The 54,461-nt window shown below is 72.1% G+C and carries 56 protein-coding genes and 1 pseudogene (1 of these 57 running past the window's edge); 26 read left to right on the plus strand and 31 right to left on the minus strand.

Annotated features, from left to right (window positions below; all coding sequences use genetic code 11):
- The 6 genes and pseudogenes from Pta02_RS34800 to Pta02_RS34825 form a co-directional block, all read right to left on the minus strand.
- Positions 1-471, minus strand: a pseudogene (locus Pta02_RS34800) (hypothetical protein); the annotation flags it as partial.
- 326 nt (positions 472-797) lie between these two features.
- Complete coding sequence (locus tag Pta02_RS34805; protein ID WP_203879266.1) at positions 798-1,652, minus strand: Gfo/Idh/MocA family protein; 855 nt, start codon at positions 1,650-1,652, stop codon at positions 798-800.
- Complete coding sequence (locus Pta02_RS34810; RefSeq protein ID WP_203879267.1) at positions 1,649-2,455, minus strand: SDR family NAD(P)-dependent oxidoreductase; 807 nt, start codon at positions 2,453-2,455, stop codon at positions 1,649-1,651. Before Pta02_RS34810 ends, Pta02_RS34805 begins: the two co-directional genes overlap by 4 nt.
- On the minus strand, positions 2,455-3,654 hold the full coding sequence (locus Pta02_RS34815) for a cytochrome P450 (RefSeq protein WP_203879268.1): 1,200 nt from the start codon (positions 3,652-3,654) through the stop codon (positions 2,455-2,457). The genes Pta02_RS34810 and Pta02_RS34815 overlap by 1 nt, the downstream gene beginning before the upstream one ends.
- A gap of 48 nt (positions 3,655-3,702) precedes the next feature.
- On the minus strand, positions 3,703-4,692 hold the full coding sequence (locus Pta02_RS34820; RefSeq protein WP_203879269.1) for a phosphotriesterase family protein: 990 nt from the start codon (positions 4,690-4,692) through the stop codon (positions 3,703-3,705).
- On the minus strand, positions 4,685-5,464 hold the full coding sequence (locus Pta02_RS34825; RefSeq protein WP_203879270.1) for a phytanoyl-CoA dioxygenase family protein: 780 nt from the start codon (positions 5,462-5,464) through the stop codon (positions 4,685-4,687). Before Pta02_RS34825 ends, Pta02_RS34820 begins: the two co-directional genes overlap by 8 nt.
- A 254-nt stretch (positions 5,465-5,718) precedes the next feature.
- Between Pta02_RS34825 and Pta02_RS34830 the strand changes: the two genes are divergently transcribed.
- From Pta02_RS34830 to Pta02_RS34840, 3 genes are all read left to right on the plus strand, one after another.
- The gene (locus Pta02_RS34830) at positions 5,719-6,633 is read left to right on the plus strand and encodes a TIGR03621 family F420-dependent LLM class oxidoreductase (RefSeq protein WP_203879271.1); all 915 of its coding nucleotides are present in this window, start codon (positions 5,719-5,721) and stop codon (positions 6,631-6,633) included.
- A gap of 70 nt (positions 6,634-6,703) precedes the next feature.
- Complete coding sequence (locus Pta02_RS34835) at positions 6,704-7,285, plus strand: histidine phosphatase family protein (RefSeq protein ID WP_203879272.1); 582 nt, start codon at positions 6,704-6,706, stop codon at positions 7,283-7,285.
- Positions 7,286-7,388: 103 nt separating this feature from the next.
- Positions 7,389-8,999 (plus strand): methyl-accepting chemotaxis protein, encoded by a 1,611-nt coding sequence (locus tag Pta02_RS34840; protein WP_203879273.1) that lies wholly within the window; start codon positions 7,389-7,391, stop codon positions 8,997-8,999.
- Positions 9,000-9,174: 175 nt separating this feature from the next.
- On the opposite strand, the gene Pta02_RS34845 is transcribed toward Pta02_RS34840, so the two are convergent.
- The 4 genes from Pta02_RS34845 to Pta02_RS34860 all read right to left on the minus strand — a co-directional run bounded on the left by Pta02_RS34845 (position 9,175) and on the right by Pta02_RS34860 (position 11,502).
- The gene (locus Pta02_RS34845; protein WP_203879274.1) at positions 9,175-9,945 is read right to left on the minus strand and encodes a hypothetical protein; all 771 of its coding nucleotides are present in this window, start codon (positions 9,943-9,945) and stop codon (positions 9,175-9,177) included.
- Between the two features lie 73 nt (positions 9,946-10,018).
- On the minus strand, positions 10,019-10,279 hold the full coding sequence (locus tag Pta02_RS34850) for a hypothetical protein (RefSeq protein ID WP_239131470.1): 261 nt from the start codon (positions 10,277-10,279) through the stop codon (positions 10,019-10,021).
- 125 nt (positions 10,280-10,404) lie between these two features.
- Positions 10,405-10,641: a DUF397 domain-containing protein gene (locus Pta02_RS34855; protein WP_203879276.1), complete on the minus strand. Its 237-nt coding sequence runs from the start codon at positions 10,639-10,641 to the stop codon at positions 10,405-10,407.
- Positions 10,642-11,502: a Sco1979 family transcriptional regulator gene (locus Pta02_RS34860; RefSeq protein WP_239131471.1), complete on the minus strand. Its 861-nt coding sequence runs from the start codon at positions 11,500-11,502 to the stop codon at positions 10,642-10,644.
- Positions 11,503-11,692: 190 nt separating this feature from the next.
- On the opposite strand from Pta02_RS34860, the gene Pta02_RS34865 reads away from it, so the two are divergent.
- Both Pta02_RS34865 and Pta02_RS34870 read left to right on the plus strand, forming a co-directional pair.
- Positions 11,693-12,205: an ATP-binding protein gene (locus Pta02_RS34865; RefSeq protein WP_239131472.1), complete on the plus strand. Its 513-nt coding sequence runs from the start codon at positions 11,693-11,695 to the stop codon at positions 12,203-12,205.
- A 381-nt stretch (positions 12,206-12,586) separates the two neighbouring features.
- Positions 12,587-14,983, plus strand: coding sequence for a helicase-associated domain-containing protein (locus Pta02_RS34870; RefSeq protein ID WP_203879278.1), 2,397 nt, complete (start codon positions 12,587-12,589; stop codon positions 14,981-14,983).
- A 160-nt stretch (positions 14,984-15,143) separates the two neighbouring features.
- On the opposite strand, the gene Pta02_RS34875 is transcribed toward Pta02_RS34870, so the two are convergent.
- Positions 15,144-16,166: an ABC transporter substrate-binding protein gene (locus Pta02_RS34875; RefSeq protein WP_203879279.1), complete on the minus strand. Its 1,023-nt coding sequence runs from the start codon at positions 16,164-16,166 to the stop codon at positions 15,144-15,146.
- 81 nt (positions 16,167-16,247) lie between these two features.
- On the opposite strand from Pta02_RS34875, the gene Pta02_RS34880 reads away from it, so the two are divergent.
- From Pta02_RS34880 to Pta02_RS34890, 3 genes are all read left to right on the plus strand, one after another.
- Positions 16,248-17,327: a FecCD family ABC transporter permease gene (locus Pta02_RS34880; RefSeq protein ID WP_203879280.1), complete on the plus strand. Its 1,080-nt coding sequence runs from the start codon at positions 16,248-16,250 to the stop codon at positions 17,325-17,327.
- Between the two features lie 96 nt (positions 17,328-17,423).
- Positions 17,424-18,434 carry a FecCD family ABC transporter permease gene (locus tag Pta02_RS34885; RefSeq protein WP_203879281.1) on the plus strand — a complete coding sequence of 337 codons (1,011 nt, stop codon included), beginning with the start codon at positions 17,424-17,426 and terminating at the stop codon, positions 18,432-18,434.
- Entirely contained in the window at positions 18,431-19,225 is a 795-nt protein-coding gene (locus tag Pta02_RS34890) for an ABC transporter ATP-binding protein (protein ID WP_203879282.1), read from the plus strand. Before Pta02_RS34885 ends, Pta02_RS34890 begins: the two co-directional genes overlap by 4 nt.
- Before the next feature lie 100 nt (positions 19,226-19,325).
- On the opposite strand, the gene Pta02_RS34895 is transcribed toward Pta02_RS34890, so the two are convergent.
- The 3 genes from Pta02_RS34895 to Pta02_RS34905 all read right to left on the minus strand — a co-directional run bounded on the left by Pta02_RS34895 (position 19,326) and on the right by Pta02_RS34905 (position 23,285).
- The gene (locus Pta02_RS34895; protein ID WP_239131473.1) at positions 19,326-19,883 is read right to left on the minus strand and encodes a DinB family protein; all 558 of its coding nucleotides are present in this window, start codon (positions 19,881-19,883) and stop codon (positions 19,326-19,328) included.
- Positions 19,884-20,020: 137 nt separating this feature from the next.
- Positions 20,021-22,543, minus strand: coding sequence for a penicillin acylase family protein (locus tag Pta02_RS34900; RefSeq protein WP_203879284.1), 2,523 nt, complete (start codon positions 22,541-22,543; stop codon positions 20,021-20,023).
- A gap of 148 nt (positions 22,544-22,691) precedes the next feature.
- A complete protein-coding gene (locus Pta02_RS34905; RefSeq protein ID WP_203879285.1) occupies positions 22,692-23,285 on the minus strand; it encodes a TetR/AcrR family transcriptional regulator in 594 nt (197 codons plus the stop codon).
- A 96-nt stretch (positions 23,286-23,381) separates the two neighbouring features.
- Here Pta02_RS34905 and Pta02_RS34910 point away from each other — a divergent pair, with 96 nt between their 5' ends.
- Entirely contained in the window at positions 23,382-23,732 is a 351-nt protein-coding gene (locus Pta02_RS34910) for a rhodanese-like domain-containing protein (protein ID WP_203879286.1), read from the plus strand.
- A 48-nt stretch (positions 23,733-23,780) separates the two neighbouring features.
- Here Pta02_RS34910 and Pta02_RS34915 read toward each other — a convergent pair whose 3' ends face one another.
- A complete protein-coding gene (locus Pta02_RS34915; RefSeq protein WP_203879287.1) occupies positions 23,781-24,653 on the minus strand; it encodes an SDR family NAD(P)-dependent oxidoreductase in 873 nt (290 codons plus the stop codon).
- 101 nt (positions 24,654-24,754) lie between these two features.
- Between Pta02_RS34915 and Pta02_RS34920 the strand changes: the two genes are divergently transcribed.
- Entirely contained in the window at positions 24,755-25,357 is a 603-nt protein-coding gene (locus Pta02_RS34920; RefSeq protein ID WP_203879288.1) for a CGNR zinc finger domain-containing protein, read from the plus strand.
- Positions 25,358-25,464: 107 nt separating this feature from the next.
- On the opposite strand, the gene Pta02_RS34925 is transcribed toward Pta02_RS34920, so the two are convergent.
- Positions 25,465-27,075, minus strand: a complete 1,611-nt coding sequence (locus Pta02_RS34925) for a DUF885 domain-containing protein (RefSeq protein ID WP_203879289.1) — start codon at positions 27,073-27,075, stop codon at positions 25,465-25,467.
- Positions 27,076-27,267: 192 nt separating this feature from the next.
- On the minus strand, positions 27,268-27,846 hold the full coding sequence (locus tag Pta02_RS34930) for a DUF1349 domain-containing protein (RefSeq protein ID WP_203879290.1): 579 nt from the start codon (positions 27,844-27,846) through the stop codon (positions 27,268-27,270).
- 123 nt (positions 27,847-27,969) lie between these two features.
- Here Pta02_RS34930 and Pta02_RS34935 point away from each other — a divergent pair, with 123 nt between their 5' ends.
- On the plus strand, positions 27,970-28,290 hold the full coding sequence (locus tag Pta02_RS34935; protein ID WP_203879291.1) for a GroES family chaperonin: 321 nt from the start codon (positions 27,970-27,972) through the stop codon (positions 28,288-28,290).
- Between the two features lie 53 nt (positions 28,291-28,343).
- Here the strand turns inward: Pta02_RS34935 and Pta02_RS34940 are convergent, their stop codons facing one another.
- The 3 genes from Pta02_RS34940 to Pta02_RS34950 form a co-directional block, all read right to left on the minus strand.
- Entirely contained in the window at positions 28,344-28,871 is a 528-nt protein-coding gene (locus Pta02_RS34940; RefSeq protein WP_203879292.1) for a hypothetical protein, read from the minus strand.
- 64 nt (positions 28,872-28,935) lie between these two features.
- Positions 28,936-29,907: a hypothetical protein gene (locus Pta02_RS34945; protein ID WP_203879293.1), complete on the minus strand. Its 972-nt coding sequence runs from the start codon at positions 29,905-29,907 to the stop codon at positions 28,936-28,938.
- An 84-nt stretch (positions 29,908-29,991) separates the two neighbouring features.
- A complete protein-coding gene (locus Pta02_RS34950) occupies positions 29,992-30,291 on the minus strand; it encodes a hypothetical protein (RefSeq protein ID WP_203879294.1) in 300 nt (99 codons plus the stop codon).
- A gap of 89 nt (positions 30,292-30,380) precedes the next feature.
- On the opposite strand from Pta02_RS34950, the gene Pta02_RS34955 reads away from it, so the two are divergent.
- Complete coding sequence (locus Pta02_RS34955; protein ID WP_203879295.1) at positions 30,381-30,773, plus strand: hypothetical protein; 393 nt, start codon at positions 30,381-30,383, stop codon at positions 30,771-30,773.
- Between the two features lie 7 nt (positions 30,774-30,780).
- Positions 30,781-31,326: a hypothetical protein gene (locus Pta02_RS34960; RefSeq protein WP_203879296.1), complete on the plus strand. Its 546-nt coding sequence runs from the start codon at positions 30,781-30,783 to the stop codon at positions 31,324-31,326.
- 44 nt (positions 31,327-31,370) lie between these two features.
- Here the strand turns inward: Pta02_RS34960 and Pta02_RS34965 are convergent, their stop codons facing one another.
- A complete protein-coding gene (locus tag Pta02_RS34965; RefSeq protein ID WP_239131474.1) occupies positions 31,371-31,940 on the minus strand; it encodes a TIGR02611 family protein in 570 nt (189 codons plus the stop codon).
- A 245-nt stretch (positions 31,941-32,185) separates the two neighbouring features.
- Positions 32,186-35,131 (minus strand): cellulose binding domain-containing protein, encoded by a 2,946-nt coding sequence (locus Pta02_RS34970; protein WP_203879297.1) that lies wholly within the window; start codon positions 35,129-35,131, stop codon positions 32,186-32,188.
- A gap of 282 nt (positions 35,132-35,413) precedes the next feature.
- Between Pta02_RS34970 and Pta02_RS34975 the strand changes: the two genes are divergently transcribed.
- Positions 35,414-36,319: a phosphotriesterase family protein gene (locus tag Pta02_RS34975; RefSeq protein ID WP_203879298.1), complete on the plus strand. Its 906-nt coding sequence runs from the start codon at positions 35,414-35,416 to the stop codon at positions 36,317-36,319.
- A 3-nt stretch (positions 36,320-36,322) separates the two neighbouring features.
- Positions 36,323-37,294, plus strand: a complete 972-nt coding sequence (locus tag Pta02_RS34980) for a sugar phosphate isomerase/epimerase family protein (protein WP_203879299.1) — start codon at positions 36,323-36,325, stop codon at positions 37,292-37,294.
- Positions 37,295-37,425: 131 nt separating this feature from the next.
- Here Pta02_RS34980 and soxR read toward each other — a convergent pair whose 3' ends face one another.
- Positions 37,426-37,953 (minus strand): redox-sensitive transcriptional activator SoxR, encoded by a 528-nt coding sequence (gene soxR, locus Pta02_RS34985; RefSeq protein ID WP_203879300.1) that lies wholly within the window; start codon positions 37,951-37,953, stop codon positions 37,426-37,428.
- Positions 37,954-38,003: 50 nt separating this feature from the next.
- Here soxR and Pta02_RS34990 point away from each other — a divergent pair, with 50 nt between their 5' ends.
- Genes Pta02_RS34990 through Pta02_RS35000 form a run of 3 tightly spaced genes read left to right on the plus strand, consistent with a single transcriptional unit; the run spans position 38,004 to position 39,877 of the window.
- On the plus strand, positions 38,004-38,435 hold the full coding sequence (locus Pta02_RS34990; RefSeq protein ID WP_203879301.1) for a PPOX class F420-dependent oxidoreductase: 432 nt from the start codon (positions 38,004-38,006) through the stop codon (positions 38,433-38,435).
- A gap of 51 nt (positions 38,436-38,486) precedes the next feature.
- Positions 38,487-39,308, plus strand: a complete 822-nt coding sequence (locus Pta02_RS34995; protein WP_203879302.1) for a patatin-like phospholipase family protein — start codon at positions 38,487-38,489, stop codon at positions 39,306-39,308.
- Positions 39,305-39,877, plus strand: coding sequence for a P-loop nucleotide/nucleoside kinase family protein (locus Pta02_RS35000; RefSeq protein WP_203879303.1), 573 nt, complete (start codon positions 39,305-39,307; stop codon positions 39,875-39,877). The genes Pta02_RS34995 and Pta02_RS35000 overlap by 4 nt, the downstream gene beginning before the upstream one ends.
- On the opposite strand, the gene Pta02_RS35005 is transcribed toward Pta02_RS35000, so the two are convergent.
- On the minus strand, positions 39,874-40,113 hold the full coding sequence (locus Pta02_RS35005; protein ID WP_203879304.1) for a hypothetical protein: 240 nt from the start codon (positions 40,111-40,113) through the stop codon (positions 39,874-39,876). The two genes, Pta02_RS35000 and Pta02_RS35005, sit on opposite strands and share 4 nt — an antisense overlap.
- An 86-nt stretch (positions 40,114-40,199) precedes the next feature.
- The gene (locus Pta02_RS35010; RefSeq protein ID WP_203879305.1) at positions 40,200-40,421 is read right to left on the minus strand and encodes a DUF6158 family protein; all 222 of its coding nucleotides are present in this window, start codon (positions 40,419-40,421) and stop codon (positions 40,200-40,202) included.
- Between the two features lie 136 nt (positions 40,422-40,557).
- Here Pta02_RS35010 and Pta02_RS35015 point away from each other — a divergent pair, with 136 nt between their 5' ends.
- The 3 genes from Pta02_RS35015 (at position 40,558) to Pta02_RS35025 (ending at position 44,191) form a co-directional block, all read left to right on the plus strand.
- Positions 40,558-41,517, plus strand: a complete 960-nt coding sequence (locus tag Pta02_RS35015) for a LysR family transcriptional regulator (RefSeq protein ID WP_203879306.1) — start codon at positions 40,558-40,560, stop codon at positions 41,515-41,517.
- A 184-nt stretch (positions 41,518-41,701) separates the two neighbouring features.
- Positions 41,702-43,207 carry a S1 family peptidase gene (locus Pta02_RS35020; RefSeq protein ID WP_203879307.1) on the plus strand — a complete coding sequence of 502 codons (1,506 nt, stop codon included), beginning with the start codon at positions 41,702-41,704 and terminating at the stop codon, positions 43,205-43,207.
- A gap of 126 nt (positions 43,208-43,333) precedes the next feature.
- On the plus strand, positions 43,334-44,191 hold the full coding sequence (locus tag Pta02_RS35025) for a hypothetical protein (RefSeq protein ID WP_203879308.1): 858 nt from the start codon (positions 43,334-43,336) through the stop codon (positions 44,189-44,191).
- Here Pta02_RS35025 and Pta02_RS35030 read toward each other — a convergent pair.
- Entirely contained in the window at positions 44,133-44,552 is a 420-nt protein-coding gene (locus Pta02_RS35030; RefSeq protein WP_239131475.1) for a hypothetical protein, read from the minus strand. The two genes, Pta02_RS35025 and Pta02_RS35030, sit on opposite strands and share 59 nt — an antisense overlap.
- 106 nt (positions 44,553-44,658) lie before the next feature.
- On the opposite strand from Pta02_RS35030, the gene Pta02_RS35035 reads away from it, so the two are divergent.
- Positions 44,659-46,530, plus strand: a complete 1,872-nt coding sequence (locus Pta02_RS35035) for a sensor histidine kinase (RefSeq protein WP_203879309.1) — start codon at positions 44,659-44,661, stop codon at positions 46,528-46,530.
- 15 nt (positions 46,531-46,545) lie between these two features.
- On the opposite strand, the gene Pta02_RS35040 is transcribed toward Pta02_RS35035, so the two are convergent.
- Positions 46,546-47,421 (minus strand): amidohydrolase family protein, encoded by an 876-nt coding sequence (locus Pta02_RS35040; protein WP_203879310.1) that lies wholly within the window; start codon positions 47,419-47,421, stop codon positions 46,546-46,548.
- A gap of 311 nt (positions 47,422-47,732) precedes the next feature.
- Between Pta02_RS35040 and Pta02_RS35045 the strand changes: the two genes are divergently transcribed.
- The 3 genes from Pta02_RS35045 (at position 47,733) to Pta02_RS35055 (ending at position 50,507) form a co-directional block, all read left to right on the plus strand.
- Complete coding sequence (locus Pta02_RS35045) at positions 47,733-48,914, plus strand: ROK family protein (RefSeq protein ID WP_203879311.1); 1,182 nt, start codon at positions 47,733-47,735, stop codon at positions 48,912-48,914.
- Positions 48,915-48,974: 60 nt separating this feature from the next.
- Positions 48,975-49,475: a GNAT family N-acetyltransferase gene (locus Pta02_RS35050; RefSeq protein WP_203879312.1), complete on the plus strand. Its 501-nt coding sequence runs from the start codon at positions 48,975-48,977 to the stop codon at positions 49,473-49,475.
- 105 nt (positions 49,476-49,580) lie between these two features.
- Positions 49,581-50,507, plus strand: coding sequence for a DUF2382 domain-containing protein (locus Pta02_RS35055; protein ID WP_203879313.1), 927 nt, complete (start codon positions 49,581-49,583; stop codon positions 50,505-50,507).
- Positions 50,508-50,574: 67 nt separating this feature from the next.
- Here Pta02_RS35055 and Pta02_RS35060 read toward each other — a convergent pair whose 3' ends face one another.
- From Pta02_RS35060 to Pta02_RS35075, 4 genes are all read right to left on the minus strand, one after another.
- Positions 50,575-51,021: a CBS domain-containing protein gene (locus Pta02_RS35060; RefSeq protein ID WP_203879314.1), complete on the minus strand. Its 447-nt coding sequence runs from the start codon at positions 51,019-51,021 to the stop codon at positions 50,575-50,577.
- A gap of 144 nt (positions 51,022-51,165) precedes the next feature.
- On the minus strand, positions 51,166-52,446 hold the full coding sequence (locus tag Pta02_RS35065) for an ArsB/NhaD family transporter (RefSeq protein ID WP_203879315.1): 1,281 nt from the start codon (positions 52,444-52,446) through the stop codon (positions 51,166-51,168).
- A 214-nt stretch (positions 52,447-52,660) separates the two neighbouring features.
- Positions 52,661-53,230, minus strand: a complete 570-nt coding sequence (locus tag Pta02_RS35070; RefSeq protein ID WP_203879316.1) for a hemerythrin domain-containing protein — start codon at positions 53,228-53,230, stop codon at positions 52,661-52,663.
- A 259-nt stretch (positions 53,231-53,489) separates the two neighbouring features.
- Positions 53,490-53,675 carry a hypothetical protein gene (locus Pta02_RS35075; protein ID WP_203879317.1) on the minus strand — a complete coding sequence of 62 codons (186 nt, stop codon included), beginning with the start codon at positions 53,673-53,675 and terminating at the stop codon, positions 53,490-53,492.
- A 186-nt stretch (positions 53,676-53,861) separates the two neighbouring features.
- Between Pta02_RS35075 and Pta02_RS35080 the strand changes: the two genes are divergently transcribed.
- Positions 53,862-54,461, plus strand: the 5' portion of a protein-coding gene (locus tag Pta02_RS35080) for an SDR family oxidoreductase (RefSeq protein ID WP_203879318.1). Its footprint extends 189 nt past the window's final position; only the first 600 of its 789 coding nucleotides appear in the window; the start codon lies at positions 53,862-53,864; the stop codon falls past the right edge of the window.

Below are 54,461 nucleotides of genomic sequence, written 5' to 3' on the forward strand. Positions count from 1 at the left end.
GGTCTCGCCACCGGGCGTCTCCTCCCCAGGAGTCTCCCCGCCAGGCGTCTCTTCGCCCGGGGTCTCCTCACCGGGGGTCTCGCCACCGGGCGCCTCTTCGCCCGGGGCCTCCCCACCCGGGGTCTCCCCGCCCGGCTTCTGCTCTTCGGGCTTCTGCTCGCCCGGCGGGCATTCCTTCGTTGACGAAGACGTGGAGGAGGAAGGGGGTTCGACGCTGCGCTTCGTCTTTTCGAGCGCATGCTTCATCACGCTGTCGATCAGGTCGGAGGCGTCGACGCTCTTCCCGCCCTCGGGGCAGGGGCAGAGCGGGGAGGGGGACCCTCCATGAGAACCGTGCTTCCCCTCCGAGACCGTAGCCGATCCGGAGGAGGACCCGCCGCCTGTGGTGGCGCTGGCGGTCGAGGGCAGGGAAACACCAAGAACTAAGCACCCGGCCACAGATACAGTCAGGCGGTATACGACCTTCTTCATGGTTTCCTCTGATATGGCGGCACTCACTGGAGAACCGAAAACGAGTACGGGCCAATACCGATGCCGAAAAGTGTCCGGCCTTGGCCTGGCTTGACGACGTCAATGTTGTCGATCACCGTCGGCCACGCCGGGGAAGACGCGGCGCGTTTTCGCCAACCTTGGTGAAGGCCCTACTCGCCTTATAAAAACGCCCATGTCATAACTTGAGCGCCACCACTGCCACCACTGCCACCACTGCCCCCACAGGAAATGCGCTGAATTCTTTTCTCACCCACCCGGAAGCCGGGGTACGGCCGCGCCGCCGTACCCCTCGCCTACCCCGGGACTCAGCCGAGCTGCGCCTCGGCGGAGGCGATGATCTCCTGCAGGCGCAGGCCGTGCGCGGCGTCGAGCGGGTGGCCGCCACCGCCGCGCACGGTCGTGGCGAACTCGGCGATCATCGTGGAGAAGGCCTCGGGACCGATCGCGCTCCCGTCGACGGACTCCCGGCCGAGCCTGCCGTAGACGTCCACGTGGGGAGGCGGGGTCTGCCCCGGGGCGCTCAGGCACAGCGAGGCCTCGCTGACCGCGCCGGTCTCGTGCTCCAGCAGCAGCCCGACCCAGCCGGTCGGGTTGCCATGCGCGCGCACCCCGGTGACCGGGCCGAGCGCTGCGTCCAGCATGTCGATCATGTGCGGGCCGACGTCGAGGATCGCGCCGCGCTCCAGGCGCCACGGAGTGGCGAAGTGGCCGCCGAGCATGGCCCCGGAGACGTTGGCCGCGTGCCCGCCGAACGGCTCGACCGCCGACACCCGCGCCAGGAACGCCCGGACCGCGGCCGAGTAACGCCATGTCAGGCACATCTGGGAGACCACGCCCGCCTCCCCGACGGCGTCGGCCAGGCGCCTGGCGCCGTCCAGGTCGGCCGCGAGCGGCTTCTCCAGCAGCAGGGCCTTGCCCGCCTTGGCGGCCAGGACGCCGAGCTCGGCCTGTACGGCGGGCGGCACCGAGAAGAGCACGGCCTCACAGGCGTCGAAGAGCTCCTCGATCTTCTCGAAGACCGGTGCGCCCAGCCTGGCCGCGGCCTCGGGCCGCCGGGCCCACACTCCCGCCAGCCGTGCGTACGGCCCGGCCGCCAGCATCGGCGCGTGCACCATCTCCGCCCACGGCCCGGCACCGACCAGGCCCACAGATACCGTCACATCTCCAGCTTCTCACGGGCCCAGGACCTGATCGCGTGTTCCGGGCGGTGCGCGGTGGTGCCGCCGTCGACGACGATCGTCTGGCCGGTGACGCAGCGTGCCTCCTCCGAGGCCAGGAAGGCCACCAGCGCCGCCACGTCGTCCGGGTCGGCCGCCCACGGCAGGACGCGTTCCGCGGCCTTCTCCGCCAGCCGTTCCGGTGTCATCACGGCCCGCGCCAGGTCCGTCATCACCAGCCCGGGGGCCACCGCGTTGCACCGGACGCCGCGGGAGCCGTACATCGTGGCGACGTAGCGGACCAAGCCCGTCAGCGCCGCCTTGGAGGCTCCGTAGGCGGCGTGGTCGGCGTCGCCCACCAGGGCGGACACCGAGGAGGTGACCACGATCGCGCCGCCGCCGGTCATGGCCGGGACCGTGTGCTTGACCATGAGCATCGCGCCGCGCAGGTTGACCGCCATCGTCCGGTCCCAGACCGCCACGTCCATGTCGAGCAGGTCCCCGTCCCTGCCGTAGACGTCGCGGTCCAGGCAGGCCGCGTTGGAGTGCACCACGTCCAGCCGGCCGAACGAGGCCACCAGCTCGGCGACGGCGTCCTCGACCGCCTTCTCCTCCGAGACGTCGCAGTGGAGCGCGCACGCCGTACCGCCGGCGGACCTGATCGCCGAGGCGACCGCCCGCGCGCCCGCGAGCCGCAGGTCGGCGACGCCGACGCAGGCCCCCTCGGCGGCCAGCCTGCGCGCGGTGGCCGCGCCGATCCCCGAGCCCGCGCCGGTGACCAGGGCGACCTTCCCGTCGAAGCGCATCACCACTCCACCGGCAGTGCGGTCAGGCCGCGGCCGACGATCGACGTGCGGTAGGAGACCTCCTGCCCGGGGACGAGCCGGAGCCGGGGCAGGCGCTCGCCCAGGATGTCGAGGGCGGTGCGGAGCTGCAGGCGGCCCAGGGCGGCGCCCACGCAGAAGTGGATGCCGTAGCCGAGGGTCATGTGGGCGTCGGCGTTGGGGCGGTCGATCCGGAAACTCTCGGGGTCGTCGAAGACGGTCTCGTCGTGGGCGGCGGAGTCGGTGGACAGCAGGCACAGCGACCCCGCCGGGATCGTCGTCCCGTGCAGCTCGATGTCGGAGGTGGCGTAGCGGAAGGAGCCGAGGCTGGCGCCGTCGATGCGCATGCACTCCTCGACCGCGTTGCGGGTCAGCTCCGGCGGCACCGGCCAGATCCCCTCGCGCAGCAGCCGCAGCGCGCTGTTGCCGAGCTGGTTGGGCACCGTGTCGTTGCCGCCGAGCAGGATCGTGGAGATCAGCTCGACGACCTCGCGGTGCGACAGCTCCTCGCCGATCAGGGAGGTCATCAGCGAGGTGAAGTCGTCGCGCGGGTCCCGGGCGCGGGAGGCGACGAGCCGGTCCACGTAGTCGAGGTAGGCCAGGAAGCTCTCGGCCAGCACGAGCTGCCGGTCGGGCGGCTGCGGCGACAGGAACAGCTGGAACCAGCCCTTCACGTGCTCCTTGACGAACTCCTCGTCCTCCTCGGGCACGCCGATGAAGCGGGCGGTGAGCTTGGCCGAGGGCTCGTGCGCGATCTCGGCGACGAAGTCCGCCGCCCCGCGCGGGGCCACCCGGTCGAGCAGGTCCTCGTTCAGCTGCCGGAACCGCTGCTCCATCGCCGAGACCGCGCGCGGGGTGAAGGCCCGCGACACCGAGCGGCGCAGCCGGGTGTGCACGGGCGGGTCGACGTTGGCCACGAAGCTCGACAGGAAGGAGCCGTGCTCGCCCAGCTTGAGCCGGGTCTCCTCGGACAGGCTCCGGGAGATCGTCAGCGACCCCTCGGAGGAGAAGCGCCCGGAGTCGCCGTAGGCGGCGCGCACGTCGGCGTACCGGGTCAGGACGTGCGCGCCCAGGTGCTCGCTGCGGAAGACCGGCCGCTCGTGGCGGAGGCGGCGCAGGAAGTCGTACGGCGCGGCGACGTGCCAGGCCGCGCCGACGTCGAAGTCATCAGCGTCGATCATGGAAAAGACCTCCCGGGCTCGGTACGGCTCTCGTGTCTCGGTACGGCTTCAGTACGGCTCGCGCCGGGTGAGGATGTCGCGGGGGTTGACGACGAGCATCCGGTGGATCTGCTCCTCGGTGACGCCCCGCCTGCGCAGCTCGGGGAGCACGTCCCGGGAGATGTGCAGCAGGTGGTAGTCGGGGTGGCGGCGCCGTACCACCTCGGGGTCGAAGCGGTCGTTGAAGCAGTAGGAGTCGTGGGACAGGACCATGCGGCCGGCGTGTCCCCGCTCGCACATGGCCGCCACCGTCGCCACCCGGTCCTCGAAGGAGCTGATGGTGTTGATGCCGAAGCGGTCCATGCCCAGGTAGGAGCCGTTCGCGATCAGCTCTTCCAGGTAGGCCAGGTCGGTGGAGTCGCCGGCGTGGCCGATCACCACCCGGCCCGGGTCCACTCCCTCCGAGGCCAGGAGCTTCTGCTGCTCCAGGCCGCCGCGTGAGGCGCTGTGGGAGTGGGTGGTGATCGGCACGCCGGTGGCCCGGTGCGCCTGGGCGACGGCGCGGAAGACCCGCTCGCAGCCGGCGGTCATGCCCAGGTGGTCGGAGGCGCACTTGAGGATGCCCGCCTTCACGCCGGTGTCGCCGATGCCCTCGGCGATGTCCCGGACGAAGAACTCGGCCAGCCTGTCGGGGCCGCCGAACAGCGAGCCGGGGCCGCGGTTGCCGAAGTACGGCGGGAGCGCGTCGTAGGTGTAGAGCCCGGTGGCGACGACGATGTTGACCTCGGTCAGCTCGGCCACCCGCTGGACCGCGGGCACGTAGCGGCCGAGTCCGATCACGGTCAGGTCCACGATGGTGTCGATGCCGTGATCCTTCAGCTCGGTCAGCTTGTCGGCGGCCTCGCGGGCCCGCAGCTCCAGGTCCCAGCCCTCGGGGATGTCCGGCCAGTTCCACAGGATCTCCGGGCTGAGCCCGAAGACGTGCTCGTGCATGAGGGTCGCGCCCAGGTCGGCCACGGGCCCGGCAACGGTCTCGACGTTCGCGTTCCGCTCAGGCATGGGGGACGACCGGGAACTTCGGGTGCTCGAACGGCCGGTTGACGGTCAGGCCCAGATCGTCGGTCTGCCGGTACGGCGTGCCGGTGTAGAGGGCCTCGGCGTCGAAGTAGGTGACGGTGAAGGACACGCGGGGAGTGTCGCGGCGGTTGGCGGGGGCGCCGTGCACGGTCAGCGCGTGGTGCACGGTCGCGTCCCCGGCGGCCAGGTCGAGCGGCGGGGACGGCTCCAGTTCCTTGAGCCAGGGGTGCTGGGTGAGCTGGTCGTCGCCGTCGCGGGTGAAGGAGCGGCCGAGCACGCCGTACCGGTGCGAACCGCTGTAGAACCGCAGGGAGCCCATGTCGGCGGGCACGTCCACCAGGGCGAGCCAGAAGGTGAGCATCGCCGAGCGGTCCATCGGCATCCACGGGAAGTCCTGGTGGAACTCGGTGGCCCCGTGCCCTCCTCCGCCCTCCTTGACCAGCAGGTTCGTCACCTGCACGCGCACCCCGGCCACGCCGCGCAGCAGCCGGGTGGCCGCCCGTCCGAGCTGGGGGGCCAGGGCCACCCTCCGGAAGTGCCCGTCGGTCTCGGCGACGTCCCTGGACTGACCGAAGGCCTGGTCCACCTTGGTGGTCACCGCGCGGGAGCGCCCGGCCAGATGTTCCAGCGCCCGCTCCCGCAGGACGGCCACGTGGCCGGGGCCGAGCAGGCGCGGCAGCCGCACCCAGCCGTTGTGTTCGAAGAAGGCGACCTCGTCGTCGGTCACGTCGCGGACCGGGGTGTCGTCAGCCATGGGCTCAGTGTCGGACCGGAACCCCTTATAAAGCAAGCGCTTGGTATACACCCTCGGGGAATCCCCGTCCGCGGCCCCGGCGAGGGTCGCACCGGCCCCCGAGAGGGGTCACGCCGGACCCGGGGGAAACCCTCCGCAGCCCTGGGGAAGGCCCCGTTGTCCGCACCATGAGCCGCCTGCGGGCGGTCGTCCCTGGGCGGCCGGGGCCGTTCACCCTATACTTACCAAGCGCTTGATAGGTTAAGGGGGACGTGATGGACCGGCCGTTCAGGTTCGCCGCCGTGGTGAGGGAGGCCGCCTCGGGCCGGGAATGGGCCCGCAAGGCCCGCCGGTTGGAGGAGTCCGGCTTCGATGTGCTCCTGGTTCCCGACCATCTGGTGGGATCGCGCTTCGCGCCCGTCGCGGCGATGACCGCGGCGGCGTGCGCGACCGGCCGGCTGCGGGTCGGCACCCTGGTGTTCGCCAACGACTTCCGCCATCCGGCCGTGCTGGCCAAGGAGGCCGCCACCGTCGACCTGCTGTCGGAGGGGCGCCTGGAGCTGGGCCTGGGCACCGGCTGGATGGCCGCCGACTACGGCGCCGCCGGACTGGCGCTCGATCCGCCGGGGACCCGGGTGGACCGGCTCACCGAGGCGATCACGGTCCTCAAGGGGCTGTGGGGCGAAGGCCCGTTCACCTTCCACGGCGAGCACTACCGGATCGACGGGCTGGACCAGCGGCCCAAGCCGGTCCAGCGGCCCGGCCCGCGGCTGATGCTCGGCGGCGGCGGGCCGCGCGTGCTGCGCCTCGCCGCCCGCGAGGCCGATGTGATCAACCTGACCATGCGGGTCAGGGCGGACGGCTCCGGCCCCGACGGCGCGGACGGCGGCCTGGACGCCTTCCTGGCCAAGATCGACGTGGTACGGCGGGCCGCCGGGGACCGCTACGGCGCGATCGAGCTCGGCACCAGCGTCCTGCGGCTGGGCGGGCGCGGGCGGGGCGCGTCGTGGAGCGCCGCCGACCCCTCGCGGCAGGACGAGACCCCCCAGGTGCTGCCCGGCACCCGCGCGGACGCCGTGGACAAGCTCCGCCACTGGCGCGACACCCACGACCTGTCCTACTTCGTCCTGCACCACGAGGACGACCTGGACGCCTTCACCCCGGTCGTGGAGGAGCTCGCGGGACGCTGAGCCGCGACGGGGCGGCACTCAGGGGGCGCCATCGGGCCGGCGGGAGCCGTACGGGCATGATGGGTGCACCATGAACGAGATGATTCTGCTTCGGCACGGCGAGACCGAGTGGAGCCGGGACAGGCGGCACACCGGACGCACCGACCTGCCCCTCACCCCCAGGGGCGAGGACGAGGCGCGGGCGCTGGCCCCCCTCGTCAAGGACAGGGCGCTGGACCTCGTCCTGGTCAGCCCCGCCCTGCGGGCCCGCCGGACGGCCGAGCTGGCCGGGCTGACCGGCTGCGAGGTCGATCCCGACATGTGGGAGTGGGACTACGGCGGCTACGAGGGGATCACCACCGCGGCGATCCGCGAGACCCGGGCCGGCTGGTACCTCTGGCGCGACGGCGTCATCCCCGGCGACGCCGGCCACCCCGGCGAGAGCGCCGCGCAGGTCGCCGAGCGCGCCGACCGGGTCATCGCCCGCGCGAGGGCCGCGGAGGGCGATGTCGCGCTGGTCGCCCACGGCCACTTCCTGCGGATCCTGGCGGCCCGCTGGCTCGGCCAGCCACCCGAGGAGGGCCGCTTCTTCCGTCTCGACACCGGCACCTACTCCCGTCTCGGCTTCGAGCACGGCCAGCAGGTGATCCTCACCTGGAACGCCCCGATCTGATCGCGCCGGCCCGGGCACTCAACTCGAACGCGATCATGTCGATATTCCGGTCAGTGATGCGGGATGGGCCCGCGGCGGTATCTGAGAAAGAGGCTGACCGGACATGAAGAAGTTGAACGACCTGAAGGTCGGTGTGCGCCTGGGCGGCGCGTTCGCAGCGGTGGGCGTGCTGTTGTGCGCGGCGGTGGGCGTGGGCGTGGCGGGCATCTCCTCCGCGAGTGACGCGGTCGAGCGGATGGACGCCGACGCCGCGGTGCGCGGGGCGGCGCTGACCGCCAAGTTCCGCACCGCCGACTTCGCCGGCTGGCAGACCGGCTACGCCCTTGACGCCCTGCGCGGCGTGCCTGGCGCCACCGACGACGGCACCGGCCAGCGCAAGAGCTTCCTGGAGTCCACCGCGGCCTTCCGCCAGGACCTGGACAAGCTTGAGGGCATGGAGCTGACCCCCTCCCAGCGGGAGGACCTGCGGACGGCCGAGGAGGCGTTCGAGGAGTTCATGCGCGTCGACGGCCAGATCATCGCCGCCTACCGCGAGGGCACGCCCGCCCAGCTCGCGAAGGCGGGCGAACTGGTCTCGGGTGAGGCGCTGGAGCACTTCGCCAAGGCCGCCGGGGCCGTCGACGAGCTGGCCAGCGAGTCCGTCGGCATCCTCACCGCGACGGCCGCCGACGCGCGCACCTCCGGCAGCGGTTCCCTGCGCGTGATGCTGGGCGCCGGCGCGCTGTGCCTGCTGCTGGCCGCCGCCCTGGCGCTGCTGGTCACCCGGACCATCACCCGGCCGCTGAGCGCGACCGTGGGGATCCTGCGCAGGGTCGCAGGCAAGGACCTGACCGTGCGCGTCGACACCTCCCGCCGTGACGAGCTGGGCGACATGGCCCGCGCCCTGGACGAGACCCTGCAGGTGCTGCGCGAGTCCTTCTCCAGGATCAGCCGGCAGAGCACGACGCTGTCCGAGGCCTCCCAGGAGCTGACCGCCGTCTCCGGGCAGATGGACACCGCCGCCTCCCGCACCTCCGCGCGCTCCGGCCAGGTCGCCGCCACCGCCGAGCAGGTCTCGGCCAACGTGCAGACGATCGCCGCGGCGAGCGAGGAGATGAGCGCCTCCATCTCGGAGATCTCCAGCAGCGTCAGCCAGGCCGCCCGGGTGGCCGACGCCGGCGTCGGGGCCGTGCGCGGCGCCGGCGAGACCGTGGCCAAGCTGGGCACCTCCAGCGCGGAGATCGGCAGTGTGATCAAGACCATCACCTCGATCGCCGAGCAGACCAACCTGCTGGCGCTGAACGCCACCATCGAGGCCGCCCGCGCGGGCGAGCAGGGCAAGGGCTTCGCAGTCGTCGCGGGCGAGGTCAAGGACCTGGCCCAGGAGACGGCCCGGGCCACCGAGGACATCGCCCGGCGGGTGGAGGCCATCCAGGCCGACACCGACGCGGCCATCGCGGCCATCGCCGGCATCAGCGAGGTCATCACGACCGTCAGCGAGCACTCCACCACCATCGCCGCCGCCGTCGAGGAGCAGAGCGCCACCTCCGGGGAGATGAGCCGCAACATCTCCGAGGCCGCCGTCGGCGCCGGTGAGATCGCGATGGGCATCACCGAGGTCGCCTCCGAGTCGGAGAACACCACCTCGGGGGCCGCCGAGTCCCGCCGCACCGCCGACGAGCTCGGCCGGCTGGCCACCGAACTGCACGGCGTCGTCGCCCAGTTCACCGTCTGAGCCGCCGGAGCCGCCGGAGCCGTCAGAAGCGTCAGAGCTGCCCGAGCCGTCCGAACTGCCCGAGCCGTCTGAACTGCCCGAGCCGTCCGAACCGTCAGAACCGGGAGCCGCGTCCGCCACGGCGGGCGCGGCTCCGGGCCGGGACTGCCGGACCGGGCCTGTCAGACCGGGGCTGTCAGACCGGGCCTGTGACCGGGGACAGGCGGGAGCCGGGGAAGGGCGCCAGCAGGGTCTCCCGCCAGGGCCCGTCCAGGAAGTCGCGGGCCCGTCTGCCCCAGGCGAGCAGGCGCTCATCGGGCTCGACCTCGTCGTCGAGCCCGAGGGCCGCGTCCCGCGCCCGCTGCATCGCCAGATGCGAGTCGAGGGACATGCCCCAGACGGTGACGACCTCGGTGTCGCAGAACAGGACCTCGTACAGGCCGATCGGCCGGTGGCCGTGGTCGGCGAGCACGGGTGCGCGCTCCTCGCGGACCGCGTCGAGATAGTCCAGGGCGGCGCCGGGGCGCACCCGGGCGCTCTCGAAGAGATAGAACGGCGCGGCGTAGCCCTCGGCTGTGATGTCGGCCAGGGCCGGGCTGCCGCGGACCGCGCCGAGCGGGCGGGAGAAGGCGGAGAAGCGCAGATCGTCGATGTCGGACAGGAACAGCCTGTCGTCGACGCCGTCGTAGATGTTCATCATCTGCCGCCAGCCGCCGTCCCAGCCGCCGTGGCAGTCCCAGAGCGTGACCGCCCGGAACTGCGGGTGGCCCGTGATGCCGACGGCGTAGAAGGCCCCGACGAGGTCGATCTCGCGTGACCTGATCGACAACCCCTCCGTCAGCTCCGGGCTGTCGAGGGTCTCGTCCTCCTTCTTGTAGCGGGTGAGCCAGGTCAGGTACTCCAGCGGCCTGCGCGAGTTCATCGGCCGGAAGTCGACTTCCTCGACCAGGTAGATCCCACGCCGCATGGAGTCCTCCCTTACCAAGCGAATGCTTGGTCGGCACACTAGCCCAGGAGGCGCGGGCCGTACAGGCCGCCGATCACGCGGCCTGCGCCGGCCCGGGCCGCGGGCCGCGTCCGGTCAGCCACTCGACCACCATGCGGTGACCCTGGCGGGCGTCCTCGAAGTGACCCCAGCTCCAGTAGCGCGGCTGGTCACGGACCCCGGTGACCCAGGTGCGGTAGGACACCCCGAGCGCCGCACCGCCGCCGGCGGCCGCCGACCCGACTCCGTAGGTGCGGATCACGACGCGGCCGCCCGGCGCGAGAAGCTCGTCGTCGGCCACGGGATACAAGGTCATCTGGTCGAGCATGGTTCGATCCCCCTCTTTCGGTATGGGTCGAACTCTGCCCGCCTGTCCCCCGCTCCCCGTTACACGACCGGCGCGTGCAGGTTAACCACACGCGCCGGAGGTAAAAAACGGCGTTACGCCGTCAGGCTGTCGAACTCCCCGTCCTTGACCCCGAGCACCAGCGCGCGGATCTCGTCGCGGGTGTAGATCAGGGCCGGGCCGTCGGGGAACCGGGAGTTGCGGACCGCCACGCTGCCGTCCGGCAGTTCGGCGAGCTCGACGCAGTTGCCCGTCGAGTTGCTGTAGCGGCTCTTTCGCCAGTCGGCCCCGGCCAGGTCCGTGGCGGGCATGCCGTTATAGGTCTGCTCCATTTAGATCTCTCTGAGAAGGGCGCCGAGTAACTCGGTGGTCCCTCCGGGTGTCGTGCTCTCCACGCACAACTGCTCCATGGCCGTGAGGTATGGATCGATGTCCTCACGTTTGTCCAGGTAGAGGGCCCCCCAGAGCTGCTCGACGTAAACGACGTCCGACAGGTCGGACTCCGGAAATCTGAGGATGCTGAACGCGCCACCCTCGGCCGCATGCATGCCGAACTTGAACGGCATCACCTGGAGAGTGATGTTGGGCAGAGCGGAGGCCTCCAGCAGGTGCTGGATCTGCTCCCGCATGATGTCCCTGCCCCCGATCGGCCGTCTCAGTGCCGCCTCGTCGATGACCGCCCACAGTCGCTGGCCGTCCTTCTTCGTCAGGCGGTCCTGCCGTTGCATGCGCATATGCACACGGCGCTCGATCTCCGCGTCGGGCACGTCCGGGTAGCCGAGCCGGATCACGGTGCGCGCGTAGGAGAACGTCTGGAGCAGGCCAGGGACGAACTGCACCTCATAGGTGCGGATCAAGTTCGCCGCCTCCTCCAGCCCCACGTAGGTGGCGAACCAGTTCGGCAGGAGATCGCCGTACTTGTGCCACCAGCCCGGGGTGTTCGCCTCGCGGACCATCTCCAGCAGGCTGCGCCGTTCCGCGTTGTCGAGCACGCCATACAGGGTGAGCAGGTCCTCCACGTCCCGCGTCTTGAAACCCACACGGCCCAGTTCCATCCGGCTGATCTTGGACTCGGAGGCCCGGATGTGGAATCCGGCGACCTCTCTGGTGAGCCCCTTCTCCTCACGCAGGCGGCGAAGACTCGCGCCGAGCATGATGCGCCGGACGGTGGAACCGGTACCCGGAGGGTCCATGGACACGTGGTGCTCCTTGCTCGCTTCCTGATCGACAGTCTGTCACTTCACAACCGGAAATTTCCCGGCTAAGGACAAGATCCCCTTTCCTCCGAGTGAGCGAATCCAGGGGTACCGTAGCGCCTGCACGGACCCGATGCACGTGCATTCGCTCTTGCACCTGCACATGAGTTTGTCTCATGATGATCCCGTGCAGTCCGCCCAAACCGCGCCCCCACGCCCCGCGTGGACGGCGCTCGACTGGTGGCCCCCCGTCGGCTGGTGGCCTGACGCCGCCCGGGACCTGCTGCCGGGAACCGTGTCGTCCCCAGCCAGCGCCACGTTCGTCCTCCCCCCGCACACCGAGTCCGTGCACTCCGCGCGCAGCTTCGCGCTCGGGACGCTGACCGGCTGGCGACTCGACGAACTGAGCGAGAACATGGAGCTGGTCGTCTCCGAGCTGGCCACCAACGCCATCAGGCACGGCCTCCGGCTGGCCCGCTCGCACGTCGGAGAACCGGTCCGGCTCTCCCTGATCCGCCGGGGCACCCTGGTGACGTGCGCGCTCAACGACCCCGGCGCCGGATCCCCCACCCTCCGCGACCCCTCACCCATGGAGGTCGGCGGGCTGGGACTGCACATCGTCGAATCGCTCAGCGCCCGCTGGGGCTGGGCGCCGCTGGCCCCGTACGGCAAAATCGTCTGGGCCGTCCTGCGGCCCTGAACCCGCACGGGCCGCCCCGCGGGTCCCGCACCCCCACTCTCACCGAGAGATCCGAGCCATCCCGAGAAGGCGCCGCCTCTTCCCCTCAACTGGCGCCCGCCGGCCCCGGCCCCGACGCTCCCCCCGCCGTCGGGCCGGGGCCGGTCACACCACGTGACGGGTTCCGGTCCTCCCACGGAATCCGGCGCATTCCGCGCGGTGCCTGACCCGGGCATCCCCTCTGCATTACCTTTGAGGTCTGCGACCCCTCCGCTCCCTGAAGAGAGCGGCTTCCCGCCCGTCCTCGGCCGAGGCGGGCGGCGGCCACATCCCGACCGTCCCGAAGAGAAGACCACACAGGGAGACGACTTCCCCGCGCACCATTCCTAAGAGAGCTGCGAGATGGACGATCACCTGCTCGGCTGGTTGAAAACCCTCGACGAAGAACGGCTCGCCCGAGTTCTGGCCAACAGACTGGACGCCATCGCCCCACCGTGGCCGCGCCGCATGGACACCCTGGCGCAGCGACTGGGCAACGGTTTCGCCGTGATGGAGGTCCTGCGCGGCCTGCCGCTGCCGGCCCTGGAGATCGCGGAGGCCGCGCTGGCCCTGGGAGACCGGGTCGACGCGCAGGCCCTGGCGGCCTTCTTCGGCGTGCCGGAGGCCGAGGTGGCCCCCTGGCTGGAAGTGCTGTTCGAGCACGCGCTGGCCTGGCCGGACAGCGAGGGGAACGTCCACGTCGTCGCCGCGCTCGGCCGCTGGTGGACGGCTCCCTGCGGACTGGGCGAACCGCTGGCCCACTATCTGAACTCCTGGACGACCAGCGCCGACGCCCTGCGCACGCTGGCGGGCTCGCTCGGCCTGCCGCCGGGACCCAAGCGGCGCATGGTCGCCGGGATCTGCGAGATCCTGTCCGACCCCGCCCGGACGGCCGCCCTTCTGGAGCGGGCCCCGGCCGGCGCAGGGCGGCTGCTGGAGGACTTCACCTGGGACGGCCCGGTCCGCGACGTCGACGGCGGCCGGTTCGTCGTGCCGGGCACGCCGGAGAAGTGGGCCGCCGACCACGGCCTGATCTTCCGGCCCAGCTGGAACGTGGCCGAGATGCCCCGCGAGGTCGCGCTCGCGCTGCGCGGCCCCGGCTACCGCCCGCCCTTCAGCCCCGTCCCGCCCGACCTGGCCACCCTCCCGGTGGACCCCGAGAGCGTGGACCACCTGATGACGCTGGCCGCCCCGCACGTGGTCGAGCGCTGCGCCGCGATGCTCGACAACACCTCCAAGGCCCCGCTCCCGCTGCTGAAGGCCGGCGGGGTGGGAGTGCGCGAAGTGCGGCGGGTGGCCAGGGAGACCGGCTGCGACGAGGACGAGACCCGGTTGCTGCTGGAGGTCTGCGCGGTGGCCCGGCTGCTGGCCTGGGACGAGCAGGCCGGCGGCCTGGTGCCCACCGACCGGTTCGACCGCTGGCGGCTGGACGACGCCGCGGCCCGGCTCCGGGTCCTGCTGGCGGCCTGGTGGCGGATGGAGCGCTCGTCGCTGCGCAGGACCGGCGGCAAGTACGGCACGGTGCTGGGCGACGACCCCGCCGGGACCGCGGTGGCCCGGGTGCGCCGCGCGGTGCTCGGCGTGCTGGCCCGGCTCCCGGCCAGCACGGCCTGCGCCGACCGCGCCGGACTGGTCCGCCTGGCCCACTGGCACGCCCCGCTGCTGGACCGGGCGCTGCTGGCCGAGTGCGCGCCGGCGGTGCTGGAGGAGGCCCGGCTGCTGGGCCTGGTGGCCCATGAGGCGATCACCGACCTGGGCCGCGCGCTGGCCGCCCTGGAGGCCGAGGCCGGCGACGAGAGCGACGACTCCTCCCCGCTCGTCGAGCACGACCCCGCCCTGATCGAGTGCTCGACCCGGGCCCTGGCGAGCGTACGGCGCAGCGCCCTGTTCGGCGCCGACCTGACCGCGGTGGTGACCGGCCCGCCCTCGGCGGAGCTGGCCGAGCTGCTGGATCGGGCCGCCGACCGCGAGTCGCGCGGCTCGGCCTCGGTCTGGCGCTTCAGCCCGGCGAGCGTGCGCGCCGCCCTGGATTCGGGCTACACCGCCGACGCCCTGCTGGCCGACCTGGCGGAGGTCGGCACGATCCCGCAGCCCCTGGACTATCTGGTGCACGACGTGGCCAGGCGGCACGGCGAGGTCACGGTCAGCACGGTCGCCTGCATCGTGCAGGCCTCCGACCCGGCGCTGCTGGCCGAGATCGCCACGCACCGGCGGCTGAGCCGGCTGGGCCTGCGGCTGCTCGCGCCGACCGTGCTGGCCAGCGCGATGCCCGCCGGAAAGACCCTCGCCGCGCTGCGCGAGAACGGCTACGCCCCGGTGCAGGTCCAGGACACCGGCGAGGTCACCGTCCGCCGCGCCCGCGTCGAGGAGCCTGCGGGCGGCCGGCTGATCCTGCTGCCCGGCGGGCAGGTGGCCGAGCTGGACCCGCCCGCCCACGTGCTGGTGGAGCCGCCGCCCGACCCCCGCGAGCACGCCCGGCGGCTGTTCACCGCCGGGGGCGCGGGCCCGCAGTCCACCGGGCGCACCTGGGCCGTGATCGGCCGGATGGCCCCCCGGCTGCCCACCGCCCAGCAGTCCCTGCTCGGCTTCGTGGTCGACCGGGGCGTCCGGGCCGGCATCACCCTGGCCGACGGCCTGACCGCCACCATCAGCCACGGCGAGCTGCGCAGCGGCGTGCTCGACGCCTGGTGCGAGGAGGCCGGCGACTATCTGGAGTTCCCGCTGGCCGACATCGTGGAGGTCCGCGGCGCCTACGCCTGACCCGCCCCCCTGAACAGCCGGATCCCCGGCGCCGCCCGCTCACGGGCCCCGTACCCGGTCACCCGCTCGCGGGCTTTCCCGCGGCGCCGATGCGGCGTGAGGTGGCGCGTGCCCTTCCGGCGCCGCCGTACGCCGAGCGGTGGCCGATGCCGTTACGGCGTCACAGCTTCTTCGCCTTGGCGAGGTTGGCCGAGAGCTCCTTCAGCATCTCGGCGTAGCCCTGGTAGCTGTAGCGCTGCTCGGCCCGCCAGGGGTAGACCTGCCCGGCCTTGACCGCGGGGAGCTTGGCGAAGGTCGGCTTCTTCATCATCTCCTCGACCTTCATGGACTGCGCGCGGGCGTCGGCGAGGATCACGTCGGCCTCGTACTTGTCGGCGTTCTCCCAGCTCAGGGTCTCCCAGTAGCCGGCCTCGTCGACCTTGTCGGGGACGACGACGTCCAGGCCCAGCTCCTTCATGTACCCCACGTCGATGTGGTCCTTGAAGTGGGCGACCCACAGCGACTCCGGACCGCCGGCCATGACCAGGATCTTCAGCTGCTTGGCCTCGGGGGTGACCAGCGCCTTGGAGGCCGCCTCGAACTCGGCCTTCGCCCCGGTCACGGCGGGGGCGTTCAGGTCGGCGCCCAGCGACGCGGCCACCTCGCCGTACTTGGCGATCAGCTCGGGGATCGACCGGCCGTACAGCTTGACGCCGAGGGTGGGCGCGGCCTGCTCGATGGTGGCGGTGGACTTCTCCGGGACGTACCAGAGGGTGTTGCCGTTGTACATGCCGCTGACCAGCAGCTCGGGCTGGAGCGAGATGTACTTCTCGACGTTGAACTCGTCCCAGACGTTGCCGAGCGTCTCGACCTGGCCGAGGTCGACGGCGCCGATCTGGGGATCCTTGGAGCCGTCCTGCAGCTTGTGCGGGCCGAAGACCGCGATCGGCCGCACGCCGAAGTCCCACAGCACGGCGGCGGCGCCGATCTGCGCCACGATCCGCTCGGGACGCTTGGGCAGGTCGAGCTTCTTGCCGCGGTCGTCGGTGAAGCTCCACGGACCGGCGGCCGGGGCGGAGGAGGACGCGCCGCTCCCGGCGGGGGCGGCCGTCTGCTCACCCTGTCCGCACGCGGTGAGAGTGAGCAGGGTGGCACCGAGACCGGCGGCCAGGAACCCTCGCCGGGACAGGGCGGGTAGCGACATTTCCTTCTCCAAGGATAGGCTTACCTAATCGATTGAGCTTTAGATTAGCCTTACCTAACCAGCTAGAGGAAAGGGGGTCGGGTGAATCCCGCCGGTGTGGTCGAGACAGCGCCTGAGCAGGGGTCCGAATCGGGGCCCGGCAAAGCGCCGCCGCGACGCACGGGACGCACGGTCGCCCTGACCGCGGGACTGCTGGCCGGAGTGGGCGTGCTGGTGCTGCTGGTGCTCGTCAGCATCGCGGTGGGCTCCCGCTCGGTCCCCCTCTCCACCGTGCTGGACGCGCTGACCGCGCCCGACGGATCCACCGACCACACCGTGATCCGCGAGCTGCGCGTGCCGCGCACGCTGCTCGGCCTCGGGGTGGGCGCGGCGCTCGGCCTGGCCGGGGCGCTCATGCAGAGCCTGACCCGCAACCCGCTGGCCGACCCGGGCCTGCTCGGCGTCAACTACGGCGCCGCGCTCGGCGTGACCGTCGCCCTCGGCCTGCTGGACGTCTCCGACCCGGCGGTCTACGTCTGGTTCGCCTTCGCCGGGGCGGCGCTGTCGGCCGTGCTGGTCTACGCGCTGGGCTCGGCGGGACGCTCGGGCACGAGCCCCGTACGGCTGGCGCTGGCGGGCGTCGCCCTGGGCATGGTCTTCCACGCCGCCTCCTCGGCGATCCTGCGCCTGGACACCGCCACCTTCGACCGCATGCGGTTCTGGTTGACCGGCTCGCTGGCCGGTCCGACCCCGGAGATCGCCGTACGGCTCGCGCCGTTCCTGGTCGCGGGGCTGGCTCTCGGCCTGATGATGGCCGGTCCGCTCAACGCGCTGGCCCTCGGCGACGACGCGGGACGCGCCCTGGGCGCCGGCGTGGGCCGGACCCGGGCGCTGACCGCGGTCGCCGTCACCCTGCTGTGCGGGGCCGCCACCGCCGCCGCCGGGCCGCTCTGGTTCGTCGGCCTGGCCGTGCCGCACGCGGTGCGCGCCTTCACCGGCCCGGACCAGCGCTGGCTGCTGCCGTACACCGTCGTGCTCTCCCCCGTCGTGCTGCTCGCCTCCGACATCGCCGGACGCGTGATCGCGGCCCCCGGAGAGGTGCAGGTCGGCATCATGTGCTCCGTCATCGGCGCCCCGCTGTTCATCCTGCTGGCCCGTCGCAGAAGGCTCGCCGCACTGTGATCACCCGCACTGTGATCACCCGTACTGCGACCGCCCGCCGCACTGCGACCGCCCGGCCTCTCCTGCCGCACCGCCCTCGACAAGGAGCCTGACCCCATGACCGTCCTCCGTCTGGGCCTGTGGTCCCTGCGGCTGTCCCCGCGCGGGGTCGCCACCGCGGCCGGGATGATCGTCGTGGGCGTCGCGGTCAGCCTGGTCGCCCTGTCCACCGGGGAGTTCACCGTCCCCATCCCGGACATCGTGGCGTCGGTGTTCGGTCAGGGCACCCCGGCCGCCGAGCTCATCGTCGGCAGGCTGCGCGCCCCCCGGGTCGTGACGGGCCTGCTGGTGGGAGCCGCGTTCGGGCTGAGCGGGGCGATCCTGCAGAGCCTGACCCGCAACCCGCTCGGCAGCCCCGACTTCCTCGGCTTCACCGCGGGCGCCTCGACCGGCGGCATCATCGCGGTCGTCACGGGCGGCACCGCCTGGCAGATCGCGGGGGGCTCGCTGCTGGGCTGCGTGGCGAGCGCGGTGCTGGTCTACGCGCTCGCCTTCCGCAACGGCGTGCAGAGCTACCGGCTGATCCTCGTCGGCATCGGCGTCGGCGCGGTGCTGGTCTCCGTCGACTGGTACCTGCTGACCCGGGCCAACATCCACGACGCCGCCTCCGCGGGGACCTGGATCACCGGCAGCCTGAGCGGGCGCGGCTGGGAGCACGCCGTCCCGGTGGCCTGCGCGCTGGTGGCGCTCCTGCCGGTCTGCGCGCTGGTCTCCCGGCCGCTGCGGATGATGGAGATGGGCGACGAGGCGGCCAAGGCCGCCGGCATCGGGGTCGAGAAGGTGCGCGCGACGGCCATCATCGTGGGCGTGCTGCTGTGCGGCGTCGCCACCGCGGCCGCCGGTCCGGTCATCTTCGTCGCGCTGGCCGCCCCCCAGCTCGCCCGGAGGCTCTCCCGCTCCCCCGGCGTCACCATGGCCTCCTCCGCCCTGATGGGCGCGGTCCTGCTGGTGACGGCCGACCTGGCCGCGCAGCGCGTGTTCGCGCCGGTCCAGCTTCCCGTGGGAATCATGACCGCCGCGCTGGGCGGCACGTATCTGGTGTTCATGCTCCGGAAGGAACGACGTTGAGACTGTACGGCAGCGGCCTGACGCTCTCCTACGACCAGCGGGTGGTCGCGACCGAGCTGGACGTGACGATCCCGGACGGCTCGTTCACCGTGATCATCGGGCCGAACGCGTGCGGCAAGTCCACGACGTTGCGCGCGCTGGCCCGCATGCTCAAGCCCCGCGCCGGAGCGGTCCACCTCGACGGTTCCGTGATCACCTCGCTGCCGTCCAAGGAGGTCGCGCGCCGCCTCGGCCTGCTCCCGCAGACCTCGATCGTGCCCGACGGCATCACCGTCGCCGACCTGGTCGGCCGGGGCCGCTATCCGCACCAGCGGCTGATGCGCCAGTGGTCGAAGCAGGACGAGGTCGCGGTGGCCTCCGCCATGGAGGCGACCGGCGTCACCGACCTGGCCGAGCGCTGCGTCGACGAGCTGTCCGGCGGCCAGCGCCAGCGTGTCTGGCTGGCCATGGCGCTGGCCCAGGAGACCTCGATCCTGCTGCTGGACGAGCCGACGACCTTCCTCGACATCGCCCACCAGATCGAGGTCCTCGACCTGTGCGCCGACCTGCACGAGCAGGGCCGGACGCTGGTGGCGGTGCTGCACGACCTCAACCAGGCCTGTCGCTACGCCACCCATCTGATCGTGATGCGCGAGGGCCGGATCGTGGCCGAGGGCGACCCGGTGGAGATCGTCACCGCCGAGCTGGTGCGGGAGGTCTTCGATCTGCGCTGCGAGATCATCCAGGACCCGCAGAGCGGAACCCCCATGATCATCCCCGAATCCCGCCGCCGCAGTCGCACCCCGGCCTGACCCGGCCCGCCGTATCCACGTCCCGGCCCCGCTCCGGACCGGCAGCCCCGCCCCCGGCCACAGCGTCGTCTCGGCCCGCGAGACGCCGCCCGGCCCGGGGTCAGGCTTCCGCGGCCTCCCGCGCCGCGCGCTCCAGCCGGGCCCGGTACTCCTCCCACCAGGCCTCGTCCCCCAAGCCGGTCAGGTTGTCGTTGCCCTGGCGCAGCCCGGCGGCCCCGTCGATGAGCTCCCGGACGATGTCGGCGTGCCCGGCGTGCCGGTTGGTCTCGGCGATCACGTGCACCAGGATCCGGTGCAGCGTCGTCTCGGCCCGATCGGCCGGCCACCACGGCACACGGCCGATCGTCTCCAGCGGCAGTTCCTCGATCGCCGCGTCCGCGTACGCCCACACCCGGCGGTAGAGACCGACGATGTCCTCGCGCGACTGCTCGGCGGTCGCCCACATGTCCGCGTTGGGCTCGGCGTCCTCGACGGGCCAGGAGGGGATCGGCTCGGGGAACGGCCGCCCGAAGGTGAGGACGAAGTAACCCGCCTCGATCCCGGCCAGGTGCTTGACCAGCCCCAGCAGGTTGGTCCCGGTCGGAGTCAGCGGGCGGCGGACGTCGTACTCCGAGAGTCCGTCGAGTTTCCACAGCAGGGCTTCGCGGACGGACTTCAAGTATCGGTGAAGATCAGCCTTCGGCTCCGACGCAGTCATGTCGAGCATCCTTGCACCCGGTGCCGACAATCAGCGATACCGCTGCTCCCCCGGGCGGGCGGCGGATCGGGACCCGCGCCCCCGCCCGGGAGAGGGGCTCACGGGGTGAGGGTGAGGGTGTTCTCGGCGGCCCGCCGTACGGCCTGCTCGGTGGAGCGCATCGGGGTGAAGCGCCCGTCCGCCCACGGCTCGGCCTGGTCGTCGTAGTTGGCGTGGAAGGCGTGGCCGGAGGCGCCGGTCAGGTTGATCCACTCCGAACGGTCCAGGTCGGACAGGTCCACGACCATGCGCATCGACGGCACCCAGTTGACCTGGTAGCCCTGGGTGGCGTCCCAGCCGGTGGCGTTGACGGTGTCCTTGCCGCCGGCGGTGCGCAGCGGCCCCCGGTTGAACAGCCACTCGATCGGGGCGATCCCGCTGGTGCCGAAGGTCTCGTGGGTGAGGTCCAGGGTGTGCAGGTCGCCCCAGGCCCACTGCGCCGGGTCCTCGCCCTGCCGCTCGCGCAGTTCCGCGTCGGCGTCGGCCATCGCGGCCTTGAGCATGTCGTCGCGGCGCTCGGCCGTGCCCGCCGTACGGACGTCGTCCCAGAACGGGTCCTCCGGCTTGTCCAGCAGCAGGCGGACCACCTCGTACCAGCGGTCGTTGCCGCCGGGGGCGACGGCGCCGGACAGCTCGTCCTCGAAGACCCGCTCCAGCAGGTTCAGCCAGACGGCGTTGAAGTAGGCGGCCCCGGCCGACTCCCGGCCCTGGCCGAAGTCCCAGCCCTTGAGCGTGTCGTTGGGGACGCCGACCCGCAGCAGGTGCGGCACCAGGATCGGGGCCAGGCCGTTGTGGTCGTCCATCTGGATCTCACCCATGGCCCGCACGCTCAGCTTGCCCCCGGCGATCGCCTGCTTGATCCGCTCCACGATCCGCTGGGAGCGGTAGCCGTGGGACCAGTCGGAGGTCAGGAACAGCTCCTCGCTGGGGCGCATGACCGCGTTGTTGGCGGTGACGATGTAGCCCTCGGGCGGGTTGTAGACGTGCGGCAGCTTCTCGAACGGGACGAACCCGGTCCACTCGTGCTTGCCGTCCCAGCCGGCCACGGGCATGGTGCCGTCGCCCTCGGAGCGGACCGGGATCCTGCCGGGGGCCTGGTAGGCGATGTTGCCCTCGACGTCGGCGTAGACGAGGTTCTGCGACGGGGCCTCGAAGGAGGCCGCGCCCTCGCGGAACTGCTCGAAGTTCTCGGCGCGGTTCATCAGCAGGATGGCGTCGGCGGTGCGGCCGGGGTCGAGCGCGGTCCAGCGCAGGGCCACCTCCAGCCCCTCGGTCTTCTCGCCCAGACGCGCGGCGGCCCCGGGCACGGAGTCGCGGGCGTCGCCGAACACGCCGGAGATGATCGGCCCGTGCCCGGTGCTGCGGACCTTCAGCTCGACCGGCTCACTCCCGGCCACCTTGATCTGCTCGGTGCGCACCTGCATCGGCTGCCACTCGCCCTCGACCTCGACGGTGTCGTCCTTGACGCGCTCCAGGTACAGGTCGCTGACGTCGGGGCCGAGGTTGGTGAAGCCCCAGGCGATCTTGTCATTGTGGCCGATCACCACGCCGGGCAGGCCCGCGAAGGTGTAGCCGGTCACGTCGTAGGGGCAGGCCGCGCCCTTGGTACGGCAGTGCAGCCCGGCCTGGTACCAGATCGACGGGATCCGGGGCCCCAGGTGCGGGTCGTTGGCCAGCAGCGGCTTGCCGGTGCCGGTGTGCGCGCCGCCCACCACCCAGGAGTTGGAGCCGATCCCGGCGAGGTCGCCGCCCGCGGTCCCCAGCAGGGCGGGAGCGGCGTCCACCAGCGCGGCGGCCCGGCTCAGCGCGTCCGCCGCGCCGACCGGGCCGCCGCCCTTGGGCTCCTCGGCGGGCCCGTCGCCGCTCCCGGTCACGATCGGCTGGTGCCGGTCGAAGGGGTAGCCCGGGTAGAGCTGCCCGGCCCGCTCGGCGGGGAGCTTCGCGGCCACCAGCGACCGGTCGATCTCGGACTCCATGTTGGAGCGCAGGTCCCAGGCCATGGCCTTGAGCCAGGCCAGGGAGTCGGCCGGGGTCCACGGCTCGGGCTCGTAGGCGGAGTTGGTCAGCTTGAGCACGCCGTACTCGAGACTCTTCTCGGCGAACCCGTCGTGCTGGGCCATCCAGGCGTTGACCCCGGCCGCGTAGTCCTCCAGGGCCTGCCGGGTCTCCTGCTTGAGCAGCGGGATCTCGGCCTCGGCGGTGCGCCGCCAGCCGAGGGTGCGCACGACCTTGTCGACGTCGAGGGTCGAGGCGCCGAAGACCTCCGACAGGCGGCCCGCGGTGGTCTTGCGGCGGAAGTCCATCTCCCAGAAGCGGTCCTGGGCGTGCACGTAGCCCTGGGCCCTGAGCAGGTCGGCCGCGGTGTCGGCGTAGATGTGCGGGATGCCCTGCGCGTCGCGGTGGACGGTGACGGCGGCGGCCAGCCCGGGCAGTCTCACCTCGCCCGACAGCTGGGGGAAGGACCGCCGGACCGTCCAGGTCACGGTCCCGGCGAGGACGATCGCCAGGATGAGCAGGACGGACAGGATCCGGGCGAGCCACCGGACCGGCCGCGATAGGCGGGCAAATGGAGCAATCCGCACAGAGATGACCTTTCATCGCAAAGTTACGCAAGAGTAAGTATGGGATGAAGACCCTGTGACTTGGGTTACCTACTGGTAGCTTTTCGGACTCGACCGCATACCCGCCTCCCGCCGGGCCCGCCCAGCTCCCGCCTCCCGCAGGATCCGCTCAGCCCCGGCTTCCCGCAGGATCCGCCCAGCCCGGCACCAGGGCATGGATCGCCTTCCGCGCCCGCTCCTCACCGTACTCGGCGACCAGCGCCGTCACCTGCTCGGCCGCCAGCGAGGCGAGCACGGCGTGCGCGAGCGGGTCGGCGTCGCATCCCGGGCGCAGCTCGGCGAGCAGGATCGCCACATGCCGACGCCAGAACCGGTAGGCGCCGATCCGGTAGCGGGCCCCCGGACTGGCGGTCTCCGACATCCTGACCAGGTCGAGGTGGCCCAGCACGTAGTCGAGATAGGCGTCGGTGAACGCCGCCAGCCGCTCGGCGGCCGGCGCTCCCGGGCCGAGCGGGGGCGGCCCGGACAGGATCCCCGCCTGCAGCTCGCGCTCGCGCTCGTCGAGAAGGGCGACGGCCAGGCCCGACTTGTCACCGAAGCGGCGGAACAGCGTGCCCTTGCCCACCCCCGCCGCCGCGGCGACGGCGTCCATCGAGACGCCGTCCACACCCTTGTCGCGGAACAGCTTCGCCGCCGCGGCCAGCACCTTCAGCCGGTTGCGCGCGGCGTCGGCCCGCTCCCTGGGCGGCTCGTCCATCAGCATCCGCAGCGGCTCACTTGACGAACCGGACCGCGGTCCGATAATTTCCGAATCACTCACAGAAACGGACTATAGTCCAGTTAGCTTCAGGAGGCCAGCATGACCGCACTGATCGGCCGCGACGAGCTGAAGGCCGCGATCGAGGCGGGCACCGTCGTCGTCGTGGACGCCCTCGGCGGCGGCTACTACGCCCAGCAGCACCTGCCCGGCGCGATCCCCCTGGTCGAGAGCGAGGTCGAGAGCCGCGCGGCCGGACTGCTCCCGGACAAGGACGTCGCGATCGTGACCTACTGCTCCAACGCCGCCTGCGGCAACAGCGAAGCGGTGGCCCGGCGTCTGGCCACCCTCGGCTACACCCGCGTGCGCAAGTACCGCGAGGGCATCCAGGACTGGGTCGAGGCGGGCCTGCCCGTCGAGACCGGCGAGCAGGCCCTCACCTCCGGCCGCTGAGCCCCGGCCTTCCCGCGCCGCCCGGCGGGCCCGCCCGGGGACCGGAGATCAGGAAGGGACCGGCGCGCGGTCGACCCCGCGGGTCACCGTCCCCCACTCATCGAGGTCGCGCAGCCGTGCGGCGAGAGAGGCCCGCACGTCGCCCTCCGCCTGACCGCCCAGCGTCAGGCGGAGGGGAGGACGGTCGGCGTCCACGACGTCCAGCACGGCCCGGGCCACCGCGGCCGGATCGATGAACGCCTCCGGCGGCAGATCACCCAGAGAGCTCTGTACGGCCCGCACCGTCGCGTCGTAGTCGGCCACCGGTTCGGCGAAGGCGAGGTTCGACAGGAACGAGGTGGCCGTGTAGCCCGGTTCGATCAGCGTCACCTTGACGCCGAGCGGCGCCAGCTCGGCGACCAGGGCGTCCGACAGGCCCTCCACCGCGTACTTGGTCGCCGACAGCAGCCCCACCCCCGGATGGGCCGTCTGCCCGTAGACCGACGATCCCTGGAGGACGTGACCCGAACGCTGGGCCCGCAGCACCGGCAGGACGGCGCGCAACACGTTCAGGACGCCGAAGACATTGGTGTCGAAGACGGCTCTGGCCTGCGTGTCGCTCACCTCCTCCACCGCCCCGAAGAGCCCGTATCCCGCGTTGTTCGCCACCACGTCGAGGCGGCCGAACTCGGCGACGGCCCGATCGACGCCATCGCGCACCGCCCCCTCGTCCCGGACGTCGAGCTCCAGGGTGAGGAACCTGCCGGGGAAGCGCGCGGCGAGATCCGCGATGCCGTCGACGCGCCGCGCCGCGGCGGCGACGCGGTCACCCCGCCCGAGGGCGGCGAGCGTCAGCTCGCGGCCGATTCCCGAGGAGGCGCCGGTGACGAACCAGGAACGGCCGGGGGTCGTGGTCGTGATGGTCTCTGCTTTGATCGACATGGTTATGAACGTACAGAGTTAGAACATAACCAGCAAGAGGAAATCTTGAATTGAGTTATGAGCTAAAGTCGTTTACTCTGCAGCCAGCTATCATGGCGGACGTGGTCAGCGATCAGGGGCGGCACAGCCCGCTCAGCCAGCCCGGGGCGGCGGATCTCGTGCTCGGCTTCGTCAACACGCGCGCGATCGACGGAAGCGCGGAACGGCTGGCCGACGCCTCGGCGACCGGCCTGTGGCTGCGCGCGACCGGACTGGTCCACGCGGGGACCCTGGTCACCGAGGCGGACGCCGCGGCCGCCCGTGAACTCAGGCAGGCCCTGGTCACGGTGCTGCTCGCGCACGCCGGCGAGCCGGACGGCGACGGCGCGACATTGGAGGCGGCCGAGGCCTACCTGCGGCGAAGCGGTGCGACGTATCCGCTGTCGGCCGTCGTCACCGCGGACGACGTACGGCTCCTCCCGGCCCAGGCGGGTGTGGCCGGCGCGTTCGGCGCCCTGCTGGCGGCCGTGGCCGACCTCGCCAGGAAGGGCACATGGGCGCGGGTGAAGGCCTGCCGGAACCCGCCCTGCCACATGGGTTTCTACGACCGCACCCGGAACTGCTCGGCGGCCTACTGCAGTCCGCGGCGCTGCGGGGCGCAGGTCGCGATGCGCTCCTACCGCAGCCGCCGCGCCGCGGGCGCCGAGGACGCCCCGATCGGATAGGCGACCGGCCGGCGATGCGGACCCGCCCCGGCGCACGTCGCGGGAAGGCCGTGTTCGGCCGGGGCGGCCCCGAACCGGTCGGGGGCGCCCCGGCGTGCGATGTGGCCTCAGCCCTCCAGCGCCACCCGGCGGGCCAGGCCCAGCGGCAGTCCGCCGGAGCCCGCCAGGACGTCGTGGAAGGCGCGCAGGTCGCCCCGGCCGGCGGCCGTGTAGTCGTCGCGGATGCGGTCGATCTCCAACGCGCCCGTCAGGTAGGACGGGGCCTGGGTGGGCCAGGCGCAGTAGCGGTTGACCTCGCCCTTGGCGGTGCCGGGCGTGAGCGAGGACTTGGTGGTCATGAACTCCTCGGCCTCCTCGATGCTCATGTCACCGCAGTGCAGCGAGGTGTCCACGATGATGCGGGCCGCGCGGAAGATGCGGAACTCCAGGTGCGCGAGCTCCTGCGCGGGGGTGGAGAAGTAACCCTCCTCGCGCATGACCTTCTCGACGTACAGGGCCCAGCCCTCGGTGAAGTACGGCGTGCGGAAGAGCTTGCGCGCCCGGCGCGTGCTGTCGGCCACCCACGACAGGTGCCAGTGGTGGCCGGGGTAGGCCTCGTGCACCGCGATCGATGGCATCTGCGCGCGGGCGTTGGTGCGCAGCCGCTGACGCACCTGCTCGTCGGTGAAGGAGTCGGGGGTGAACGGCACGAAGAAGTGCCCGACGCGGGAGGTCGACAGCGGCGGCGGCGACAGGTAGGAGGCCACCGACAGGATCGGCCGCTGGAACTCCGGCGAGGGCACCACCCGGCACTCCTCGCCCTCGGCGAAGGTGACCAGGCCGCGCTCGCGGACGAACCCGCGGGCCCGCTCGGTCTCGGCCTCGTATTCGGCCCGCATGGCCTCCAGGGTCGGCGCGTGGTCGTCCTGCAGGGCGGCGATCGCCGCGTGCCAGTCGTCGGAGCCGCCGGGCAGCCGCCGGGCGACCTCGCGCATCTCGGCGTCGAGCTCGTCGTAGGCGGCCAGGCCGCGCTCGCGCAGCTCGGCCGCGCCGTAGCCGAGCATCTCCCGCTCGCGCAGCAGCGTGGAGTAGAGCTCCTCGCCCATCCGCCAGGTGCCGGCGGCCTCGAACCCGTCGAGGAACCCCACCAGGTCGTCGAAGGCCGCCGCCGCGGGCTCGGCCGCCTCGGCCAGCCGGGCGCGCAGCCGCTCGTCGGCGACCAGGCCGGGAACGGTCTCGGTGAGGAAGCGCCGGCCCGTCCGCGCCTGGCCGAGGCCCCGCTCGACCAGCAGACCGGCGGCCAGGCCGGGGTCGAGGTTGGCCCGGCAGGCGGCCAGCACGGCCGGCACCTCGGCCAGCCGCGCCACCGCGGCCTCCACCAGCTCCTCCTCGGGGGCCAGCCGGTTGAGGAAGGGGCTGAAGAAGGAGGAGAAGACCGGGCCCACGTAGAAGGAGGGGTCGCGCCGCCACACGGGCCAGGCCTCGTAGGCGAGCGAGCCGCGCAGCGTGGAGGTGATCAGCTCGCGGTCGACCTCGTCCTGGAACTCCCCGCCCTTGACCGCCTGGAGCCGCTCCAGCCACCGCCGCGACTCCCCCTCGCGGGCGAGGATGCCCGCCTCGGTGAAGTCCCCGAGAGTGCGGTCGTAGCCGGGGGCGCCGGCGAGGGAGGCGTAGATGGGATTCGCGTTCAGGTACCAGTCGACGAAGTCGTCGACCAGGTCAGAGGAGAGATCCGTCATAGCCGGAGCCTACTCGTCGCCACCGACGGAAGCCCTCCCCCGCCCGCCCCGCGGCACGCGACGCCGTACGGCCTCCGGCGGCGCCGCGGAGCCGTACGGACCGGAGGCGCGAAAGCCGTACGCGCCCGGGAGCCGCGACACCGCACGGTCGCCCGTGACCGCTCAGAGCCCCATGCCCTCCGGGTGATCCGGTCAGAGTCCCATGCCCTCCGGGGCGATGTCGCCTTCCTCTATGTCGACGCGGGTGAAGCGCACCTCGAAGCCCTTGCCGTCGGGGGCGGCGGCCATCGCCCCGGCGAAGGCGGGCACCGACGGCGGGAAGTAGGCCAGGCGGAGCATCGTCACCGGTTCCGCGCCGTCGAGGCCGTACCGGACGACCACGGCGTCGCCGGAGCGGGTGAGCTCGATCGTGACCAGCTCGGCGGGCTCCGGCAGGGTGACCACCGACCAGTCGGAGGCTCCCCGGGTGACCACCACGCTGATCTGGAACCCGCCGTCGACGAACTCGGCCCCGGCCTTGATCCAGTTCTCCTCGTCGGCGCGGAGGACGGCGCCCGCCTGGTCGTACTGCGCGCCGTAGTCGCCGCCGAAGGTCACCGTCAGGCGGGCGTCGCCGGCCACCTCCCGGCCGAACATGGGGGCGCGGTCGCGGACGTAGCCGTAGTGGGTGGTCCGCCACAGGTCGGTGCCCCCGTCGCAGACGAAGCGCAGCTCACCGTCCGCCGTCCACTCGGCCGGCGGGTCGATCCAGTGGTTCTCCTCGAATCCCATGCTGTGATCATTTCAGGAGAGCGCTCTCTGTACCAGAGCCGGCGGCCGTCGACTGGGAGCGCTTCCCAGCGATCCGGGCGCCGGTCGACCGGTAAGGCACCCTCCGTCCCATAAACTTCACCTGTGGCTGAACCGAAGTTCGAGATCCAGATGCTCCACGACCGCGTCATGGTCAAGGTCGAGCAGGACACCGAGGAACGGCGCAGCACCGCGGGCATCGTGATCCCGGCGACCGTGAAGATGGCCAACCGGCTCGTCTGGGGCGAGGTCTGCGGGGTCGGGGGCAACGCCCGCGCCGTGAAGGTCGGCGACAAGGTGCTGTTCAACCCCGAGGACCAGTACGAGGTCGAGGTCCACGGCCAGCTCTATCTCGTCATGCGCGAGCGCGACCTGCACGCCATCGCCACCCCGCAGACCGACAACGGCACCGGGCTGTACCTCTGAGCTCCTCAGCCGGGCCCCTGAGGTCCCGGCCCGGCGCCTGAGTCCCCGAGGGCTCAGTGCGCCGTCCCGCACCGGCAGTCGCAGCTCCTGGCCGCCCGGCTCCCGGCGAGCGCGCGCAGATCGTCGGCCACGACGCCCCCGCACAGGTCCTCCGGGTCGTAGGCCACGGTCACCTCGGTCCCCGCGGGCACCGGATTGAAGGTGATCTGCCGGAACTCCAGGCCGGGGACCTCCGGGACCGAGACGTGCATCCTCATCAGCCGCCTGCCGTTGATCCTGCTCGAGGTGGCGGAGACCTCGGTGACGACGCCCCGGGCCCGCAGCCCGTGCTCGATCAGGAACCGGCGACGCCGATCCTTGGCCCGGAAGACGGCCGCCAGCACGATGGTGGCCACGACGGCGATCCCTCCGAGCCCGCAGGAGATGACCCCCATCACCATGGCCGACCCGCTCTTCATTTCGATCTCGTTCCCGGTGAGCTCCGAGATCACGAAGAACAGCCCGATGAACAGCCAGACGATCTGGGCACCGGGGATGAACAGGAACGGCCGGAAGGTCCTGGAGTACTCCATGTCAAGCATGGTCGGAGCGTAGATCCACTCGCCTGCGGATCTCTTGCATCCCGGTTACCGGCGCCCTGCGGGCTCACTTGCGGGTGTAGCTCAGATAGATCTTCTTGCCCCAGTCGGCGGCGGGGATGTCGGCCAGCACCCGGACGGTCCCGCCCCGCAGGTCGGCCAGGACGGCGCGGCGGGCGGCGCCGTGGGCGACGACGGCGATGAGGTGATCGTCGTCCCACCAGCCCCACAGGCTCTCCGGCCGGATGTTCACCCGGGTCTCCAGCCGTCCGTCGGTGCGGTTCCAGACGCAGACGTGCTCGGCGTAGGAGGGCGGGCACCACGTCGACACCCTGCGCCCGGAGGGAGAGAAGGCGTCCTCGCCGCCGGCGGGCGTGCCGGTCCCGGTGGCCGTGCTGCGCACCGTGCCGTCCGGCGCGTAGAAGCGCACGCCGCCCGCGTGCCCCGCCATGAGCTCGGCGCCGCCGGGACTCCACCGGAAGACCGCCGAGGCGTCCACGTCCCGCACGGTCACCGCGCGGGCGGAGCGCGCCGTCGCGTTCACGACCACGAACCCGGTCGTCTCCCAGCGGGTGCCCGCCTTGCGCCGCACGGTCAGGACCGCCTTGCTCCCGTCGCGGGCCCACCGGGCGAGGTCGGCCACCAGCGGTTTGCGCACGGTCCGGATCCGGTTCCCCTTGCCGGTGGCGACGTCGAAGAGGTTCACCGAGTCGTATCCGGAGGTGTAGGAGGCCGCGACCCCCAGGGCCCTGACCCCCTTCGGCGCGACCGTGACCTCGCTGTCCCCGCTCCTGCGCAGGAAACTGGCGCCCCGGCGCAGGTAGGCCTCGCGGCCCACGGTGTAGGAGGTGACCCGCACCGGGTCGGCGACGTCCTCGTACACGGTCACCCCGGTCCCGGGCAGCTTGATCGGCACCGGGGCGGCGACGCGCGGGGCGGTCCCCGCCGCGGCGGGCAGGGACGCGGCGGCCACGGCCGTGACCGTGGCGGCGACGGCGGCCGCGCGGAGCGACCGGCGGATTCCACTGATCACAGGCACGGCCGCAGCCTAGACCGGAAGATTTCCACGAACCGGACGTATAACGAATCGGTCGGCCGCACAAGCCCGGCCGGGCACGGGCGCCTACGATGTCCGCCGCGCCGTACCGGATACCAGCTCGGGAGGTACGGGCTCCGCACACCTGGCGCATTCGACGGCCTGTTCCCGCCGGTGTCTGCGCTCCTCGTAGAACCGGTGCCCCAGAGCCGCCGCGACGAGCACCCCGCCCAGCGCCAGGAGCATCACCGGCCCGTATCTCCCGTGTCCTATCAGGCCCATGACGAGATGGGCGATCCCGGCCGCCACGATGATGGCACCGACGTTGAGCAGCTCCCTGGTGAGTGTCCACCCCGACGCGGGCCGTCTGCGTTCCGTCTCACTCATTCCCTCAGCGTTACTACCGTGCGTTACACGACATAACGGATCGGGTCACCACCGTGTAACGGCTGCGGCGGCGGTGCGATCATGGCTCCATGGACGACGCGGCCGACCCGTACACGCTGGTCGAGGAGCTGCGCATGCTCCCCGAGGAGTGGCTGGCGGACCTGGTGCGGGAGGTCTTCGAGCGGCGGCGCCCCCGCGACGGCGAGGACGGGGCCGTCGGCGACCGGTGCTTCCTGGCCGTCGGCGACCGGTGCTTCCTGGCCGTCTCCTCCCGCAGCCGCGACGCCCGCACCGGGACGTGGACCGGCGAGGTCGAGTACACCGCGGTGGCCCATCCCGACCGCGACCACTACGACGACCCCACCGGCACCGGCTGGGGGTTCGTCCAGTCCGGCGCCTGCGGGCGGTGCAGAGTCCGGCTCACCTCCAGTCACAAGAACGTACGGTGCCCGGTCTGCGACGGCCCCGCCTACCTGACATGAGTCCTGTATGAGCGGAGGAACCGTGCCAGAACCCGGCAAGGCCGGTGGACCGGACGAGGCCGACAGAGCCGGGGTCAACGGGGCCGGCGAGACACCGGACGGCACACCGGACGAGGCACCGGACAAGACAGCCGACGAGACACCGGACGGTGCGGACGTGACGGCGCTGCTCGATCTCCCGTCTCACGAGCTCCGCGCCGCGGTGTCCCGGGCCCTCGCCGCCCGGCTCCTGCCGCGACTGCTGGCCCTGCCCGACGACCGGCTCCGGGACGTGCTGTGCGAGGCGCTGGCGGAACGCCGGCCGTACGACTATTCCCCCGGGCAGGAGACCCGGATCTTCCTCGCCGTGACCGGTCCCGCCCCGAAGCGCAAAGCTCCCGGCTGGCGCCATCGCGCGGTGGCCCCGTCCCTGCCGCGCCTGGCCGCCCGCAGGAGACCCGGAACGCTGGCCTATCGGGGCGAGTGCCCCGTCTGCGGCACGCCCCTGTGCGCCGACACCGGTGCCGCAGCGTGCCCGGTGTGCGGGACCACCGAGGCGAGGCTCAGCCGGTAGAGGGGTTTGGTAGAGGGGTTCGGTAGAGGGGTTCGGTAGAGGGGTTACGACAGGTGCAGGAGCTTCTGGGTCTCGACGATGAGGTCCAGGCCGAAGCTGAGCTTGACGCCGAAGTAGACGATCGCGGTGGCGGTGGCGGCGGCCACGAGGATGACGCCGGCCTTGACGAACAGGTTCTGGCGGCCGAGCCAGGCGATCCAGGCCGACAGGGTCTTCTTGCCGAACTCCAGCAGCCGGTGGGCCCAGTGGAACTCCAGGGCGAGGACCGCCAGGCCGGCGAAGACCACCGCCCAGCCGGGGCCGGGGAAGGGCACCATGATCAGGCCCGCGACGACCAGCACGCCGCCGATGGCGCCGATGACGATCTTCAGGGTGAGGCGGCCGGTGCGGGTGGCCCTGATGGCGTCCAGCCGGCCGTGCAGGCCGGAGCGGATGGGCGAGCGCCCGGCCGCCTCGGTCTTCAGCGCCTCGGCGTCGCCGGTGGCCTGCGGCGTCCCGGCGTCCCCGGTCGCGCCGGGCCGCCCCTCGTCGACGCCCGCGCCGGGACGCCCGTCGTCGCCGGTCGGCGACGGGCCGCCGTCCTGGGTGCCTGGCACCCCGTCTGAGATCGCCACGAACGCTCCCGGGCAGTCGGTTTCGTTCCAGGATAGGACGGCCTCGGTCAAGCCCGCTCATCCCGCGGGACGAACACCGCTTCACCCTCCCGGATGGGCCGGCTTCCCGGAGATCCTCCTTTCAGCGCGGGTTCCAGCGCGGGTTCCAGCACGAGGGCCCGGCCGTACGGCGGACGCCGTACGGCCGGGCCCCGGGTGAAGCGCGGAACCCGGGTGAGGCGCGGAACCCGGGTGAGGCGCGGGACTCAGCCGGTGGTGCAGGTGACGGCGGCGGGGACGCCGTTGGCACTCGTCCAGCTCGCGCCGAAGCCGAACGTCGTGGACGCGCCCGCGTTCAGCGAGCCGTTCCAGCTCGCGTTCTTGACGGTGACGTCCGCGCCGGTCTGGGTGTGGACGCCGCTCCACAGCTGGGTGATCTTCTGGCCGTCGGGGAACGACCACTTCACGGTCCAGCCGTTGACGGCCGCGGTGCCGGTGTTCTTCACCGTCACCTCGCCCTGGAAGCCGCCCGGCCAGGAATTGGCGATCTTGTAGGTCGCGGCGCACCCCTCGCCCCCGCCGGAGCCGGGGGCCGTGGTGAAGGTCACCGGGTCGGAGGCGGCCGAGGTGTTGCCGGCCGTGTCGCGCGCCACGACGTAGTAGGTGTAGGAGGTCGCCGCAGACAGCCCGGTCAGGGCGAACGAGGCGGCGGTGGGGGAACCGGCCTTCACGTCGGTGGCGCCCGCCTCGCGGTAGACGTCGTAGCCCGCCACGCTCTCGTTGTCGGTCGAGGCCGTCCAGGTCAGCGTGGCGCCGGTCGAGGTGATCGCCGAGGCGGCGGGCCTGCCCGGCTTGGACGGCGGGGTGGTGTCGTCCGGGGGCGGCGGGGTGCCGCCGCCGGTGTCGGCGTAGACGATGCCCCGGCCGTTGGTGCCGAGATAGACGCGGCCGTAGACGCGCGGGTCGCCGGTCAGGGCCTCGCCCATGTTGCCGTACTGGTGCTGGTCGTCGTTGACCCGGACCCAGGTCGCGCCGGTGTCGTCGGAGCGGTGGACGCCGGTGACGCCGCCGACCGTGGCGACCGCGTACAGCGCGTGGTAGCTCTTGCCCGGCGCGGCCTTGCCGAAGCCGACGTTCACCGCGGCGGTGATCCCGGAGAGCTTGGTGAAGGACGCGCCGCCGTCGGTGGAGCGGAACAGGCCGGTCTCGCCCGCGAGCCAGATGTGGCCCTCGTGGCCGGGTACGGCCTTGAACTTGACGTTGCCCTCGGCGGGCAGGCCGGTGGCCGCGGTGGCGGTGAAGGTGGCGCCGCCGTCGGTGCTGGCGTAGAACCTCCCGGCGCTGAAGCCGTAGAACTTCCTGGCGTTCACCCGGTCGGACTCCACCACGGCGCCGGTCGGGATGCCGGTGGAGGCGGTCCAGCTGTTGCCGAAGCCGACCGAGTGGTGCACGGCCACGCCCTTGGGCGCCCAGACGAACCGGGAGCCGTCGGCCGCCGCCGCGACGGTGCCGCCCTCGTTGATCCCGCCGGGCTCGCCGCCCTGGAACCAGTTCGCGCCGCCGTCGGTGGAGAAGGCGACGTGGCTGTCGTTCGGCCGGTCGGCGTCGGTGAAGTTGCCCGCGCGGACCATCACCGAGGGGTTGGTCTCGGCGTAGTCGAGGCTGGTGGAGGAGGTGAAGACCGGGGAGGTGAACATCATCGGCGGGACCTTGGTCAGGTCGGTGTGACGGAAGCCGCCGATGTCACCCAGGGCGCTGACCAGCGGCGCGCCGCTCGGCGGGCTGATCAGGTCGAGGACGGCGGTCTCCTCCAGGCCCTTGACCATCGGCTTGATGGTGAAGGTCCCGCCGGTGTCCCACTTCTTCAGTTCCTCGGTCCCGTAGATCGTCGCGCCGGTGCCGTACATCATGCGGTCGGAGTCGAACGGGTCGATCTCCAGGGACTCGTTCATCCAGCCGAGCTTGGGCGACTCCTCCGGCAGTTGCGGGTTCGCCCCGAAGGTCAGCCACGGCGCGGAGGAGATGTCCATCGTGTAGCGCTTGGTCCGGTCGGGGTAGGAGCCCCAGTCCCAGATCCGCGTCCAGGTGGCGCCGGCGTCGGTGGAGCGGAAGAAGATCGCGTCCGGCCACCAGGAGATCTGGGTGGCCACCATGATCGTGTTCGGGTTCTGCCGGTCGATCGTCAGGCCGCTGTAGCCGAAGTAGTCGTCGGCCGAGCTGGACGGGACCGGGCTGATCCGCGTCCACGCCCCGGTGGCGGTGTTCAGCTTCCACACGTCGCCCTTGCCGCCGTCGTACGGCCCGCCGGTGTCGCTGGTGGCGATGTAGAGGGTCCCGCTCTTGTGGTCCAGCACGCCCTTGTGGGCGATGTACCCGGTCGGCTGGCCGGGGACCCGCGTCCAGGTGGCGCCGCCGTCGGCGGAGCTGTAGACCGTGTTCTCCTTGTCGGCCACACCGACGTAGATCTTCTTGGTCGTCTGCCCCGCGCTCGCCGAGGCCGGGTCGAAGGTCACCCAGACCACGCCGGGCCGGTGGCTGAGGTAGCCGTTGGGGTCGTTCGGGTCCTGGGCGTAGTTGCCCGGATTGGGGAAGCTGGCGACCTTGGCCCAGGTCACACCCTTGTCGGTGCTGCGCCACAGGCCGTTGCCGTCGGGAGCGCCGAGATAGAGGACCTTGTTGTCGTTGGGGTCGACGGCCAGGCGCTCGCCCATCCCCCGGCCGGGCATGTTGCCGCCGAGCTTGAACGGCAGCTCGGTGGCCTGCCAGGTCTTCCCCCGGTCGGCCGAGCGCAGGATCGCGCCCTTGTTGGGGTCCCAGTCGTTGGTGTACATCCCGGCGGCCACGTAGACCCGGTCGGTCTCCACGGGGTCGGTGGCCAGGCTGACCACGCCGTTGTAACCCCACTTGTCCCAGCCCACCCAGTCCAGCAGCGGGATCCAGCTCTTACCCGCCTGGTCCCACCGGTAGGCGCCGCCGATGTCGGTACGGGCATAGATGAGGTTCTTCTCGGTCTGGTTGAAGATGATCCCGGGCACGAACCCGCCGCCGTCGATCCGGACGTTCTTCCACTCGTTCGTCTCGACGGCCGCGGACGCGGTGCCGGATCCGGCGGTGTTCCCGGCCGCCGCCGCGGCCTGGGCCGTGAGGCCCGTGCCCGCCGCGGCGCACGCCACCGCTCCGGCGGCGAGCAGGCTGAACAGCCTTCTACGCATGTACGGCTTCCCTTCGCAAAGCAACAGACAAACCGCCATGCACGACCGGGGAGCGGAGACTTGACCTCGACCGCCCGTGATGCACGTGCATGAGCGCCCAGAGATTCACACGCCGCCGTCCGTAGCGTCAATAGTTTGATCAATAAACTAACAAAGGCCGAGCAAGGGCGAGCCAGGCCATGTAACTTTCATCCGGCGCGCGAAAGAGGGGCAGCTCCGGGTGAAAGGTAAAACCCTGGAGAGCCAGGGATTTTTACCCAAAAAATCAGTTAATGTCCGTTTATGCCCGAGCTTCCTGTCATCCGCACCCTCACCGGCTCCCTCTCCCCCGCCGAGATCACCGGAGCCGTCCTCCCCGGCGAGCACCTTCGCATCGACATGCGGTGGGGCGTCGGCATCGACTCCGACCCGCACCGCTGGCTGGACGAGGAGCAGCCGGTCATCGCGGAGCTGCACGGGCTGCGCCGCTCCGACGGCCTCGGCCTGGTCGTCGACGCCGGCTGCATCGGCGCGGGCCGCGACGTCTCGGCCCTGGCCAGGATCACCTCCGCGAGCCGGGTGGCCGTGGTCGCCGCGACGGGCTTCTTCGCCGGCCCGTTCCTGCCCTCCTGGACGGCCGAGGCCGACGTCGAGGAGCTCACCCGCCACCTGATGGGCGAGATCGGCCAGGGCCTGGACGGCACCAGCGCCAGGCCGGGCCTGATCGGGCAGATCGGCGCCTGGAGCGGGGAGCCGACGCCGGTGGAGGAGCGCTGCGCGGCCGCCGCGGCCCGCGCGTCCCTCACCTCGGGACTGCCCGTCGCCGTCCACCGCCGGGGCGGACTGGCCCTGCTGGAGCTCCTGCTCGCCGAGGGCCTGCCCGCCCACCGCGTCAGCGTCGGCGACGCCGGGACCGACCCCGCGGTCCCCCACAAGATCGCCGAGGCGGGCGGCTACGTCCGTCTCACCTCCGTGGGCGCCGACCGGCTGCGGGACGCGCTGGACCTCATCGCCGCCGGCCACGCCCACCGGCTGCTGCTCGGCAGCGGCATCTCGCGGGTCGCGGAGATCGAGAGGTACGGTGGCCCCGGCTACGGCCACCTGTTCCGCACCTTCCTGCCCCGGCTGCGCGAGGCCGGAGTCCCCGAGGAGACCATCCGCCTCATCACCCACGACAACCCTCTCCGCTGGATGACCGGCATGGAGTGAGCCATGACGATCCGGGTCGCGAACGCCCCCGTCAACTTCGGGATCTACCGGGCCGAGGGCGCCCTGCCCGATCCCGGCACGCTGCTGCGCGCTCTGGCCGAGGCCGGCTACGACGGCGTCGACTCCGGCCCGATCGGCTATCTGGGTCTCGGGGAGGAGCTCGGAAAACGGCTGGCCGCGACCGGGATGGGCCTGGCCGGGGGTTGGGTCGACCTGCGCTACGACGACGAGGCCGCCTTCACCGCCGATCTCGCCGGGCTGGACGCGGCGCTGGAGGTGTTCACGGCGGCGACGGGAACGGCGGGAGTGGGGGCCGCGGCGACGGGGACGGCGGCAGGGAGCACGGCGGCGACGGGAACGGCGACAGCGGGGAGCACGGCGGCGGCCGGGGCCGGCGGGCGCTTCGCTCCCCGGCCCACCCTGGCCTGCCCGGCCCATCCCCCGCGCTTCTCCTCGGGCGCCGCCCCGGGGCTGCCGGCGGAGCGGTGGCCCGCCTTCGCGGAGCGCGTCCAGCGGGCGGCGGACCGCTGCCGCGAGCGCGGCCTCGAACCCGTCTTCCACTATCACCTGGGCACTGTCGTGGAGACCCCGGAGGAGATCGAGCGGTTGCTCGACCTCACCGACGTCTCGCTCTGCCTGGACACCGGCCACCTCTGGCTGGCGGGCGGCGATCCGGTGACCGCCGCGCGGGAGTGGGGCGGGCGGATCAGGCAGCTCCACCTGAAGGACGCCAGCAGGGAGGTCCGCGACCGGGTCACAGGCGCGGGCGGCGACCTGTCGGCGGCCGTGGCCGCCGGGGCGTTCACCGCCCTCGGCGCCGGGGAGGTCGACCTGGCAGGCGTCCTGCGGGAACTGTCCGGCTACGAGGGCTGGCTGGTGGTGGAGCAGGACGCCCCGGCCACCGGCCGCGACCTCGGCCGCATCCTCGACGACCAGCGCGCCAACCGCGCCTGGCTCCGCGCGCACGGGATCTGAACGCGCGGGACCCGGACTCCAGGCGCTCACGGCCTCCACGGCATCCGCGACCTCCACGCTCATGAGCTCACGGCGCCCACGGCATCCGGACCTCCACGTTCATGAGCTCACGGCGTCCCCGGTCTCCGCTATCAGGCGCTCGCGGCCTCCGGGGCGTCCGGGACCTCCGCGCCGGGATCCTCGCACGGGGCGCAGTTCACGGCGCGCGGGGCGGCGGGCGGGGCGACCATCAGCCGCGAACCCGGTCCCCTGGCCGCCTGCACGTCACCGGGGTTGGCCAGCGCGCACCGGTCCAGGGACAGGCAGCCGCAGCCGATGCAGTCGGTCAGGCCGTCGCGCAGGCGCTGGAGCTGCTTGATCCGGTCGTCCAGCTCCGAGCGCCACATCGCCGAGAGCCTGGCCCAGTCCTCCCGGTTCGGGGTGCGCTCGTCGGGCAGCGCGGACAGGGCGTTCTGGATCACCTTCAGCGGGATGCCGACCCGCTGGGAGACCCGGATGAAGGCGATCCTGCGCAGCGTGTCGCGGGTGTAGCGGCGCTGGTTGCCGGCCGTACGGCGGCTGCGGATCAGCCCCTTGGCCTCGTAGAAGTGCAGGGCGGAGACGGCGACCCCGCTGCGGGTGGCCACCTGGCCGACGGTGAGCTCCGAATTCTGGGACACGCCCCATCCTATGTTGACCTCAACCTGGCTTGAGGTTGCAACCTGGCCCCATGACGACCGCAGACATCTCCGCACAGATCTTCAGCCAGGCGGAGCTCGACTATCTCGCGACCCAGCGGCTCGGCCGCCTGGCCACGGTGAGCCTCGACGGCACCGTCCAGAACAGCCCCACCGGCTTCCACTACAACCCCGGGAACGGCACGATCGACATCTACGGCCGCGCCATGGGCGCCACGAAGAAGTTCCGCAACGTCCGGGAGACCGGGCGGGTGGCGTTCGTCGTGGACGACCTGGCCTCGACCGACCCCTGGCAGGTCCGGGGCGTGGAGATCAGGGGCACGGCCGAGGCCGTCGAGGACCATGAGCCGCCCATGCCGTACCTCAGCAGGGAGATCATCCGCATCCACCCGGAGCGGATCATCTCCTGGGGCGTCGATCCGGCGCAGCAGGACATGCGGGGACGCGACGTCCGATCCCGGTGATTGCCGGATCCTCCCTTATGTGCTCCAGGTGACCCGAGTGAGAATGGGCGCATGACGAGAGCACTGGTGCTGGGCGGCGGAGGCGTCGCCGGGATCGCGTGGGAGGCCGGGATCATCACCGGCCTCCGGCGTGCGGGCGTGGATCTGGGAACGGCGGACCTGGTGGTGGGCACCTCGGCGGGGTCGGTGGTGGGCGCGCTGGTCACCACCGAGGCGGATCTGGAGACCGCGGTCGCGGCCCAGGCGACCTCGGAGACGACGGCGACCGTCCCGGCCATCGACATGGAGCCGGTCATGGCGGCCTTCGGCATCCTGTACGACCCCTCCCTGGAACCGCGCGAGGCCCGCAGGCGGGTGGGCGAGCTGGCCCTGTCGGTCAAGGACACCGGCGCCAGGATCGAGACGATCGGCGACCGCCTGCCGATCAAGGAGTGGCCCGAGCGCCGGCTGCTGGTCACCGCGGTCGACACCGAAACCGGCGAGTTCGTCGTCTGGGACCGCGACTCCGGGGCCTCCCTGGTCTCGGCGGTCGCCTCCAGCTGCGCCGTCCCCTGCGTCTTCCCGCCGGTGGGGATCGACGGCCGCCGCTACATGGACGGCGGGGTCCGCTCGGCCACCAACGCCGACCTGGCGCAGGGCTCCTCGGCCGTCGTGGTGCTGGAGCCGATGGCCAACGTCGCCCCGCGGGCGCGCTTCGAGGCCGAGATCGCCAAGCTCGGCGAGGCCGTGGTCGCCCATGTGATCCCCGACGAGGCGGCCATGGCCGTCTTCGGCGTCAACGTCCTGGACCCGGCGCTCTGGCGCCCGGCCTTCGACGCCGGCCTGGCCCAGGCGCCCGCCGTCGTCGAGACCGTGGGCAAAGCCTGGTCGTGACCGCTCCGCTGTGGATCGTCAGCGGGCCGCCGGGCGCGGGCAAGTCGACCGTGGCGGCGGCCCTGCTGGTCCGGCTGCGCCCGGTGCCCGCGCTGCTGGACAAGGACACCGCCTACGGCGGCTTCGTGGCGGCCACCCTGCGCGCCCACGGCCGTGAGCCCGGCGAGCGCGAGGGCCCCTGGTACGACGAGCACGTCAAGGTGCACGAGTACGCCGGCCTGACGGCCCTCGCCCGGCAGATCCGCTCCCACGGCTGCCCGGTCATGCTCGACGGCCCCTTCACCTCCCAGGTCCACGACGCGCAGCTGTGGGCGCGCTGGGTCGGCGAGCTGGGCGGGCCGCCGGTCCACCTGCTCTGGGTGCGCTCCGACGGCCCCACCCTGCGCGAGCGCCTGCTCCGGCGCGGCCTGGACAGGGACCGGGGCAAGCTGGCCGGGTTCGAGCGGTATCTGCGGGCGATCCGGGTGGACGAGCCGCCGGCGGTGCCGTACACCGAGGTCGACAACCGGCCCGGCGCCCCCTCGGCCGGCGAGCAGGCGGAGCGGATCGCCGCCCGGTGGCCCGGCTAGTACTCCACTTCCCAGTCGTGCGGGCCGAGGGAGTGGAAGCCGTCGCGTGTCTCGATCACGCCCTTCCCGGCCAGGGACGCGAGACTGCGCCGTACGGCCTCCTCCGGCAGGCCCGTCATGTGGACGACGTCCGCCGTGTGGGCGGTGTGGCCGTCGGTGGCCAGTGCGGCCACCGCCTCGTAGACGGTGTTGTCCTCAAGGGACATGGTCTGGACATCCCGGTTGGCGTCGTACATGGCCATACCTCCTGGGTCGTGCCCGCCGGTCGTTGGTGTCCCCGGAGCACGCGGTCCGGCGTCGCCGCGTGCCGGGGCCGGGGGGTTCAGCGCTGCCGGGCGCCCTCGCGCAGCCGCTCGGGGTCAACCTGGCGCTCGGGGTGGCGCCGCAGGTACTCCTCCTCCAGTTCCCGGGTCCGTTCGGTGTGGTTGGCGAGCGCGTCACCGGAGCCGTGCAGGAAGGTGTCGGTCCGTGTCGCGTGCAACTGCCGCAGTTCGCGCAGCAGATCGTCCTCCGTGAGGTCCTTCGGATCGATTCCCATCGTCATGAGGTCCGCCTACCCCGTCGCGGGCCGCCCTCACCTCCGCCGCGGTGCTTGCCTTTGGAACGATTCCACGAAATTCAGTCAGATTTCGTGACTGATTTAGATTGCGGGTATAACGCGAGAGCCTTACGTTCCCGGTATGGATCTCGAGCTCCGACACCTCAAGATCGTGCGCGCGGTCGCGGAGGCCGGGAGCGTCACCAAGGCGGCCACCCATCTCGGACTGGCCCAGCCTGCGCTGACCGCGCAGCTCAAGCGGATAGAGCGGGTGCTCGGGGGGACCCTGTTCGACCGCGACCACACCGGTGCGAGACCCACGCCCCTCGGGGAACTGGTGCTGTCCCGGGCACGGGTGCTGCTACCCGCCGCCAGGGAGCTCCAGGAGGAGGCCGTGCGGTTCGCCAACGCCGGCGGGGAGGTCCCCCGCTACCGGGTGGGCGCCACCAACGGCCCGATCCTGGGAGGGCTGGTGGACCGGCTCGCGACGGCGTGGCCGTCGACGCCGGTGACCACCCGCACCTCCTGGTCGGCCAGGGAACTCACCACGATGATCATGTCTGGGGTGATCGACTTCGCGCTCATCGGCGCCTGCGGGGAGAGCCAGCCGCCCGTGGATGGGCCGGCGGTGTGGCTGACCGTCGGCTCCGACCCCGTCTTCGTCATGCTCAACGAGGACCATCCGCTGGCCGGCCGCAGGGAGGTGGAGCTGGGCGAGCTGGCCGGCGAGCAGTGGGCGGTCACCCCCGGCGACGGCTGTTTCGGGGACTGCTTCGCCGCGGCGTGCGCCCGGGCGGGCTTCACTCCCCAGACCATCTACGAGACCGACGTGGCCACGTGCGTCCATCTGGCCAAGGTCGGCCGTGCCGCGGTGCTGTGCCAGGCGACCTTCCAGCCCTCCGCCGGGCTGGCGATGGTCCCGATCTCCGAGGCCCCGCTGCGCTGGCGGCACCTGCTCGGCTGGCATCCGGACGCGCCCATCGCCCGCGTCGCCCCGATGGTCGCCGGGTACGCCAAGGCCGCCCACGCCGACGCCGTACGGCGCAGCGAACGCTACGCCGCCTGGCTGGCGGGCCACCCCCACTTCGGCACCTCACCCTGATCCACGCCGCAGACGTCCGTGGACGTCCTCCCGAAGGGGCCCGCGCCGGAAGCCGTCGCGCCCGCGGCACGGGTCCCTTCTGACAAATCCCCATAACACGGTGATAGGGGCGAAGTGATAGAGCCGCCTCTCCTCCCCGCGCGGTTACGGTGACCGCGCACCCCCCAACATGAGGAGAGATCACATGCTCCGCAGTAGTGCCGTGACGGCGGGCTTCGCACTCGCCCTCACGCTGGTGGCCACCCCTGCCATCGCCCACGGGGGCCCCGGCGGCTCATCCGCCCCCGAGTCCCTGTACGCCCAGGCCAAGGCGCAGGCCGCGGCCACCGCCCAGCCCGACCCCGGGATGATCGAGGCACTCCAGCGCGACCTCGGCATCTCCGGCGCGGAGGCCAGGGCACGCCTGGTCAACGAGGCCGCCGCGTCCAAGGTCGAGCCGGTGCTCAACCGGCAGCTCGGCGACCACTTCGCCGGCGCCTGGCTGACCGGCCCCACCGCCGAACTCGTGGTCGCCACCAACGACTCCACCCAGGTCTCGGCCATCCTCAAGGCCGGAGCGCAGGCCAAGCTCGTCAAGCACTCGCTGGCCACACTCGACGCGGCCAAGGCCCACCTGGACGGGCTCTCCGGCAGCGCACCCGAGTCCATCCCCTCCTGGTACGTCGACCTGCAGGGCAACATCGTCGTCGTGCTGGCCCGCGACGTCGCCGAGGCCCAGAACTTCGTCGGCGGCAGCGGCCTCGACGCCTCGCTCGTCCGGGTCGAGGCCTCCACCGAGGATCCCAGGGCGCTGTACGACGTGCGCGGCGGCGACGCCTACTACATGGGCGGGCGCTGCTCAGTCGGCTTCTCGGTGACCAGGACCGGCAGCCAGGGCGGCTTCGTCACCGCCGGGCACTGCGGCCGGGTCGGCACCGCCACCCAGGGCTACAACCGGGTCGCCCAGGGCACCTTCCGCGGCTCGTCCTTCCCCGGCAACGACTACGCCTGGGTCGAGGTCAACTCCAACTGGACCCCCGTCGGCGTGGTCAAGGGCAGCGGCTCCACCCTCCTGCCGGTGAACGGCTCCACCCAGCGCGCGGTCGGCTCCTCCATCTGCCGCTCCGGCTCCACCACGGGCTACCACTGCGGCACCATCCAGCAGCACAACACCAGCGTCACCTACCCCGAGGGCACCATCACCGGCGTGACCCGCACCACCGTGTGCGCCGAGCCCGGCGACTCCGGCGGCTCCTACATCTCCGGTGACCAGGCGCAGGGCGTCACCTCCGGCGGCTCGGGCAACTGCACCTCCGGCGGCACCACCTACCACCAGCCGGTCAACGAGATCCTGTCGACCTACGGGCTCACCCTGGCAGGCGGCAGCGGGCCGCCGCCGACCGGCTGCAGCGGCTACCAGAACACCTACACCGGCTCGCTGACCTCCAACCAGAACGCCTACCAGCCCAGCACCAGCGGCTACACCGCCGCCGCGGGCACGCAGCGCATCTGCCTGGACGGTCCCAACGGCACCGACTACGACGCCTATCTCCAGAGGCTGAGCGGCTCAACCTGGACCACCGTGGCCCAGGGCACCAGCCCCAACCCCGACGAGGCCTTCACCTACAACGGCACCGCGGGAACCTACCGGGTCCGGGTCCACGCCTACAGCGGCTCCGGCTCCTACACCCTCGGCCTGACCAGGCCGTGACCCCGCGAGGTGCTCGCGCGGGAGACCCGCGCGAGCACCTCTCATGACGACCGCGGCGCCGCCGTCCCCGCCCGGGGCGGCGGCGCCGCCGTCATGCGTGGGCCGCGGGGCGGACATGATGGACGGATGAGCGAACTGATGCCCCGGGACGAGAACGCGGACCTGTCCACGGTGATCGCCAACCTGTCGCGCTCCCCGGAGACCCTCGCGCGGGTCGCCGACGAGGTGGAGCGGGAGCCTCTGCCCTCCGCGGTGGTCGAGGCGCTGCCCCGCACCGACCCCGTCGCGCTGCTGCTGGCCGCCAGGTCCGCCGAGGGCGAGGGCCGCTCCTTCGAGGCGGCCGGGCTCGTCGGGGAGGCGCTCGCGCTGGACCCCGGGCTGGAGCCGGCGCGGCGGGACGCCGCGGAGTACGCCGCCTGCCGTACCGACCCCCATCGGGAGCTCGCCGATCGGGCCGCCGACCTGTTCGACCGGCTGCTCGTCTTCCTCTACCGGCCGGCCCGGCGCCGCCTGGTGGAGGAGCTGGTGGCGCGGAGCGTGCGGGTGGCCGAGCACGCCCTGGCCGACCTGGCGCTGTTCGAGCACGACGTGATCGGCGAGTTCCTGGACGCGCGGGGCGAGTGGCTGCGCGAGGACGAGGTGAAGCTGCTGGAGTCGTGGCGGACGACGCCCTCGCGCCTGTGGGAGGTCGTCGGCGTCTCCGGACGGCGGGTGACCCTCGACGACGGCGCGGAACAGGTGGTCCTGACCGACGAGCTGCTGTCCGGGCAGGCCCTGCCGGGTGATCTGATGCTGACCCGGGTGCTGCACGACGGGACCGGCCCGCGGGTGTTCGGCCATCCGTTCAAGGTCGACCCCGCGCGCCGCGACGAGATGCTCGCCCTGCTCGCCGATCCCGTGGACCCCTACGCGATCGCGGCCTTCTTCAGGCGGCCTGCGGGGCCGGCGTCCGGCGTGACTCCCACCACAGCGCCGCCCCGGTGATCAGCGCGCCCAGGCCCTCCCACAGGCCCACGCCGAGGAACTTGGCGGGCGCGGCGCCGGTGACCACGAGCGTGGTGAAGACGGTGAAGGTCACCAGCCGGAACGGGACCGTCCACAGGAAGAACGGCCGGAAGTCCACGGCCGCGGCGAGCATGTAGTAGATCCCCATGTTCACCGCGGCCATGGACGAGGCCGCCATGTACACGAGGGTGTAGTCACCCTCCGCACGCGTCTGCAGGACCTCGAAGCCGAGCATGGCCAGCATCGTGTCGGGCGAGATGAGCCCGAGGACGCCGAGCAGGAAGGCGAGCAGGCCGAAGACGGCGATGGTCCAGCCGGACGGGGTGCGCGGTAGCCGCACGGGGTGCCTCCAGGAGAATGGGCCTGACCGAGGGATCGCGGGAGGTGTAACCTCAGGCGATCTCTGATCGCGCATTCCATCATGAAATTTCCCCCCAAGGCGACGCATGGACAACTCTGGCCGGCCGATCCGACTCAAGATCACCGCTCTGCTGCTGGTACCGATCATCTCCCTGGTGCTGCTCTGGAGCTTCGCCGCCAGCCTGACCGCCGGTGACGGACTGCGGCTCCTGGAGATCAACACCCTGGCCGGCAACGTGGCCCTCCCCTCGGAGAGGGCCGTCATGGAGCTGCAGAACGAGCGGCTGCACTCGGCCCGCTATCTGAACGCCAAGTCCGACCAGGACGCCCTCGTCGCCCAGCGGCTCAAGTCCGACCAGGCCCTGGCGGACTTCCGCAGGCTCGCGCTCGCCGACGACGTCCAGGAGACGGCCGGCGAGGAACTGCGGATCCGGCTGACCTCGTTCTTCGCCGAGGTCGACCAGTTGCCCGCCGCCCGCGCCCTGGTCGACTCCCGCTCCGCGGACACCGTCCGGGTGATCGACACCTACAACCGGATCGTCGACTCGATGTTCCGCATGTACGACCGGATGATCCTGGTCCCGGACATCTCGATCTACCAGCAGGCCAGGTCGGTCACCGCGCTCGGCGAGGCCAAGGAGATCCTGGCCCGGCAGCGGGCGCTGCTGTCGGCGGTGGGCGGGGGCGGGCGGCTCGGCGACGCCGAGCACGCCGCCTTCGCTCGGATGGTCTCGACCCGCAGGCTGGTGTACCAGCAGGCCATGGCCAGGCTCGACGCGGAGCTGCGCGCGCCGTACGACCGGCTCGCGGCCTCGGCGGTCTCGCGCGCCTACACCCTGCTGGAGACGCGCGTCGCCGCCTCCCGCGACCTGCCGGCCGACCTGTCGCCGGTCGACCGGTTCTGGGCCGAGGTGGAACGCGACCAGGCCGAGGTGGTCGACATGCTCGTCCCCCGGGTCACCCCGGCCGCGGTCGCCATCCTCGTCCAGATCGCGGTGGCCGGCGGTCTTGGCCTGATCATGCTGATCCTGTCGGTGCTGCTGTCCCTGCGCTTCGCCGGGCGCCTGGCCGCCGAGCTGGGCGCGCTGCGGGACTCGGCCAGGGATCTGGCGGAGGTCCGGCTCCCGCGCCTGGTGGCCCGGCTGCGCCGGGGCCAGGACGCGCCCGAGGAGTCCCTGCCCGCGATCGACGGCGCCCCGGAGATCCGCGACATCGGCCACGCGCTCGACTCGGTCCGGCACACCGCCTACGAGGCGGCCGTGGACCAGGCCCGGCTGCGCCGGGGCGTCAGCCAGGTCTTCGTCAGCCTCGCCCGGCGCAACCAGTCGCTGCTGCACCGGCAGCTCACCCAGCTGGAGGCGATGCAGCGCAAGGAGGAGCAGCCCGAGACGCTCGCCGACCTCTACCGGCTGGACCACCTCACCACGAGGATGCGCCGCCACGCGGAGAACCTGATCATCCTGTCCGGCGCCACGCCCGGCCGGGGCTGGCGCAAGCCGGTCCCGATGGTGGACGTCCTGCGCGCGGCGGTCGCGGAGGTCGAGGACTACGCCCGGGTCCAGGTGCTGCCGACGCCCTCGGCCTCGCTGGCGGGCTCGGCCGTGGCCGACGTCATCCATCTGATCGCGGAGCTGGTGGAGAACGCGACGGTGTTCTCCCCGCCGCAGACCCGGGTGATCGTCCGCAGCGAGGTCACCGCGACCGGGCTGGCGGTCGAGATCGAGGACCGGGGGCTGGGCATCCCGGAGCCCGAGCTGGGCGAGCTCAACCGCCGCCTGGCCGACAGCCCCGAGTTCGACCTGGCCGACAGCGACCGGCTCGGCCTGTTCGTGGTCGCGATGCTCGCCTCCCGGCAGGGCGTGCAGGTCGCCCTGCGCCCCTCTCCCTACGGAGGGATCAGCGCGGTCGCCCTGATCCCGGCCTCGATCCTCGCCGAGGAGGCCCAGGCGATCCCGTAGCCGTACCGCGGACGTTCACGCAGAGGGCCCGGGCCGTCCCGTGGCCGCCCGAGGAGGCCGGGCGATCCCGTAGACGCGGGCCGCGACGCCGCCGAACACCTCCCGCCGTTCGCCGGCGGACAGCCCGCCGGTGAGGGCCCGCGCGCTCTCCAGCACGGTCTCGTACGGCGCCGCGAGCAGGCAGACGGGCCAGTCGGAGCCGAACATGACCCGCCCGGGCCCGAAGGCCTCCAGGACGACCTCGGCGTACGGCCGCAGGTCCTCGACCGTCCACTTCTCCCAGTCGGCCTCGGTGACCAGCCCGGAGAGCTTGCACGTGACGTTGGGCCGGGCGGCCAGCTCGCGGACGAGCCCGGCCCAGGGCTCCAGCGCACCCGAGGCGATCGGCGGCTTGGAGCAGTGGTCGAGCACGAAGGCCGTCCCGGGCAGGGCGCTCACGGTCTCGATCGCGGCGGGCAGCTGGTGGGGCAGGGTGAGCAGCTCGTAGACGAGCCCCTCCTCCCCCACGGCCCGCAGCCCCGCGCGCACGTCGTCGCGGCACAGCCAGCGCGGGTCCGCCTCGCCCTGCACCTGGTGCCGGATGCCCCGCAGGCGGCGGCCGCCCGGCGCGGCCCGCAGCGCGGCGAGGTCGTCGGCGACCGAGGGCGCGGTCAGGTCGGTCCAGCCGACCACCGCCGCGATGAGATCGTGCCTTTCGGCCAGGGCCAGGAACTCCGGCGTCTCCCCGGCGACGGCGACCGTCTGCACGAGCACGGTGGCCGTGACGCCGTTCGCCGCGGCCGGGAGGTCGTCGATCCCGAAGTCCCGGCGCAGCGGGGCCAGCTCCGGACCGGTGATCCAGTCCTGGTCCCGTACGGACAGGTCCCAGACGTGATGATGCGCGTCGATCATGGCCCTCTCCGGATTTCCTGGGAAGTGATCGGACCATTCAACCGGCGGGAGCGGCCCCGGACAAGGCATCTCCGGGAATACCGCTGCATAGGTCGGACCTCATGCCCGTGCGGCGGGTCGTATGCGACATCCCCGCTACGCTTTCAAAAGAAATCTGCCAGTGGCCGACCGATTTCGACGACGTTTCGAGGCGAGATCTCTCACTTATGACTTCGTCTAAACAAAAGTAACACCTGGTAGGGCATAATGAGCGGACGGGACGGGATTAAGTCGCGTTGACGTGACGAAAACGAGGGGTGTTGACTGTGCGCATGCTGAGCGAGGCGAGCGGTTCCTTCACCGGCGCGGGGGCCCTCCTGACGATCCTGCGCGACGGGCAGGCCCGGACCCGGGCCGAGTTGGTGCAGCTCACCGGTCTGGCCCGCTCCACCCTGGCGCAGCGGCTCGACGCTCTCCTCAGCCGGCAGTGGATCGTCCCCACCGAGGAGGCGATCTCCTCGGGCGGGCGTCCCGCCGTCGCCTTCACCTTCAACAGCTCCGCCCGCGTGGTGCTCGCCGCCGATCTGGGCGCGACCCACGCCCGGGTGGCGGTCACGAACCTGGCCACCGAGGTCCTGGCCGAGCGGGCGGCCGAGGTGCCGATAGACCGCGGCCCCGAGGTGACGCTCACCTGGCTCCTGCGCACCTTCGAGGAGATGCTCGCCGAGACCGGCCACTCCGTCGAGGAGGTCTGCGGCATCGGGGTCGGCCTGCCCGGTCCGGTCGAGCACAGCTCGGGACGGCCGATCAACCCGCCGATAATGCCGGGCTGGGACGGCTTCCCCGTCCCCGAGTGGCTCGGCGAGCGGCTGGGCGCCCCCGTCCTGGTCGACAACGACGTCAACATCATGGCGCTGGGCGAGCACTGGGCGGCCCGCCCGGGGGCCGACCACCTCATCTTCGTCAAGGTCGGCACCGGCATAGGCTGCGGGATCATCAGCGACCGCCGCCTGCACCGCGGCGCCCAGGGCGCGGCCGGCGACGTCGGGCACATCCGGGTCGCCTCCGCGCTCGACATCATCTGCCGCTGCGGCAACGTCGGCTGCCTGGAGGCGGTGGCGGGCGGCGCCGCCATGGCCGCCCGGCTGCGCGCCGTCGGGGTCGAGGCGGCCGGCAGCCGTGACGTGGTCGGCCTGGTGCGCGCCGGGAACACCCAGGCGGTCCAGCTCATCCGCCAGGCCGGGCGCGAGATCGGTGACGTCCTCGCCTCGATCGTGAACTTCTTCAACCCCTCGGTGATCGTGATCGGCGGCGACGTCGCGGAGGCCGGGGAGCAGGTGCTCGCCGGTCTGCGCGAGGTCATCTACAGCCGCTCGCTGCCCCTGGCCACCCAGCACCTGACCATCACCGCCAGCGAGCTGGGCGACCGGGCGGGCGTGATCGGCGCCGCCGTCATGGTCATCGAGCACGTCCTGTCCCCCGACAGCGTCGACCAGTCCTTCGTCCAGGCGTAGCCGCCGGAGCCGGGCAACCGGGCGGCGGACGATCTTCCGCTGTGCCACACTGCGGTCTCCATGGACCTCCCCGCGAACGCCGAAGAGATCACGACGACCCGGCTCACCCTCGAACCGCTGGCGGTCGAGCACGCCGAGGAGATGGCAGAGGCGCTGGCCGACCCCGGCCTGCACACCTTCATCGGAGGCTCCCCGGCCACCGCCGGGCAACTGCGCGACCGCTACGCCCGCATGATCGCCGGACCGGCGCCCGGCGGCGGCGAACAGTGGCTCAACTGGGTGATCCGGCTGGACGGCGCGCTGGTGGGCTACGTCCAGGCGACGGTCACCCCGCCGCGGGCCGCGGTCGCCTGGGTGGTCGGCACGCCGTGGCAGGGCGGCGGGATAGCCACCGAGGCCGCGCGTGCCATGCTCACCTGGCTGGCCGAGCGGGGTGTGACCGCGTTCGAGGCCACGATCCATCCAGAGCACGCCGCGTCCTCGGCCGTGGCCCGCCGCATCGGGCTCGTGCCGACGGACGAGCGGGCGGAGGGGGAGGTGGTCTGGCGCTCCGTCCAATGATTGGTCATTTGACGCTAAATGACTGTTAAATCCCTCTATGTGAGGTTTTCTCGGTAGAAGTGGCGGTAGAGCACAGCCGACGGACGAGCAGAGAGAGGGGTAAAGATGATCACTCAGGAGCAGATACCGCTCGTGATCGACCACACGCTCTACGCCGCCGACGGCGACAAGGTCGGGGAGGTCAAGCACGTCTATCTCGACGACGCCACCGGCCGGCCCGAATGGCTGTGCGTGAAGACCGGGCTCTTCGGCCTCAGCGAGACCTTCGTACCGATCCGCGACGCCGTACTGGTCCAGGACCACGTGGAGGTCCCCTACGACAAGCAGACCATCAAGGACGCGCCCCACGTCGACGTGGACGCCGGCGGCCACCTGTCGGCGGCGGAGGAACGGGAGCTCTACCGCTACTACGACATCGACTGGGAGTCCTCCTGGCAGCAGGCCAACCAGCCGGGCGAGAGCGGGTGGGCGCACTCCGGCGGCCTGCGGGAGCGCGAGCGCCTGGGCACCTCCGCGGGCCTGGGCGACTCCTCCGGGCTGGACGCCTCCGGCGGCCTGGACTCCACCTCCGGGCTCAGCGGCTCCCCCGGTTCGGCCGAGGCGGCTCTGTCCACCGGTGAGGCCGCCTCGCGCGCCGCGCACCCGGCCTCCGACGACGCCATGACCCGCTCCGAGGAGCGCCTGGACGTCGGCACCGAGTCCCAGGAGACCGGCCGGGTACGGCTGCGCAAGTACATCGTCACCGAGGAACAGCAGATGACCGTCCCGGTCACCCGGGAGGAGGCGCGCATAGAGCGCGAGCCCATCACCGGCGACAACCTGGACGAGGCTCTGCGCGGGCCCGAGCTGACCGAGTCCGAGCACGAGATCACCCTGCACGAGGAGCGCCCCGTCATCACCACGGAGACCGTACCGGTCGAGCGGGTCCGCCTGACCAAGGACCAGATCACCGACGAGGAGACGATCTCGGAGCAGGTCCGCAAGGAGCGGATCGTCCTCGAAGGCGAGGACGACCCCGACCGGGGTCTCTGACCCCGCCGCGGGGACCCGACCGGCGGACGCGAGGCGCCGGTCAGGTCCCCGGAGCCGGGTATCCGGGTCAGGTCTCCAGAGCGCGGTCGAGCAGGGCCTGGAGGGTGACCGCGCCCAGCAGCCCGCGGTCGTCGCCGACCACCGCGACCAGCGGGCTGCGGGTGCGCGCCATCAGCGCGGCCATCTCCAGGATGGTCGCCTCCGGGTCGGTGATCGGCAGTTCGCGGGGCTGGTCGGGCAGGCACTCCCGGACGCTCCGCCCGCCGAGCTCGGCGACGAACCTGTCGGCGTGGGCCTCGTCGATCACCCGCGCCAGCGCCGGGTCCTCCCGGCAGTACGGGGGGACGGCCAGTCTCAGCACCTGGGTGCCCGGCAGGATCGTGAACGGGCGGCCCTCGTCGTCGACGACGATCAGGCCGGGCAGGTCCTGCTCGGCCAGCAGGCGCGCGGCGGCCAGCGCCGAGGTGCCGAGGGTGACCGTGGGAAACGCGGCGGCCAGGTCGCGAGCGCGCACGGGTGGGCTCCTTCGCCTGCGTGAGGTCGAGCGGGACGCCCGTCCGGGGACGGGTCTGTGCGGAGACCAGGCTAACCGGGGCCGCCGCTCCCGCCGGGCGCCGCGTCCCCATGGGATGCCGTCTCTCACATGGGATTCCGTCTCTCACATGAGATAGCGCAGCCACAGGTACGGCGCGCAGAGCGCCACGGTGACGGCCGTGACGACGAGCCCGTACCCGGTGAACTCCCAGAAGCTGATCCGGGTGCCGTTGCGCTCGGCGATGCCCAGGACGACGACGTTGGCCGAGGCGCCCACCGCCGTGGCGTTCCCCCCGAGGTCCGCCCCCAGCGCCAGCGCCCACCACAGCACCTGGTGGTCGGGCCCGCCCGCCTGGACCAGGTCCGCCACGATCGGGCTCATCGTCGCCACGTAGGGAATGTTGTCCACGAAGGCCGAGATGACCGCCGAGGCTCCCAGCAGCACCATCGCGGTCAGGCCCAGCCGCCCCTCGGTGGCCGAGGCGGCCGCCCTCGACAGGCTGTCGATCACGCCGGTCTCGACCAGCGCGCCGACCATGACGAACAGGCCCATGAAGAAGACCAGGGTGGCCCATTCCACGTCGCGCAGCGACTCCTCGACGGTGACCCTGGTCGCCGCCACCAGCAGGCCGGCCCCCAGCAGCGCGACCACCGCGGGTTCGTAGTGCAGCACCGGGTGGAGGACGAAGCCCGCGATGACGACGACGAGCACCGCCAGGCTCTGCCGCAGCAGCGGGCGGTCCCTGATCGCCTCCCGCTCGTTGAGCCGCATGATCTCGGCGGCGCGGACGGGGTCGTAGACGAACGCCGGGCGGAACAGCCACCGGCACAGCCCGACGAACACCACCATGATCACCACGATCAGCGGGGCCAGGTGGACGAGGAAGTCGTTGAAGGTGAGACCCGCCCGGCTGGCGATGATGATGTTGGGCGGGTCTCCGATGAGGGTGGCGGTGCCGCCGATGTTGGAGGCCATCACCTCGGCGATGAGGTACGGCGCGACCGGCAGGGACAACCGGTCGCAGACCAGGAGGGTGACCGGGGCGATCAGCAGCACCGTGGTGACGTTGTCCAGCAGCGCCGAGGCGCAGGCGGTGATGACCACGAGCATCACCATCAGCCGGAACGGCCGGCCCATGGCCCGTTTGGCCGCCCAGATCGCCACGTACTCGAAGACGCCGGTCTGCCGGAGCACGCCGACGATCACCATCATGCCCAGCAGCAGGAAGACGACGTTCCAGTCGATGCCGGAGTGCTCGGAGAAGAAGGCCGACCGGCCGCCGGTGGCGTGGATCAGCAGCATCAGCCCCGCGCCGCCGAGGGCGGCCGCGGTCCGGTGGACGCGCTCGGTCGCGATGAGACCGTAGGAGACGACGAAGATCATTACGGCGGCGATCGCGGTCACCGGAGACCTCCCAGGGCCGGCCCCGTGCACTTCCCCGCCGGGACGCCCCGGCGGGCGCCGACCAGACTTCCCGGCACACCCGCGGAGAACCTATCAGGACGTCCGCGACCGCGGACGCCCGGAGCCGGTCGCACCGCCCGCCGGCCGTACCCCCTTGCCCCGGGCGTCCGCGTACGGCCCGGCGCGTCCCCGTCAGGCGCCCGGGGCCGGATTCTCAGTCCTGGCCGCGGCCGCTGAGCGCGTCCCTCACCCGGTCGACGAGACCGGTGAGCGGTCCCATCAGCTTGTTGCCCGGAGGGGTGTCCGGGGCCGACGGGTGCGGCCTGGTGGGCGCGACCTTCTTGATCGCCTGGACCTTGCGGCCCAGTTCGGCCAGTTGCTCGGCGTCGGCGTTGGCACGCAGCTTGGGGAAGAGCTCGTGCTCCTCCTCCTTCACGTGCGCGCGGATCTCGGCCATCAGCCGGTTCAGCAGGACACCGTGGTGTGCGTCGGCGATGTCGGTCTCCTCCAGTTCCTTCATGGTCTCCTCGGCCTCGGCGTGCTCGCGCAGCTCCCGGTCGGCCAGCGCGTCGCCGCCGGGGACGAGATCACGCACGGCCGGGTACACGTAGGCCTCCTCGGCGACCGAGTGGCGCACCAGTTCGGTGATGACCTTCTCGGTGAGCTGCCGGCGCCTGCCGGTGTCCCCCGTCGCCAGCTGTTCCAGCTCGGCGAACATCCGCTCGACCTCACGGTGATCGTGTGTCAGGACGGCGACGACGTCCGTTTCCTGGATCGTGCTCATCAGGGCTTTCCTCTCCGTGATCGGCCGCCTCGGGATCGGCCCGGGTGACGGCCACGTCGATCACGGCGGCGCCGGAACGGGACCATCTACTCGACAAGATTGCAAACTGGACGGGACCGGCCGGGCGGACACGAGCCCGCGGAGCAAGGCTTTCCCCGCGGATGCCCATGCGATGACCTTCACCTCGCGGCACCCCGCAGAGTCCCCCCACGGCACCCTGCGGCGTGTCCCCCGCGCCCGTCCCCGACGCCCGGTCCCCTCACACCTCGGTCGGCTTCTCGTACCCCTCGGCCTGGCCGTAGACCCGGTCGTCCGGGTCCTCCTCCGGCTGGTTGGACGGATCCGTCGGGGAAGGGGAGAACTCGCCGGCCACATCCGGCACGTCGTGCTCCTCGTCGATGTTCCGGCGGTCGGCCAGCGGCCTGTTCTCGTCGGGGTTCGACATGTTTCCTCCTGATGTCCCTCGTCGCGACGGTGTCTCCCGTCGCGGTGCGAGAGGTGTGCCCGGGAGGGGCGGGTGTATGTCAGGCGCCGGCGACACGCTGTGACCGGTGCGCCCACCATCAATATCGCCCGTGATATTGAAACAGGTTCTAGATCAGTTCTAGGCTGCGGTACTGGAGGCCGAGAAATGATCCTGGACCGTTTCCGCATTCCCGGCCGCGTCGCGGTCATCACCGGCGCGGGCCGTGGCATCGGGGCCGCGACGGCGGTCGCACTGGCACAGGCGGGGGCGGACGTGGTGATCTCCGCCCGCACGGAAGAGCAGCTGAAGGCGGTCGCCGAGCAGGTGGGGACGGCCGGGCGGCGCGCCCTGGTCGTCCCCGCGGACCTGAGCGGGCCGGACGCGGCCGAGATGCTCGCGCAGCGGGCCGTGGACGCCTTCGGCCGCTTGGACGTGGTCGTCAACAACGTGGGCGGCGCGCTTCCCCGGCCGTTCCTCGACACCAGGCGAAAGCATCTTGAGAATGCGTTCCAGTTCAATGTCGGGATAGCGCACGACCTGACCCGGGCCGCCGTGCCGTACATGATCGAGGCGGGCGGCGGGGTGGTGGTGAACATCTCCTCGGTGATGGGCCGGGTGCCGGGACGGGGTTACCTGGCGTACGGCACGGCCAAGGCGGCGCTCGCGCACTACACGCGGCTGGCGGCGCAGGACCTGGCGCCGCGGATCCGCGTCAACGCGATCGCCGTCGGCTCGGTCGCGACCTCCGCTCTGGACATCGTCATG

The organism is Paraplanobispora takensis, from assembly GCF_016863195.1.
GTDB lineage: Bacteria > Actinomycetota > Actinomycetes > Streptosporangiales > Streptosporangiaceae > Planobispora > Planobispora takensis.

What these genes read in the sequence shown, in the direction of transcription:
- Pta02_RS35015 (WP_203879306.1), top strand. Translation starts at nt 40,558, where the DNA reads ATGGATCTCGAGCTCCGACACCTCAAGATCGTGCGCGCGGTCGCGGAG.
- Pta02_RS34970 (WP_203879297.1), bottom strand. Translation starts at nt 35,131, where the DNA reads ATGCGTAGAAGGCTGTTCAGCCTGCTCGCCGCCGGAGCGGTGGCGTGC.
- Pta02_RS34885 (WP_203879281.1), top strand. Translation starts at nt 17,424, where the DNA reads ATGACCGTCCTCCGTCTGGGCCTGTGGTCCCTGCGGCTGTCCCCGCGC.
- Pta02_RS35020 (WP_203879307.1), top strand. Translation starts at nt 41,702, where the DNA reads ATGCTCCGCAGTAGTGCCGTGACGGCGGGCTTCGCACTCGCCCTCACG.
- Pta02_RS35075 (WP_203879317.1), bottom strand. Translation starts at nt 53,675, where the DNA reads ATGTCGAACCCCGACGAGAACAGGCCGCTGGCCGACCGCCGGAACATC.
- Pta02_RS34960 (WP_203879296.1), top strand. Translation starts at nt 30,781, where the DNA reads ATGAGCGGAGGAACCGTGCCAGAACCCGGCAAGGCCGGTGGACCGGAC.
- Pta02_RS34955 (WP_203879295.1), top strand. Translation starts at nt 30,381, where the DNA reads ATGGACGACGCGGCCGACCCGTACACGCTGGTCGAGGAGCTGCGCATG.
- Pta02_RS35045 (WP_203879311.1), top strand. Translation starts at nt 47,733, where the DNA reads ATGCTGAGCGAGGCGAGCGGTTCCTTCACCGGCGCGGGGGCCCTCCTG.
- Pta02_RS34820 (WP_203879269.1), bottom strand. Translation starts at nt 4,692, where the DNA reads ATGCCTGAGCGGAACGCGAACGTCGAGACCGTTGCCGGGCCCGTGGCC.
- Pta02_RS34910 (WP_203879286.1), top strand. Translation starts at nt 23,382, where the DNA reads ATGACCGCACTGATCGGCCGCGACGAGCTGAAGGCCGCGATCGAGGCG.
- Pta02_RS34950 (WP_203879294.1), bottom strand. Translation starts at nt 30,291, where the DNA reads ATGAGTGAGACGGAACGCAGACGGCCCGCGTCGGGGTGGACACTCACC.
- Pta02_RS35025 (WP_203879308.1), top strand. Translation starts at nt 43,334, where the DNA reads ATGAGCGAACTGATGCCCCGGGACGAGAACGCGGACCTGTCCACGGTG.
- Pta02_RS35035 (WP_203879309.1), top strand. Translation starts at nt 44,659, where the DNA reads ATGGACAACTCTGGCCGGCCGATCCGACTCAAGATCACCGCTCTGCTG.
- Pta02_RS34940 (WP_203879292.1), bottom strand. Translation starts at nt 28,871, where the DNA reads ATGCTTGACATGGAGTACTCCAGGACCTTCCGGCCGTTCCTGTTCATC.
- Pta02_RS34980 (WP_203879299.1), top strand. Translation starts at nt 36,323, where the DNA reads ATGACGATCCGGGTCGCGAACGCCCCCGTCAACTTCGGGATCTACCGG.
- Pta02_RS34990 (WP_203879301.1), top strand. Translation starts at nt 38,004, where the DNA reads ATGACGACCGCAGACATCTCCGCACAGATCTTCAGCCAGGCGGAGCTC.
- Pta02_RS34860 (WP_239131471.1), bottom strand. Translation starts at nt 11,502, where the DNA reads ATGGACCCTCCGGGTACCGGTTCCACCGTCCGGCGCATCATGCTCGGC.
- Pta02_RS34930 (WP_203879290.1), bottom strand. Translation starts at nt 27,846, where the DNA reads ATGGGATTCGAGGAGAACCACTGGATCGACCCGCCGGCCGAGTGGACG.
- Pta02_RS35005 (WP_203879304.1), bottom strand. Translation starts at nt 40,113, where the DNA reads ATGTACGACGCCAACCGGGATGTCCAGACCATGTCCCTTGAGGACAAC.
- Pta02_RS34825 (WP_203879270.1), bottom strand. Translation starts at nt 5,464, where the DNA reads ATGGCTGACGACACCCCGGTCCGCGACGTGACCGACGACGAGGTCGCC.
- Pta02_RS34850 (WP_239131470.1), bottom strand. Translation starts at nt 10,279, where the DNA reads ATGACCTTGTATCCCGTGGCCGACGACGAGCTTCTCGCGCCGGGCGGC.
- Pta02_RS34995 (WP_203879302.1), top strand. Translation starts at nt 38,487, where the DNA reads ATGACGAGAGCACTGGTGCTGGGCGGCGGAGGCGTCGCCGGGATCGCG.
- Pta02_RS34925 (WP_203879289.1), bottom strand. Translation starts at nt 27,075, where the DNA reads ATGACGGATCTCTCCTCTGACCTGGTCGACGACTTCGTCGACTGGTAC.
- Pta02_RS35010 (WP_203879305.1), bottom strand. Translation starts at nt 40,421, where the DNA reads ATGACGATGGGAATCGATCCGAAGGACCTCACGGAGGACGATCTGCTG.
- Pta02_RS34845 (WP_203879274.1), bottom strand. Translation starts at nt 9,945, where the DNA reads ATGCGGCGTGGGATCTACCTGGTCGAGGAAGTCGACTTCCGGCCGATG.
- Pta02_RS35040 (WP_203879310.1), bottom strand. Translation starts at nt 47,421, where the DNA reads ATGATCGACGCGCATCATCACGTCTGGGACCTGTCCGTACGGGACCAG.
- Pta02_RS35055 (WP_203879313.1), top strand. Translation starts at nt 49,581, where the DNA reads ATGATCACTCAGGAGCAGATACCGCTCGTGATCGACCACACGCTCTAC.
- Pta02_RS34830 (WP_203879271.1), top strand. Translation starts at nt 5,719, where the DNA reads ATGGACCGGCCGTTCAGGTTCGCCGCCGTGGTGAGGGAGGCCGCCTCG.
- Pta02_RS34810 (WP_203879267.1), bottom strand. Translation starts at nt 2,455, where the DNA reads ATGCGCTTCGACGGGAAGGTCGCCCTGGTCACCGGCGCGGGCTCGGGG.
- Pta02_RS34835 (WP_203879272.1), top strand. Translation starts at nt 6,704, where the DNA reads ATGAACGAGATGATTCTGCTTCGGCACGGCGAGACCGAGTGGAGCCGG.
- Pta02_RS34855 (WP_203879276.1), bottom strand. Translation starts at nt 10,641, where the DNA reads ATGGAGCAGACCTATAACGGCATGCCCGCCACGGACCTGGCCGGGGCC.
- Pta02_RS34840 (WP_203879273.1), top strand. Translation starts at nt 7,389, where the DNA reads ATGAAGAAGTTGAACGACCTGAAGGTCGGTGTGCGCCTGGGCGGCGCG.
- Pta02_RS34875 (WP_203879279.1), bottom strand. Translation starts at nt 16,166, where the DNA reads ATGTCGCTACCCGCCCTGTCCCGGCGAGGGTTCCTGGCCGCCGGTCTC.
- Pta02_RS34905 (WP_203879285.1), bottom strand. Translation starts at nt 23,285, where the DNA reads ATGCTGATGGACGAGCCGCCCAGGGAGCGGGCCGACGCCGCGCGCAAC.
- Pta02_RS34815 (WP_203879268.1), bottom strand. Translation starts at nt 3,654, where the DNA reads ATGATCGACGCTGATGACTTCGACGTCGGCGCGGCCTGGCACGTCGCC.
- Pta02_RS35050 (WP_203879312.1), top strand. Translation starts at nt 48,975, where the DNA reads ATGGACCTCCCCGCGAACGCCGAAGAGATCACGACGACCCGGCTCACC.
- Pta02_RS34975 (WP_203879298.1), top strand. Translation starts at nt 35,414, where the DNA reads ATGCCCGAGCTTCCTGTCATCCGCACCCTCACCGGCTCCCTCTCCCCC.
- Pta02_RS34870 (WP_203879278.1), top strand. Translation starts at nt 12,587, where the DNA reads ATGGACGATCACCTGCTCGGCTGGTTGAAAACCCTCGACGAAGAACGG.
- Pta02_RS35070 (WP_203879316.1), bottom strand. Translation starts at nt 53,230, where the DNA reads ATGAGCACGATCCAGGAAACGGACGTCGTCGCCGTCCTGACACACGAT.
- Pta02_RS34915 (WP_203879287.1), bottom strand. Translation starts at nt 24,653, where the DNA reads ATGTCGATCAAAGCAGAGACCATCACGACCACGACCCCCGGCCGTTCC.